Genomic DNA, 57671 nt, shown 5'->3' on the forward strand with positions numbered 1-57671 from the left:
CATTATCAGTTATACTAGTAGACATGGGTAAGGTCTCCTCTTCTTAGTTTTTGTCGTGATTAACTAAAGGGTAGGATAACCTTACCTTTCCTATTTATTCATCTTACACAGACTATTGTACGTCATCTTTTTTCGAGCGACCTCTGCCTGGGCCGGAGCGCGTTTCACTTTTTTCGAGCGCCTCAGACTAATTTGGAGCGGGTTCGCCTTTTTATCTAGTAAATTCGATTTGATATTTATAAATTATACTTTCCTAACCTTTATAAAAAAGCAATGAACTGTCTAAACAGCTCATTGCTTGATTTAATTTTATTCATTTACCATTGCCAGTTCCTGCTCTTCTATCTTTTGTTCTTTGTTATTGTTATTCAGTGCAAAAATAGAAAAGATAACGAAGCACACAACAATTGCACCTAAAACATAGAATGTTGTCTCATAGCTTGTCTGGTCATAAATCCATCCAACAAGAGCTGAGAAAATAATAACTCCGATTTCACTAGATACTTTAAATCCGATTAAGTAGACTGTTGCGGAAAGTCTGACATCAAAGTTTGCAGCAATATACTTAAACACTGCAATCAATAAGATCGGCAGTTCTACCGCGTGAAGCATCTTCATAAACGAAATACCGAAACCTCCTGTTACTGTTGCGGAACCAATGATACGAAATGCCATAATGCTTCCAGCCAGTACAAGCGATTGCTTAATCCCAACTTTATTTACAATAAATGGTGCTAAGAATAAGAAAATGGCTTCTACAAATACTTGTGCAGAGTTAAGAATTCCATAGACAGTATTTCCATCTGTCCCAGTCCCAGAGAATAGGCTTACAAAATAAACTGGGAAAAGCTGCTGGTCATACACTGTATAAATACATACCGTTCCAAATAGGTAAATTATCAAAAACCAAAATACTTTATTCGTAAATAAAAAGCGGATATCCTTCATAGATATATTGGAAACACTTTTTTCTTCTGTATGAGATACCTCCACTTTAAATAGTACATTAATAAGAAAGAAGATAATCCCTGTCGCTGAAGCAATCCAGAAATTAATATGCGGGTTAATACTCATTAACGCTCCTGCACCAATGGCAGCAACTGCATAACCTAATGATCCCCACATACGGGCTTTACCAAACTCAAAGTTATATTTGCGGCTCAGTTTTTCTGTAAAGGTTTCCAAAAATCCTGCTCCAGCGATAAAACCTGCTCCCAAATAAATAGCACCGATTGCTGCTCCTAAGTAAAAATTATTTAACAACAAAGGTTCATACACATAAATAACAAATGGTGCAATAAAAACAAGTACGACACTTTGTAACCAAACAAGGTTCTTCTTCGTTCCTAATTTATCTTGCATGTATCCGTAAAGAATCATAAAGAATAAAGAAAAGAACGAATTAAAAGAATAAATTGTTCCAACCTGTGCTCCAGTAAGCCCGAGGCTGTTATTCAGCCAAATTGCATAGAAGGACCACCAGATAGACCATGTAATAAAGAAGAAAAATAAATATCCAGACGAAAACCAATACTTGCTATTTTTTAAAAAATCCATATTTATTAGATCCTTTCTTTCTGTGCTGTGGAGGAGTTTTCATCACTCCTCCACCCAGCCATTATTATTTCCAAATAGAGTGTAGACTTGTCCATGAAACATTATCGACCTTTAATGCATCATTTACTGCAAATATCTCCAGTTTTGTCACTGTTCCTTTTGGATAAATCAAGTTGGTCGATACAGTTAATCCTCCATTTAGGAATAACTCTACCGAAGATCTATCAACAATAGCTGTCAGATCTTGAACATTCAGTCCATGTAAACTTCCTTTTACTTCCTCTGGGAAATCCTCTGAGAAATCGATGATTCCCTCTGTGCGATAGAAGGTATACATGCTTGCTTGATTATCGATTACTAATTGGAATGCTTCATCCTGATCAGTAACAAATTTCACGCCCCATTTTGTACTGTCAGAAGCCTTTGAAACTTGTAAATCTATCTGAGCCGTATCACTAATATCATAGCTTTCTGTCGTACCCGCTTGAATGGTCACATCCTGATAAGACGTTACTTCTTTACTGCTGTCTCTAACGATTGGCTCTTGCTTTAATAAGAGATTTCCGTCTTTTTCATATAATGACATCTTCCGTACTAAGCTCATTCCACTGCGCCATGGCGATACTGGTACAACTCCAGCATACTGCCAATTATTCATCCAACCAATCCAGTAGGTGTCCTCTGTATTATCCCAGCTGACAGCTGCATAAAAATCTTTTCCTGCGTCTGCCCATTTTAGTGCATCTTCTGACTTTTCATTCGGATGAAATTCTTTGCCATCAAAGCTGCCGGTAAAGTAATAAACTGCTGAACCGCCATTTGGTCCGTCTGCATTAATACTTACAATTAGAACCCATTCCTTTTGGGAACTTCCTTCTACTGGTAAATAAAGTAGGTCCGGACATTCCCAAACACCAATATGAGAAGGATACTCTTTTCCAAATGAGGATAGGTACGTCCAATCAATTAAATTGGGTGAGCCATAGAACTGGATGTGATCCCCGCAAGCTAGTACCATAACCCATTGCTTGCTGTCCTCATGCCAGGAAACCTTTGGATCGCGAAAATCTTTTATTTTAGTATTTGGAATAACTGGATTCCCTTCATACTTTGTCCACGTTCTCCCCTTATCTTCACTGTAGGCAATACTTTGCTGCTGGCTCTCTCCATCATGGGTAAAGATAGCAACCAACCCGCCGGTATCGCTTTCAAATAAACCACTTGTATTGTTTTTATCCACTACTGCTGAACCTGAGAAAATCGTTCCTAATTCATCTGGAGCTAAAGCGATTCCATGTTCTTCCCAATGATACAGGTCTGTACTAGTTGCATGTCCCCAGTGCATGTCTGCATGATCATTTGTATGTGGATTACGTTGGTAAAATAAATGGTACTCTCCTTCGTAGTAAACGAGACCATTCGGGTCATTAATCCAGTTTTCCTTTGGTGTGAAATGAAACTGCGGACGATGCTTCTCTTGATATAACATGTAAATCTCCCTCTCTATTCATTCAATCTATTATTCGAAAACCATTGAAAACGGTAACAGAAGTTCTTATATATTATCATCTAATATTTTTCAATTTATGTCAACCGGTTGACATAAATTTTTTGAAGAAATTTTTGGATATAGAAATGGATGCATTCTTATCCGGCTTATCTCTTTGAGGAGCAACATTAATATTCTAGTAGTTCACTACTACATGAAGCTCTTTCCGCTGTATGCTTATTACCCTAAAAAGAAAAAGAGGATGAATTACGACTATGCTAACCATCCCCTTTCAAAACTATTCTTTTACCGCCAACGCAATACAACCTTTTACTCCCTGATCATCATCTAATCCTGGAGCAACAATTAATTCATCTACGTTTTCTACTTCTATATAACCATTTAATAATTCCATAAATTGCTTACGAATCATTGGATAGAGCTTTTCTTGCTTCATAACGCCTCCCCCAAGAATGATTTTTTCTGGAGAAAGAACAACAAAGTAATTTAATATAGCCTGTGCAAGATAATACGCTTCTATTTCCCAAACGTGATCCTCTTCAGCTAATTCTGCACCTTTTCGACCATGACGTGCTTCAATTGCTGGTCCTGATGCTAACCCCTCTAAACAAGCACCGTGGCTTGGACATATTCCTTCAAAACGATCATCTGGATGTTTTCTTAATAAAATATGTCCCATTTCAGAATGATTTTTCCCTTGAAAAGGATTTCCATCTTGAACAAGACCTGCCCCAATACCTGTACCCACTGTTATGTATAGACAGCTGGAAACATCTTTTCCAATACCATATTCATATTCTCCTAAACAAGCTACAGCAACATCTGTATTGATCGCTACCGGGAGATTAAAACGTTTTTTTAGTTCTTCCAAAAGCGGATAATGGCGCCAAGGAATTTTTGGTGTGTTTTCGATTGCACCATAGTTCTCGCTGTTCGTACGTAGATTAATTGGTCCAAAAGCCCCTACACCAATTTTTTCTACCGGATGTTTCGAAAAGAATTCCTCTACCTTTGCTAGTGTCTCTTCAGGTGTTGTTGTTGGAAAAGCTGTTCGATCTACAATCGTTCCATCTGGATACCCTACTGCACATACAAACTTTGTTCCCCCAGCTTCAATTGCTCCTATCATTTTTTTATAACACTCCTTATTTCTAATATCATTCGATTATTATAGCAGATTTTTCATACTGTGATGCTATCTTCTTTTTTATAAAGTGAAAATATTCCTTCAAGAAGCATGTCCTGTTGTTTTCCCTAGCCAAATCGAGACGGGCAATGTTTTTTCCTTCACAGCAAGCAATTCGCCATCGATTTCTTGAAGTAATGTGTTTACAGCATACGCTGCAATCTGGTACGTAGGCTGAATGATCGTTGTAAGATTTGGATAAAGGGAACGTATGAGATTTGTTCCATCATAACCAATAATTTTTAGATCATCTGGAACCCGGTAGCCCAAGCTCTCCGCATACTGCAAGGTGCGAATAGCCAGTAAATCATCACTTGCAAAGATCCCATCTACATCGGGATGATCCCTGAAGAGCTGCTTTATAATATCAATATTGCTTTCTAAAAAGGCAACGTCTGGAACATGATACGTTTCTGGTGTTCTGCCAGCTTCTTGCATTACTTTTTCATAAGCGTACTGCCTATTATTTGCTGGCGTCTCCAAATTAGCGTCACCATTAATATGAATAATTTTCCTGCACCCAGCCTCTAGCAGCTCTTTGCTTGCAATTTCCCCACCTTGGAAGTTATCTGAACTGACAACAGGAATATTTTCGGATAAATAATGGTCAATAGCAACTGCCGGAAATTGCTGTTGCTTATCGACTAATCCGCGGTTATATGTAACAACGATGACACCATCCACTTGATTACGGTGCAGCATTTCCCAATATTTTTTCTCCTTATCCGCTTCGTGAAGACTGTTACAGAGCAACACTTTATAGCCTTTTTCATTACAAATTTTCTCAATATGTGCAACCAATTCCCCAAAAAAAGGATGACTTGTGGAAGGAACAATCACACCAATTAAGTAACTGCGCTTGTTATATAAAGAGCGCGCAAGATCATTGGGAACATAATTAATTTCCTCCATCGCTGCAAATACTTTTTCTTTTGTTTTGCTGCTGATATATCCTCTGTCGTTAAGCACACGAGAAACGGTTGTTGGGGATACGCCCGCAACCTTCGCAACATCTTGGATTTTGGGTTTCATATAAAATCTTCTCCTTTAATCCGCTTTCATCTTTCTGTATTCACCCTTAATCATATAGCCTTTCTTTCATAACGTAAAGAACGATTATTGGATTTAATCTATATAAAAAGCCGTATAAAATGCCACTCTCCTGCATTTCATACGGCTTTCCCACCAACTACAATGCTTCTTTCACCGCAGCTGAGAGTTCCTCTTCACTTACTTCATCAAACGAAGTAACTTCATTTTCATTTTTCACATAAAGTTTGAGATATGCTCCTTGTCGTAATTGTTTTTGTGCAGAGAATTTAACTTGAATTTCTTCTCCATCCTCTGTATAAGCCGGCTGCTCATACCAGTAGGTGGTAATTATTTCTCCTGTATCCAGTTTATCTTCTTCTATATTTTCCGGTTCACCAACCTGCACATAAACATGATCTTTTCCTGCCCTATTAAAGTCTACTGTCATCAAAACAACAACCGCAGCAACAAATAAAATTACTACACCAGTCATTAAAATCATTATTTTCTTCATTTTACCCCTCCTGTGTGACAGTCTGAGTAATTGTTTTATTAAATCCTCGGACCGTAATCACGTAGTATAAAATATAAATCATTGTATAGGCAATCATCCAAATAATAATTGGCTCCCATAGATTCATTTGTAATAGATTAGAAAACGCCATTAAAGCAACAGCTCCGTGCATTAACCCTAAAACAAGCGGTACTAAGAAGATGAGTCCAACTTGATAACGAATTGTTTTTTTCATTTCTTTTTTAGAAACACCTATTTTATACAAAACAGCATATTTATCTTTGTCCTCTTCTGCTTCTGTCATCATTTTAAAGAAAATAATGCTGCCTGTAGCCACTAAAAAGACCAGTCCCAAAAAGCTGCCGACGAATAACATCGCTCCAGAAGCCTCTATCGTATCCTGGTAATTTTGGACAGCACTGGAGAAGTTCTCTGTTTTTGCTTCCAGCTCTTTAGAAAGATCTAAATGATCCTTGTAATCAGTTACCTGTACTGCCTGATAAGTGGCATTCTCACCATCTATTTCCCCGAAAGATGCATCATCTACAACGAGGGTTGTTCCCGGTAGGGTAGGAAGATTAAACAATGGTTCTTCATAAAGCTGCTCCACTTTTTTCACATCATTGTCTACTACCACTGTATCTACTTTGTCTTGTAATCGCTCATCATAAAAGGGATCTACCATAATTGCTTCATCTTTATTCAGATTCAAATTTTCTATATCCCATCCAAGCGAATCGGTCAACTTTTTAAACGTTTCTTCACCAATTACATAATAGTACTGGTCATACACTTCCCCTTCTACAACAATTTCTTTTGTATCAAAGCTAATTGCATTTTCAATCAACGCTTCATCTATATCTTGTTCCTCTCCCTCCCACATAAAGGAGAAAGGCGTCAATTCTTCCACAGATTTTTCTGTATTATAATACGTACCAAATATGGCGCCACCTGCTGTAATTGTTGTAGCACTCAATGTTGCAATAATCGTTAATGTTTTTGCATTCCCCCGGATTCTGTAGAGAAGCTGGGAGGAGGTCATTAAATTAAGCCCTTTCCAGGCCCATGTTTTACTCTTTTTCAATACATTTAAAACATAGACAAGAACGCTGTTAAATAACAGATATGAGCCTAAGATTGTTAATCCAATAATGACTAACGGCATCGCCAGCCCTAAGATTCGCCAAGCCGAGGAAGTCAATAAATCCTGTAACGCTAACCAATACGCAGCTACTAAGGCAATGACACCTATCACGGCAGAAATCATGCGTGCTTTTGGCTGCTCTTCCCCTTTTTTCTCTGCATGGAATAAATCAATCAGTTTAAATTTATAGATAACACGGTAACCAAGCAAAGAGGTCACTAAGAAGATGAGGAAAAAGACAACCACCGTCTCAATAACTGCCTGCATGGAAAATGCAAAACCAACAGAAAGGGATAGCCCCATTAATTTTAATAAAAGTGATAGTAAAGCTTGAGATAATAAGAAACCTAGGCCAACACCAACAATTAAAGATAGAAGACCAATTACGATATTCTCAAAAAACAATAAGAAGCCGATGGATCGTTTGCGTACGCCTAATAACGAATACAAAGCAACTTCTTTCTTCCTTCTTTTCATAAAAAAGGAATTGGAATACAGAATAAAAATCGCCACAAAAATCATCAATACAAATGCGGAAGCACTCATTATTGCCTGCATTTGCTTCGAAGTCTCCGCTAAACCACTTATATCATCGCTGTGCTTTAGCGTCGCAAAGGTAAAGTAAATTATGATAGAAAAAATGGTGGAGCCAATGTATAATCCATAACTCTTCATATTTCTGCGAATATTTTTTAATGCTAAATCAAACAAGGTCATTCCCATCACCGCCTAATTCTGCCAATTCATCTAATATCATCTGGAAGAATTCCTTCCGCGTATGCATCCCGCGTATAAGCTCTTTGGAGAGACGACCATCCTTGATAAACAAGATACGTCTGCAAAAGCTCGCTGCATAGGCATCATGCGTTACCATCATAATGGTTGTTTCGTGCTCTTCGTTCAGACTGCTCAAGCTTTCTAATAAGTCTGTAGCCGATTTTGAATCCAGTGCTCCTGTCGGTTCATCCGCAAAAATAAGTTTTGGGTTGGATACAAGTGCACGACAGGAAGCGGTACGCTGCTTTTGTCCGCCAGAAATTTGATATGGATACTTATCCAATAAACCTTCTATGCCAAAAGACCGAGAAATGGTATTTACCTTTTCTTCAATCTCCTTTGCCGGCTGCTTTGCAATAGCTAGTGGCAGAAGAATATTTTCCCGCACCGTTAAGGAATCTAATAAATTATAATCCTGAAAAATAAACCCTAAATGATCCCGCCGAAAATCTGCCAACTTATCCTCTTTCATCTTGGCAATATTATCTTCCTCTACATAAATATCACCTTTTGTTGGTGTATCAATCGTTGCAAGCACATTGAGAAGCGTCGACTTCCCTGCACCAGACGGCCCCATGACACCAACAAACTCCCCGTGATCAATAGCAAAAGAAATATCTTCTAACGCTTGAAATGTATTTGCACCTTTTCCATATATTTTTTCAACACTTTCTACTTTTAATAAATGTTCCATTCGCTTTAGCCCTTCTTTCCTATTTCGTTTGAACTTCCTTTATCTTTACTATAGTCCCCTATCCTTAAACAACCATCAATACAACCTTACAAAATGTTTAAATCTCACTCATATCTGACGGATTCCTGTTAAGATAGAAATAATTCAACTATTTGTCCATTAAATAGAGTATTTTTAAACAAGCGTACAAGTGGCTGGTTGGCTTGGGGGGGGTTGGAGAGGTTGGAGCGACTTTGGACTAGGTTGGAGCGCTTTGATTGGATTTCGAGCGGATTGAATCTGGGTTGGAGCGGCTTAATTGGATTTCGAGCGGATTGATTCCGAGTTGGAGCGCTTTGGCTTAAGTTGGAGCGACTTCTACCTGACTTGGAGCGCTTTCTGCCTAAGTTGGAGCGCGTTAGCTTGGGGCGAGCGGCTTCGACCTGGGTTGGAGTGGCTTTGCTAGTTTATTAACAAATTAATTTATAGGGCAATATATAATTGCAATTGTTTATGTTAAATTACATCTATTTGTCAAGCACTATAGATTTAGGTGAATAGCCGATTTATATATACCAATACATGAAGAAAGGCGTGAACGCTAAATGGAGAAGCCAAAGATTTTAATTGTGGATGATGAGCAAGATCTATGTCAGTTAATGAAAACAGCTCTGGAAAAAGAGGGTATGACAGAAATTGCGACAGCAGGGTCCATTAAAGAAGGATGGCAACAATTTAACAAATTTGAACCGGATCTAGCGATATTGGATGTGATGCTTCCAGACGGGGAAGGTTATGATCTATGCCGAAAAATCCGTGAAACGTCACGTATTCCAATACTATTTTTATCTGCTAAATCCGATGAGATTGATAAAATACTCGGACTAGCTATTGGCGGAGATGATTATATTACCAAGCCTTTCAGTCCTAAAGAAATGGCTTATCGCGTAAAAGCACAGCTGCGCCGGGCAGGTGTCTATACAATGGAGGCGACGAGCTCCCATGCACCGGCTAACGCAGATAAAAATATTGGGGTATTCACGATTAATGGCGATGAAACAGAAATAAGCAAAGATGGAAAAGTTTTAGAACTGACTGCTAAAGAAGTCGGTTTGATGGCATGCTTTATGCGAAATCCAAAACATATTTTAAGTAAAGAAACCTTGTTTCAAACCGTATGGGGAGAAGAATTTTATGGAGCAGATAATACATTAATGGTGCATATTCGCCGGCTGCGTGAGAAGGTTGAGGATAATCCGTCAAAACCTGCTCATATTGTTACTGTAAAAGGGCTGGGGTATCGATTTAATCCGTAAAATTTCACGTGGTGCTCTGTAAATTGTACGATTACCAAAAACACCACGAGATTTTTTACACTCTTGAAATTGAAAAGGAGCAAACGCATCATGAAATGGAAGCTAACTCTTCGCTATCTTATTTCCATTCTCAGTATTGTTTTTATTGTCAGCATCGTCAATACGATTATTCTTATTGCATTAATGATTTCTCAACAAGATGAAAATCCAGAAGATATTATACATGATACAGGCGAGAACTTTACCCGTTCCTTTTACCAGCACTTGTCCATAGAGGATAATAGGCCGGTTGTATCTGATACAGGAAAATATGCGCTTACCCAATTTGGTGCCTGGCTGCAAATTTTAGACGAAAATGGAAATGTGATAGCCTCTGAAAATGCACCAGACAGTGCCTCTACTCACTATACGCCGATAGAGTTAGTTCATAAATACAAATATATGGATAATGATTTTAATACCTACTTTATTGGAGAATTTGAAGATTACAGCTATATCATTGGTGTTCCAAATTCTAAGCAGGAACGGACCATTATTATGGCTGATCCCAAGAAGGTTCTTACGTATGTTTCCAAATTTTTAATTGCTATTATTATTGTTGATTTAATTATTGCATGTATCGTCGGATTTCTGTTTAGCACCGTCCTGACGAAGCCTGTTTCACGACTGATTGAGCGGATCAGCGAGCTAAAGGAAAGAAAGTTCCAGCCCAAAAAAATGAAGCGGCCAGGGGTTTTCAAACATGTTTTTGCGAACTTAAACGACGTATCCGAAACCTTACAAGCCCATGAAAATGAACGACAAAAGCTGGAGCGAATGCGGAATGAATGGATCAGTAATGTTTCTCATGATATTAAAACACCACTGGCTTCTATTCGCGGCTACGCGGAATTACTGCAGAGTGATGAACTCTCCGCAGAAGAGCGTCTCGAGTACGCAGGAGTGATTGAGCGGCAATCGCTTTATATGAAAGAACTGCTAGATGATTTTAATTTAACCATGCGCCTGCGAAATCAAGAAATGCCTCTCAACCTCCAAGATACGAGAATAGAAGGGTTTGTCAGAAAAATTATTATTGATTTATTGAATGATCCGCAATTCCATACACATGAAATCGACTTTATCAGCAATGCACCTGCATCCATATGGAAAATTGATCAACATTTAATGAAAAGAGCTTTATTAAACTTTATTATAAATGCGTTCATTCATAATGAGGAAGAAGTAAAAGTTACAGTAGAGGTAGCCGAAGATCGCATTATTATCCATGATGATGGCAGAGGGATTAAACAGGAAGACCAGGCCCAAATCTTTGATCGCTATTATCGGGGTACAAGTACCACCAACACACGTGGGAGCGGGCTAGGAATGGCAATTTCACGAGATATTATTCAAGCACATGGCGGCAGTGTGGAGCTTGAGAGTGAGACTGGGAAAGGAACAACAATTCGCATAACTTTGAAAGGGTAAAGATCCTCTTTTGCCATGAAGAAACCCGAAGCTTTCTATAAACTACGGGTTTCTTCATGGCATTCTCTTATAGGTTAGGGATCCATCCCTTCTTCCTGAGATTATCCGCTTACTGCCGTCTCATTCATTCTCATTCTGTATACCTTGATTATTCCTCCTCACCTCTTCTATATCCGTATCGCTATATACTGACGTGTTATATCCACCTGTTGATTTAGCAAGCCATTCTTTTGCTTCATTATACGACATGCCTGAATTCTCATTTAATCTCTTCACTTCCTCAATATCTGTTCCAGCGCTTGTATACTTCTCCGTATTACTTTCTTCTTTCCTTTTCATCCAAACACCCTCTCCATTTTTTTATAGCTTGCATCAATATCTCATTTTTAAACGAAGACAAGAAAAAATACTTGCAGCAAAATCTCCGCAAGTATTTTTCATTATGCCTAGTGACTTATACCACTGCGCTTATACCCCGTATTCGCTTTGACTTTCACCTCCGCATACCGTTTTATATCTGTTTCTTTCGATAGAATCGTACCTAAATATCCACCCAAGAACCCAAGTGGTACCGATACAAGTGCTGGATTAGTCAGTGGAAAAATTGGCTCTCCTACAAATAAAGCCGCTCCTTCAATTGGTGAAAAAACGCTTGGACTCATCGATACAAGAATTAATGCAGAGAGTAGTCCAGTCAGCATTGCTGTCACCGCTCCTGTCGTATTGAACCTTTTCCAGTATACGGTGTAAAGAATAACTGGTAAGTTAGCACTCGCTGCAATACAAAAAGCGAGAGAAACAAGGAATGCTACGTTTAAATATTGTGCGAATAACGCTAGCACAATAGACAAAACGGATACAGCTAATGATGCGTATCGTGCTGCTTTAACTTGTTCTGCTTCCGTCACTTTTCCTTTTTTAATAATTTGCCCATATAAATCATGAGCAAATGCGGATGCTCCGGAAAGTACAAGTCCTGCGACAACAGCTAAAATTGTTGCAAAGGCAACTGCTGAAATAAAAGCAAATAAGATATCTCCGCCGATGGCTTGTGCAAGAAGCGGAGCAGCCATATTACCACCCGGGTTTGCTGCAATGATTGCATCATGTCCAACAAATGCTGCTGCTCCAAATCCCAAGAATAAGGTCAGTACATAAAATATACCGATCACCCATGTTGCGACGATGACGGAACTTCTTGCTGTCTGTGCATCTCGGACGGTGAAAAATCGCATGAGAATATGCGGTAATCCTGCTGTTCCAAGTACCAAAGCCAGCATAAGCGATAGGGTGCCAAGTGGCTCTGTATATTGTAACCCTGGCATTAAGTAGGCTTCTCCATGAGCTGTAACGGACTTTACATCGGTAAACATCTGTCCAATATTAAAATTAAATTTTAATAACACAAGAAACGTCATAATGACCATCCCAGCCATTAACAAGACAGCTTTTACAATTTGTACCCAACTCGTTGCTATCATGCCGCCGAATAATACGTAAATGGTCATCATCACACCAACAATAAGCACAGCCATCCAGTATTTGATACCAAATAATAACTGAATTAACGCACCTGCACCTACAAGTTGAGCAATCATATAGAAGGTACTGATCGTTATCGTATTTAGAGCAGCGGCTCCTCGAACCTTCCGGGCATCAAAGCGAGAATTAATCATATCGGCAAGTGTATATTTACCAAGGTTACGCAACGGCTCAGCAACAAGGAATAGAACAACTAAATACGCAATTAAAAATCCGATACTGTAGAAAAATCCATCAAATCCAAAGAGTGCAATAGCACCTGCAATACCTAGAAACGATGCTGCTGATAGATAATCACCAGCAATTGCCAGACCGTTTTGCATACCGGTGAGGCCACCGCCAGCAGTATAAAAGTCTCCCGCTGTTTGCGTCTTTTTAGCAGCAAAATAGGTGATAACAAGGGTTAGCAAGACAATGGCAAGAAAGAGAATAATGACCGTAGTGCTCATTGATTATCCCCCCTTTCCATTTCCTCTATAATTTGATCCGCTTGCTTATCAAAAGAAGCTGCTTTTTTCACATAAATTGTACATAAAACCCACGTCATAACAAATTGAGCGATAGCAAATAGCCATACCCAAGAGATATCCCCAATTGCTGGCGTGTTCAAAAAGGTTGTATAAGAAGTTAATATTGGCAATAAGAAGTAAAATACCAGGAAAAATATTGTTAATGGCACAATGAATTTTTTCCGATCACGCATTAGCTTTCTAAAGGATTTGCTTTCAATAACTTGAACATAGTCAACTTCTTCCGCTTTCTGCTCCTGCTTATATTCTTTTTCTGCCCCCATCTGCATCCTCCTCGGATATAGAGATAAACGCTTTTTTCAGTCCCGCATTCTCGGTATCTGAAGTCCCATTCATCTCCTTGAATTCATTTATCAGCTCTTATTTCTCCATTGTGGACAAGTCACCCGTCGGTAAACCGAGATCCCAGGCTTTTAATACACGGCGCATTATTTTTCCACTTCGCGTTTTCGGTAAGAAGTCACGAATTTCAATTTCCCTCGGCGCTGCATGCGCTGCAAGTCCTTGCTTCACGAATAATTGAAGCTCTTCTTGCAATTCATCTGTTTTCGTATAGCCATCCCTTAAGGAAACAAATGCTTTAATAATTTCTCCGCGTACCGGATCCGGCTTTCCGATTACTGCGGCTTCTGCAACTGCAGGATGCTCAACAAGCTTACTTTCGACCTCAAATGGACCAACACGTTCACCTGAAGTTTGGATAACATCATCATCCCTGCCTCCAAACCAGAAGTACCCATCTTCATCTTTAGAAGCTAAATCACCTGATTCAAACCAGCCTTCCACTGGGAAGTATTGCTTGAATCGCGCTTCATTTTTCCATACCGCACGAAGCATCGATGGCCAACCAGCTTTTACACATAGTTTCCCCATCTGGCCTGGTGGAAGTTCATTCCCTTCATCATCTAAAATCGCCGCCTCAATACCCGGAAACGGTTTCCCCATCGAGCCGGGTTTCAATTTCATGGAACGAAAATTGGCAATTATAACCCCACCTGTCTCCGTCATCCACCAATGATCATGAATCCGCAACCCGTAAACTTTCATTCCCCAATGAACCACTTCTGCATTCAATGGCTCACCGACACTTAAAATATGTCGTAATGAACTTAGATTGTATTCTTGCGTAACATTATCCCCTACTGCCATAAGTCTCCGAAACGCTGTAGGAGCACTCAACCACACAGTGACCCCGTATTTTTCAATTGTTAAATACCAATCTTCCGGGCTAAACCGGCCGCCCCGCACTAGATTCGATGCACCGTTTAACCATGGACCAAAAATTCCGTATGATGTTCCGGTTACCCAGCCCGGATCGGCTGTACACCAGTAAATATCTTCTTCTTGCAAATCCAATACCCACTTCGCAGTCTGATAATGTTGAATCATCGCATTATGAACATGCAAAATCCCTTTTGGTTTTCCAGTTGAACCAGATGTATAATGCAAAATCATACCATCTTCGCGATCAACCCACTCTATCTCGAAATCACAAGACGCCTTCTTCATCTCTGTTTCAAAATGATAGAAAGTAATATCCTCCGTATTATCCGGCAACTCCCCTTCACCAACTAAAATAATTTGGTTCAGATGCGGGAGTTCTTTATACGGGACACGCGGTAAAAGTTCTTTTGTTGTAATTAGAACTTGCGCATCGCTATTCTCTAATCGATCACGAACGGCCTGCTCCATAAACGCTTCAAATAATGGGCCGACAATGGAGCCATTTTTTAAAATTCCCAGCAAACTAATATAAAGTTCCGGTGATCGCGGCATGAATAAAAATACGCGCTCGCCTTTTTCAACTCCAAGGCTTCGCAAGACGTTACCAAATTGATTCGATAAGCGCTTCAACTCACGAAACGTATACTTTTCATCCCCTTCTTGATCGCTATAATAAAGGGCAACTTTATTCTTCCGCCAGCTTTCTGCGTGGCGATCAATTGCTTCATAAGCCATATTTACTTTTCCAGTTTCATACCAGGAAAAGTTTTTCTCCACATCTTCCCATTGAAATTCCTTATATGCCTGTTCATAATCAGGCATATTCACCTTCTCCTTTACGGCTGCAATAAGCTCACTCACTCCGCACTACCTCCCTTTATAACCTACCGATTAAACTTGTAAGCGATTGCAATAATTATAACGGAAGATGAAAGAGCTTGTAAGAATATCTGCTTCAACCGTTTCATATGACGATTAAACGGTTGGAATTTAGTTATTAACGGTTAATTCCCAAATAAATCAAAAAGCTGTTTTCTTGCAGATCGACTAACTGGAATGGTCGTCTTTTTATTATCCCGCAACGTGATATTGCTTGCTCCATTAAACCATGGGGTAATCTCCTGTACGTGGTTTAAATTAACAAGATAACTGCGATGCGCTCTAAAAAAAGCAAAGCCTTGCAGTTTTTTCTCCAGCTCTTGTAAGGTCATTCTGCTATAAATAACCTTCTCTTCCGTATGAATTTCCAGCATTCGCTTATATGGTACAGCATAATAAATTGCATCCGGAGACAAAACAACCGTCCGATCATTATCATCGATTAGCAGCTTCGTCGTTGAATTGATACCTTGATGGAATAATTGATGGTCCTTCCTTTCTAATTGCTGCATCCGTTTACGAATACGATTCATTGCTATTTGGAACCTTTCCGTATCATATGGCTTCAGCATATAGTCAATCGCTTCTATTTCAAATGCTTCTACTGCATAGTCATCATACGCAGTAGTAAAAACAAATAAGGGGGCTTTCACATAAGCAATATCGATTATTTTCTTGGCTGCCTCTACACCGCGCATGCCCGGCATATGAACATCTAAAAAAATAACATCCGGTTCATGCTCCTTATATAACGCAACTAACTGCTCGCCAGACTCTGCACTTGGCAGAAGCTTCACGTCTTTTTCCCGATCCAATAAATAAATTAACTCTTCACGCGCCAAAAGTTCATCTTCCGCAATCATCGTATGGATTTTCATAAAAACCTACCTTTCTAGCGTTCATTATAGGGAATCGTAAAACAAACCTCACTCCCGCCTGCAGGTAAATTACGTACATGTAAACGGGCTTTTTCACCAAGTAGATTAATTAAGCGTTGATTTACATTATATAAACCAGTTCCGCCATGTTGTTTTTCCGTGAAAACTACCTCTCCAGCCTGTGGTAAAATTTCTTCGGGAAATCCCCGCCCGTTATCCCGTACTGTTATTTTCATCCCTCTCTCTATTTGTTCCATATTCACATCAATTCTGCCTCCTTCTGTAACGTGCTCTAATCCATGCCTGACGCTATTCTCAACAAGCGGCTGAATCGAGGACGGCGGAATGGATAGGCGGGAAATTTCTGGCGGCTCTAAAATATTTATTTGTAATTGAGTGGTAAATCGCGTCTGGATAATCGCAACATACGCTTTCACATGATCCAATTCCTTTTCCAAAGGCACAAGGCGTGTGGACACCAGCTTCAGGTTAAAACGCATAAAGTGTGCTAATTGAACCGTTATGTGCCTTGCTTTTTCGGGATCTTTACGAAACAACGCTGCGATCATGTGCAGTGTATTAAATAGAAAATGCGGGTTAATCTGCGCTTGTAAATTACTTAACTCTGCATCGCGTGTATGTAATTCAATCCTTTCTGCTTTGATGGTTTTTAATTGATTGGCGATTAATTGTCCAAGCCCTTCCGCGAGCATCAACTCTACCGGGCGAATATGCTGTGCCTTGCGAAAATATAATTTTATCAACCCGATTGTTTTATGTGCTTCCCATATCGGGATGATGATCACTGCCTCTAATGGACAGTTTTTATCGATACATTGAATTTCTGTTTGGGAGTAAGCGACAAGTATCTCCTTTGATTCCAACGCCCGATGTGATATTTGTGTTGTTAACGGATTTCCGATTTTATGATGATCACTCCCCAGTCCTTTGTGGGCCATCACCTCATTTTCATTTGTTACCGTAACAGCTGCTAATTTCAATCGCGCATATAGCAGATTGGCGATGCCTTCTGCTTTTTCTTGAAAGGAATCCTCTTTCAAAAAGGGGAGCGCCTCCTCAGCAATAGTTAATGCTTGCTTTGTTGCAAATGCTGCTTCATTTTCCTCTTCTCTCAACACAATAGCAATCATTGCTGTAAAAATGGCAATGGCAATACTATTGGATAACACAACCGGCAGCCCAATTGTGTTTATCATTGTAATCATTTCCCTATCCTGCGAATCAAAAATAAGTAATAAATGCATCAATAAAATAGGGGGAAAGATTCCAATAAATAATGCTTTCATCGGTGAGATAACACGTTCCTGCGAGAAAAAACGGGCTGTAAAACCTGCTAATACTCCAGTGAGCGGGTTCACAAGGCTATTAGCAAGAAAACCAATCCCGCCAAGGAAAAACAAGTGCACGCCAGCAATAATCCCCGCCCCAAGGCCAACAATTGGTCCCCCTAATAATCCAGCAATGACAATAGCAACTAAACTGGAGCTTACCACCATCTGATTGTCCTTGACATTCCAGACAAACTCATGAATGACGGTGAAATCACTTTCTATTATTACCCCGGTTATTGTTCCGGCAATCCCGAACAAACCAAATACACATGCATGAATACCTGCCATTTTGAAACTAAATTCATGGTAAAGCAGCGATCTGAACCCCGGACTTCGCGTAAGGACAAAGGCGATAACCAACAATAAACCTAAACGCTCAAATAAAATGATTGTCAAATTTATCACGGACGATCTCTCCTTACACCACCGATACCTATCTGTGCCTGCAGATAGAATGATTGAAATGGCACCGTATTACCTTGGTCTTTCTTTGATAGAATCGCTCCCAAATATGCTCCTAAAAATCCGATTGGAATCGCGATAATCCCTGGATTATAGAGTGGAATAAGCGGTTCTATAGCAAACCATCCCCCCTCTGCATTCATCACATGCGGCCCCAAAAACAAAAGCAGCAGGGATGCTGTTAAGCCAGAGACCATTCCGGTAATAGCTCCCATTTGATTAAATCGCCGCCAGTAGATAGTGAATAAAAGTACTGGCAGATTACTAGACGCCGCAACAATAAATGTCAAAGAGACAAGAAACGTTACATTCATATTCCGCAATCCTAGTGCAAGTAATGTAGATAGAAGGCCTATAAAAAAAGCTGTCCAGCGTGCAGCACGAACACGATTCTTTTCCGATGTATTCCTTTTTTTAATAATATGGTAATAAATATCGTGCGAAAAAGCGGTTGTTGCTGAAATTACTAAACCAGCTACCACCGCAACAATAGTTGTAAATGCTATCGCAGCGATAAAAGCCATTAGAAAATCACCGCCCAAATTTCCTGCCAATAATGGTGCGGCCAAATTCCCGAACGGATCTAGCAAGACCATCTCCTTATATCCAACTAACGCAACGGCACCTAAGCCTAACACAAGGGCAATCAAATAAAATACGCCAATGATCCAGCTTGCCGTTAAAAGTGATTTACGCACTTCCACTGTATCTCGAACGGTGAATAACCGAATTAAAATATGCGGCAGCCCTGCAGTACCAAGAATTAATGCCATATGTAGAGAAATCGCTTCCAAAGGTTGGTTAAATAAATGCCCTGGTAATAAAAATTGTTCCCCCAAGGGTGAGCCAATCGCAACTTGTTCCAGAAGATTAGAAAAATTCCAGTTAAACCGAGACAATACAATAAGCGCAAGCAAAAATGTCCCGGATAAAAGCAATACAGTTTTGACGATTTGTACCCATGAAGTAGCAAACATCCCGCCAAATACGACATAAATTGTCATTAATATTCCTATGATTAAAACAGCAGTTGAGTAATTAATATTTAGCAATAAACGTATTAACAATCCGGCAGCCACTAATTGCGGAATCATGTAAAAAATGGAGATAATTAGAGCACCAACAGCCATGGTACCCCGCATTTTATAGCTTGGAAAGCGGGCGCAAACAACATCCCCTAATGAATATTTTCCTAAACGATGTACCGGTTCAGCAATAAAGAACAAGACAATTATATAAGAAACTAAAAATCCTATCGCATACAAAAAACCATCAAATCCATTGATTGCAATGGTTCCGACAATCCCTAGAAAAGAAGCCGCACTAATATAATCCCCTGCAATAGCCATTCCATTTTGTATACCCGTTAAACTGCCAGAAGCAATATAGAACTGATTGGTCGTTTTGCTTTGTCTAGCCGCCCAGTAAGTAATAATTAAAGTACAAACTACAATACAAAGAAAAAACAGCAAATAGGTAATGTTCATAAATTCACCTTCAGTTCTTGTGGGGTATGATATTTTGCCGATTGGAATTGGAATCCTCTTGCTATAACAACCACAAGTTTTAAATGCGTAAAAATTGATTAAATTCTATCATTTTATTCTACTATAAATTGTATAGGATGCGAAAAGATAAGTAAAGATATGCCTTTGGGGCTGGTGGAGTTTTACTAAAGGGATAGTTGATGGGGCGGGGGCTGTTTGGGTGGAGCGACCTTCTCTATTTTTGGAGCGCGTTGGCCTGGGACGGAGCGAGTTTCTCCATTTTGGAGCGCGTTGGCCTTGGGGTGGAGCGCATTTTTCTTTTTTCGAGCGCGTTGGCCTTGGGGCGGAGCGCATTTTTCTTTTTTCGAGCGCGTTGACCTTGAGGTGGAGCGGATTTCTCTATCTTGGAGCGTGTTGGCCTTGAGGTGGAGCGGATTTCTCTTTTTTGGAGCGGGTAGCCTAGTTGGAGCGGATTTCTCTTTTTTGGAGCGTGTTGGCCTTGGATTGGAGCACGAAAAAGAAGTCAACAATTAAGCTGAAAGACAGCGGGTTCTGTTGACTTCGGCCGAAGCAGTGAATTTTACTACATTTAACAATTACACTTCCTTCACTTTCACTCCAACAGAAAGGTCATACGGAAATTGGCTGCCATCTTCCCCTTCAAACGCTTTACGATTTTTCAAATAGCTGAATCCCCCAATGAAATCACGATATATCATACGTTTGATAATCTGACTGCTGGATAATTTTTCTCCATCTACACTCTCCAGCTTTAAACCTGCCTGTCTGTAACCGAGCGTTCTTCCGCTGGATTTTAATTGGGCATATTCCAATGACCACATAACAGCAGTTGGATTTACTAGATTATGAAATACTTGACTCTTTATTCTCTTTTTTAAAAGCGCTTCTGCTGCTAAAGTAACCGTTGTTGATACTGCTAAATCAATAAGATTAGCCTGCATTCTCTTTTTAGTAATTGTTTTCATGGCATCTCCTCGCCTTCTTCCGTGTATTTCAATAATAGATTTCTTTCCTTCCATACTATAGAATGATTTTTGAATTGTCTATTTTATTTATTGAATAAACGTTTTCCCGTTGCGAATTACTATAAACTATTTTTGTTTAGTGCTACAATAGAGTTGAGAGTTACTTCAGACTATTTTTTAAATAGCCGTTATTGGCTCAACTAAAAAAGGAGTGAAAGTGATGCAGCAAAATCAATTAGAAAAAATCAAAAATGGTAAAGGATTTATCGCAGCACTTGATCAAAGCGGAGGAAGTACACCTAAGGCTCTAGCTGCCTATGGAATCCCAGAAGATGCATACAAAACAGAGGAAGAAATGTTTGATTTAGTTCACGAAATGCGAACAAGAATTATTACATCTCCTTCCTTTAATTCCGATCAAATCATTGGTGCGATTCTTTTTGAGCAAACCATGGATCGGGAAATCGAAGGCAAGTATACAGGTGATTATCTTGCTGAAGAAAAAGGTATTGTACCATTTTTAAAAGTGGACAAAGGGCTTGCTGAGGAAAAAGACGGCGTTCAGCTAATGAAGCCAATTGATAATTTACAAGAAACATTAGAGCGCGCGAATGAACGCCATATTTTTGGAACAAAGATGCGCTCCGTTATTAAAGAAGATAATCCAGAGGGTATTAAGAAAGTAGTTGATCAGCAATTTGAAATTGGAAAACAAATTATTGCTGCTGGGCTAGTACCAATTATTGAACCAGAAGTGGACATTCACAGCCCCTCTAAAGAAGACAGTGAAGAACGCTTGAAAAAAGAAATTTTAGATCATCTAAACCAACTTGATTCCGATCAATTGGTGATGCTGAAATTAACTATTCCAACGAAGAATAACTTATATAGAGAACTGATTGATCATCCAAATGTTGTACGTGTAGTTGCATTATCTGGTGGCTACTCCACAGACGATGCCAATGCAAAATTGAAAGACAACAAAGGGCTTATTGCAAGCTTTTCAAGGGCATTAAGTCAGGATTTAAATGCAAATCAATCGCAAGAAGAATTTGACGCAGCTCTGAAAAAAGCCGTTGATTCCATTTATGAGGCTTCTATCTCTTAATAGTTGGATCAATAAGCTTCTAATTTAACTGTATTTAAAATAACTCCCTGCAAAAGATACGATTTTTGCAGGGAGTTATTTATAGGTGTGAGTTATACAAACTTCCGGTCAATAATAACAGAACAGCCTGTATATAGATTATTCGTGATTAGATAACTTGAAATTTTCTACAGTCTGTTGTAAATCTTCTGCAACACCTGTTAAATCGGATGCAGAGTTTGCAATCTCTTCCATGGAAGCAAGTTGCTGTTGTGTTGAGGCAGAAACATTTTCTACTTCTTGTGAAACCGTGTCTCCAATTGATGCAACTTCTTCAAAAGTATTTGTAAATTGTGCTGTAGCTGAAGAAATCTCTTGAATTTCAGAATTGACCCGCATAATTTGGTTGGTTATGGAATCAACATAAGCCGTTATATTTGTAAATGATTTATCTGCATTGTTTGCTACATCAATCCCTTTTTCCACTTCTTTTGTTGCAGCTTTCATGGAGGACACTGCAACCGTTGTTTCATTTTGGATAGAATTAATCATTTCTTTGATTTGATCAGCAGAGTCGGATGATTTCTCAGCTAATTTTCGAACTTCATCCGCTACCACGGCAAATCCTTTACCATGTTCTCCGGCCCTTGCCGCTTCTATTGTTGCATTTAGTGCAAGTAAATTCGTTTGCTCTGATATATCCGTAATAACATCAACAATTTTACTTATTTGTTCTGATTGGCTACCGAGCCCTTGGATACTATTGGATAGCTCATAGGTGTTTTTCTTAATATACTCCATTTGGTTAATGGTCGTACTTAAGGCTGTATTCCCTTCCTTTACTGCTTCCATTGTGTCTGTTACTGTATTAGAAACTTCATTCGAGCTGGTTTCGATATTATAAATAGACGCTGTCATTTCTTTGGCTAACTTCGAACTATTGGTAATACTATTATTAAGACTATTTATCCCCTCCGCAGATTCTTGCATCGAAGCGGAAATCTGTTCCGTAGCCGAAGTGTTTTGTTCGGTACTTGCATTTAACTCTTCTGCTGAAGAAGCTAAATGGTTAGATCTATCTCGAACTTGCTGAATGATTCCATTTAAATTCTCACGCATCTTGTTAAAGGATAGAGCTAGATTACCAAGTTCATCTGATCGGTTTAAGTCTACAGTGACACTTAAATCGCCCTGACTCATTGTATTGCTAGCATCGACTAAGTGGTTAATTGGTTTAGAGATAGAACGAATGATATATACAATGATTGCTCCGCCCAGAATAAGTGCACCAATAATTACGAGTAAAGTCGTGTTTAAAATCGGGCTGACATTTTGCGCGATTTCGCTATCAAACAACGTTCCTGCGATTTTCCAGCCGGTAATATCACTTGTAGCAAAAGATAACTGCTTTGGAACGCCATCATAGTTGTAACTTAACTTCCCTTCAGCAGATTCATATAATTTACTGATAAACGATTCAGATGCTTCTGTTCCGGCTTCCATATCCGGATGACTAATATATTTCTGGTTTTCATCCATTAAGAATAAATAACCATCCTTACCGATAGTAACGGAATTGATAATTTCCGTAAGGCTTCCTAATTCTAAGTTCACAGCAACCACACCATTATTATCCGCAGTAGCTTTGGAAATAGTGACCACTGTCTCATTAGAGGAGGCAGACACATATGGAGCCGTTACGAAAATCTCCCCTTTATGTTCCATCGCTCCCTGATACCATGGCCTTTCCCTTGGATCGTAATCAGGTGGATTTTTAAACGATGTCGGGTAATTCATAAATTCCCCAGTTTCTGTCCCTACATAGGTTTGCTCAAAAGCAGCATCCTTAGCATTTTGTACATCCAGTAAAATTTTACCTGTTGCTTCGTCCTTGTTGTCTTTAATATCAGTTGGGGTAATGGCATTAGATAAATACTCAATATGGTCCATTTGGTCAGTCATAAATTGATCAATCGTTTGTTTCATAATCTCTACGTTTTTCTGAGCAGAATCTACCATGCTATTTTCTATATTCGATTTTGCACTTAGGTATGATATAGTCCCAATAGCGATGCTAGGAACTAATAGAATAATTAAAAACGAGATGATCAGTCTATTTCTTAAACTTAATGATTTTTCTTTCTGCTTTTTATTTTCTCTCAAGTCGATATCCTCCTGATATAAGTAAATGTTTTATCCTAAACCTTATATCGGTCGAAAGTATTGCTACTTTAAGAGGATATTTCAAAGTTATAATAATCTAATAAATGAGATAAGTCAGATGTTTTATCTAAAAAACTTTCTTACAATGAAAATAGGAAGATATGCTTTTCTATTTAAACAAGTTAAAAATCCCTCTAGAAGGCGGATATCCCTACTTCATATTCCAGTTAAACCGTCCAAATAAACATATGAACAATCGTAATAATAATTGCTCCAGCAAGGTAAGAAAGAATAATCACCGGCAGCGCCCAGCGAAGCCAAATGGTCCAAGGAATCTTTGCAATCGCTAATGACGCCATTAATACACCAGATGTTGGCGTGATAGCATTCGAGATTCCATCTCCTAACTGAAAGGCCAATACAGCAGTTTGGCGGCTCACTCCAGTTAAATCAGATAATGGTGTCATAATTGGCATCGTTAATGCTGCTTGACCACTGCCTGATGGTACTAAGAAATTAAGAAGGGCTTGAAAAATATACATTCCCATTGCAGAAAAAGTAGTAGGAAGCTGACTTACTAGATTTGAAGCAGCAAATAGGATTGTATCGATCGTATTACTTTCTTCTAGGACAACAAGAATTCCATATGCAAATCCGACAACTAACGCCCCGACAATAAGCTCTTTACAACCATCTATAAAGGATTCTGCAATTTGATTCACGCGAAGTTTTCCTACAAAACCAGCGATAATCCCCATAATTAAGAATAGAGAAGCTATCTCCATAATAAACCAGTCAAAATAGATTACACCGATTGCCAGAATAACAATGGTAGCTACTAATAATCCGATAATTATCCCTTGTCTGGCAGTCAGCTTTGTATATTGACCTTCTAAAGAATCATCTAAATCTCTTTTCTTATCAATCTTGTACATTAAACTTTTCTCTGGATGCTTCTTTACTTTTTTCGCATAAATCATCACAAAAGCGATACTAAATGCTACAAAGATAACCCACATTACAAAACGGACACCCATTCCAGAGAAGGTAGGAAGCTCAGCAATTCCTTGTGCCACGCCAACAGTAAATGGATTCATAAATGATGCTGTAAACCCTGCACAGGAGCCAATAATAACCATTCCGGTACCAACCAAAGAGTCAAAACCTAGCTTCATTGCTAAGGGTACTAGAATCATAATGAATGGAATCGTCTCCTCCGACATTCCAAAAGTTCCTCCACCCAAAGCAAATAACGTCATCACTACAGGGATCAAATAGATTTCTCGATTTGCCATTTTTAAGGATAGATTAGCAAGCCCTGTTTCAATAGCTTTTGTTGCATTTAATATTCCAAAAGACCCTCCGACAATAAAAATAAAGAAAATAATATCCGCACTTTGCGTCATCCCTTTATGAATGGTTTGAAAAACTTCAAAAAATCCAGTCGGGCTTCCTTCTGCTTCATGGTATGTATCATTAATAACAACCGTTCTCTCTGTATCATTGACCATTTTTACTTCGCGTTCATACTCACCAGCTGGGATAAAGTATGTTAATACCGCCATAATGATAATCAATCCAAACATAAGCGCAAAAACATGTGGGAATTCCCATTTTTTCTTCTTTGGCTCCTGTGTGTTTTTCTTAAATGTTGTTATACCGCCGCTCATGGTAACCCCTCCTTTTTTCTCTTTTTTGGGACTTTTCAATATAAAAAAACAGATAGTTTAATAAAGAAATAAACTACCTGTTACGATATCCATATCATCCTTATCGATGTTTAAATTCATCTTTAATCGCGTGTAGTAAATCTTTGTTGCATATAATGTCGTAGCCTGTATGTGCCAAGGATAGGACAGCATCGTGAATAGCTGCTTCTCCATCTGGTGTTATGGTTTTTTCTGCAAATTCTTTGGTATGAAAAACAAGTCCCGGTTCATTTAAACCAACATAAGGATGAATGGATGGGACAACCTGGCTAACATTCCCCATATCTGCAGATCCTGTTGCCGGAACCGCCGGGTAAACCGGATTAGCACTATATGCTTTTAAATGCTTTGTAAATGTATCCGATAAGGTTTGATTCGTTATCATATTATCGTAGCTTAGCTCATAGTTGGAAATCTCCAAAGATGCTCCCGTCATCAAGCATGCTCCTTCTGCGATATCTTTCACTTTCGCCACTACTTCATCTACCATTTCTCGTTCATCGGCACGAATGTAAAATTGCGCAGTAGCTTCTGCCGGTACGATTCCAGCTGCTTCTCCGCCTTTTGTGATAATTCCATGCATTCGCACATCATCTGGAACATGCTCGCGAAGTTCATTAACTCCATTAAATAATTGAATAACCGCATCTAACGCATTAATTCCTTTATCGGGGGATGCTGCTGCATGTGCTGCTTTCCCTGTGAAATCAAATTGGAGCGCATCCATTGCCAGCATCGGACCGCTTTCCGAAGATACATCCGCACCATGGACCATCATAGCTACATCAATATCATCAAACGTCCCCTGCTCACTCATCGGTACTTTCGCGCCATTTGTTTCCTCTGCTGGAGTACCTAGAACAACTACCTTTCCGCCGATTTCTTCTACATACTGGCGCAGAATAACCCCAGCCCCGACCGCAAATGTAGCAATTAAATTATGACCGCAACCATGTCCAATTCCCGGTAATGCATCATATTCCGCCAAATAGGCAATTGTTGGTCCCCGCTTGCCGCTAGCAAACTCCGCTCGAAAAGCAGTTGGGCGATCAACAATCCCTGTCTCCACCTCAAAATCATAAGAACGTAAATAATTCACCAGTAATTTCATCGATTCATATTCTTCATCGCCTAATTCTGGATTTTCATATAATTGATTGCTAATTTGAATAAGTTCATCTTGTATTGCTTTATAGTTTTCTTCTAATGACATGTGATGAAATTCCTCCTGTTTCATAAATAAAATGTATTTTTATGCTATATCATTGTAAAATTATTTAGTTTTTTGAATTATAACATGGTTCCGAAGAAAATGGTAAAAATTATAAACATAAATACTCCTCAGATAAAATGATGATTTCGGAAAAATATCAATTGTATAAACCCTATATTCCTTCTCTGATTTTTCTAATGTATAATAAGCTTTATTCTTAATCATAAAAGGAGCTTTACATCCATGCCTATAGTACCTTTTCTTACATTTGTTTTCATCAGTAGTTTTACACCTGGACCAAATAATTTTATGGCTATCTCCTTCGCCAATCGCTATGGATTTAGAAATACGCTATCATTTTGTATCGGTGTTGGTGCAGGCTTCTTTCTCATTGCTTTCATTTGCAGTTTTTTTAATCGAGCTCTGATTGAAATTTTGCCGTTTATTGAAACACCATTAAAGTTTCTAGGGGTTTTTTATATGCTTTACCTCGCCTATAAAACATTTACTAGTTCAGGAAGTAAGGGGGAAACTTCCACAAAAGCACATAAGAATTTATTTATCATCGGAGCATTCATGCAGTTTATTAATCCAAAAGCAATTCTTTATGGCATTGCAGTTGTCTCCACGTTTTTATTACCCTATTACAATTCAGTTGCAAGCTATATTGTGTTCTGCCTTTTTCTCGGCATTGTCGGTATCTGCAGTTCCATAACCTGGAGTTTATTCGGTTCTGTACTCCAAAACTTCTTAGTCCGTTATCAACGTATCTTTAATATTGTTATGGGGTTATTACTTATTTATAGTGCATTTGCTATTTTGATAGGATAACTTTATAGGAAAACAAGCTAAATTTAGTACTGGGATGGAGCGGTTAGGCTTAAGGTTGGAGCGGATTGTGCCTGGATTGGAGCTATAGGCTTTTGGTTGGAGCGCTTTTTCACAGTTTGGAGCAGGGAGGCTTATGGTCGGAGCGCCTTTTCCCGGTTTGGAGCGCGTACACTTATGGTCGGAGCGCTTTCCCACGGTTTGGAGCGGTTAATTGGTTCGAGCGCTTTTTCCCGGTTTGGAGCGCGTACACCTTTGGTCGGAGCGCTTTTCCTTCGGTTTGGAGCGGTTATTGGTTCGAGCGCTTTTCTACCAGTTTGGAGCGCGTACACTTATGGTCGGAGCGCTTTTTCACGGTTTGGAGCGCGTACACTTATGGTCGGAGCGCTTTCCTACAGTTTGGAGCGGATTCGGCTCTGGGTGGAGCGCTTTGTGCTCAGGTTGGATCGGTTAGCCTTAATTTGAAGCGAGCCCAGTCCGGATCGAGCCGGTTCTGCTTCTCCCTTCCATACTATCTACATAAAAAACGAGGCTCTTCACTCATTAGCCTCGTTTTCTTATTGTATTATCTATCATTTACTTAATCGCTTCTAAAACATCGAACAAATTCTTTTTAAACCGTTCACGGTCTACTGCTTCACAAACACGCACATTTGGTTCCTTCTCTAAGCGGTTATTCACATCGACCAGACTATAACCTCTTGTCAGCTCTCCTTTTGTTTCCACGTCTACATAATAATCATGGGATTCTGTCATAATACTTTCATCTGCTGCAATAGCTACTAACAGTGTATCAGGATGCGTCGTTCCATTCAGACGGTGGACGGATTTATTGAACTGCATCACCACTCGATTGATATCAATAAAAAACTGGGAACCTGCCGTATTCAGCTCAGCGATCTCTGCATGATCATTGTCATCCATAATAGAATAACGCGTACACACATCCCACCCGACCATTGTAATCGGAATGCCGGAATGCAACACAAGCCTGGCTGCTTCTGGATCAACATAGAAATTGTACTCCGCTGCCGGTGTAATATTTCCTAATGTATTATTCGTGCCACCCATAATATAAATATGGGGAATATCCTTAATAATCGAAGGGTCTTTTTTAATGGCCATAGCAATATTCGTCAGTGGGGCAATAGCTAAAATGCTTACTTCTCCCGGGTATTCTTTGACTTTTTCAATAATAAAATCGACAGCATGTCCTGCCTCCGGGCGCTGATCTGCTTTAGGAAAATGTGCACCGCCCATACCATCATCTCCATGAACGTCTTCTACTGTCCGATGTTTTTCTTTCCCTGTTGCGAGCAGTGGACGCTCTAAACCTTTATATACAGGTACTTTTTCTTCTGGGTGAGCAACCTGAATCGTATACAGTGCGTTTTCCACCTCTTGGTCAAAGGCCACATTCCCGCCCGTGATCGTTACCCCTTCCACTTTAAAATGATGCATCGCTGTCAAAAGTGCGATAGTATCATCCCCGGCTGTATCTGTATCAATAATAATTCTTCTCATTTTATTCACCTTATTTCTCCTGTCTCGCTAATTCCGTAATATAGTTAAAGAAAGCATCCCGGTTAACTTCATAAACAAACTGAACGGGGCGCCCAGACTCTGAAATCTCGGTTTTCCCCTGACTGGCTCCATCTGGATGAACAACGGTTTTGACCTCTTTTTTCTTTACCAGATCCGGCTTTCCAATGGTTGCTGTTGTCAAAACATCCCATAAGAAGTACGTTGAATTCGTTTGAAAATGTACAAGCGGTGGTACCATTGCATAACACTGTCCGAGGAAATCAATCCCGATATCCCGGCGTTCAGCAGCCCATCTATCTCTAACATCTATCGTCAATGGAACCATATTCGTACTTTCCAAAGCAATTAAGTCAATTTCAATCGAACTGTCCCATACGGTTTTTACTGCCTCCGGATCCCAAAAAGCATTCCATTCTGCTGTACCGTCGTGCTCCGGCTCCTCGACATTGCCATTTTCCAGGAATGTTCCACCCATCCAGACAAGCTTTTCAATTTTCTCTTCAATATCTGGAGCAATTTCCAATGCTCTAGCCAAATCCGTTAAGGGACCGACAAACACAAGTGTTATTTTCTCGTCACTCTTACGAAGTACCTTTACCAAATGCTCGTGCGCTGCTTCTTCTGCAAGCTTTGCTTCTATTTTTCCAGACTCATTTAATATAGGTAAGGCGTCTACAAAGAAAGCATGCATGCGCCAATCTTTTGGAAATGGATTTTTCCCGCGGGAAGTGGATGCTGCCACCTCCACATCCTGTCCCTTTCCAAAACGGTCGATAATTTTACGGCTTGCATAAACAGCCGGCTCCAGATAACAGTCTGCCGGAATAACCCCGACCCCTGCTACATCGACATCTTCCATTTGTAATAATAAAAATAGCGAGATTAAATCATCCACACCACCATCATGGTTTAAATATACTTTCTTTTTCATACGTATTAACTCCTTTTTCATTAAACATTGAAACGCTTTTACTGCACTTAATCTATCTATAGCTTATCACAGAATCATGCGGAAGAATCATTGTTTTCAAAAAAGTATAAACCTGTATCTGCTTCCTCCAAAACCACTGCTGGCCTTGCACCAACCCTTCTTTAGTACAATAAAAGCTAGAAATGTAAGAAGACTTTTATGCCACGGAAGAAAATAGCTGGTGGAAAGTTCTCAATTCGTAAAAATATAATTGTCGTTAAACATAACAGGCACCCACACTGGAGTATTTATCCATTATGAGTGCCTGTCTAATTTTATTTTTCCTGTGATTTAGAAGAATACCTTGCTTTCCGAACATTTTTCACCCAAGCCCGGTCCTCGTCCATCATTTTTTTAGCAGCAAAGACCGTTAGAATTTGAATGATAATGATCGGTATTCCCATTAATCCTGATAACACTTCTAGTGGAGACAGGCCGCCTACACTCATCAGCGTTAAAGCAAGAACGGTAATCAAAGCTGCTATTAAGATTCTTAACGATTTATAAGGTGCGGATTTCGTCATATCTTGATTAGACATATAGGTTGCTACAGTATAAGTTGTTGAATCTAATGTAGTAATTAAGAAAACCGTCGCAATAATGGTAAACAAGATGATTGTTAATGCTGGCATTGGCAGGGAACTCAAGATAGCAGGAATTGATTCCTCCAAGCCTTGATTTTGGACAATATCCAGTACTGGCAAGGTATCTGTCACTTGGCGATGAACACTTAGTCCTCCCAGCACACCTGTCGCAATCCAAGATAATAGTGTCGGCGCCAATAGATACGTTAGGATCATCTCTTTAATCGTTCTGCCTTTCGATACAATTGCAGCAAAAACACCGTGGAGCATCGCCCAAGTTGCATTATATGCAAACCAAAAAACCGTATGACTTTCTATGTGGGTACCGCCTTCTAAATTCAGCGAGTCGGTATACAGAGAAAAATTCATATAATTAGAGAGTAGGTATCGAACTGAATCTGAAAAGAAATTTAAGATAAAGATACCTGGTCCTATAATAAGAATAAGAATTGCAAATGCGCCTGCAAGATACATGTTTAAGGTACTTAATCGTTTAATTCCTTTATCAATCCCTACATACGCACTGATAGAGAAACCTAGAACCCATATTATTGTTACAATAACCGTAAAAGGAAATGTTACTTCGATATTAAATAATTCTGCTAGATTATACGTAACAATCGGTGTCCCCAGGCCTAATGTCACGGCAGCTCCAGCTAAAATACTGACTAAGAATAAAATATCAAGAATAATTCCGCCAATTCCGTCTGTAAATTTATCACCGAATATCACACGGCAGGCTTCTGAAATACGCATTCTTGGTTTCTTCCGTACATATAAAAGATATCCCATCGCCGGCGCTACCATAACAAAGACGGCGAAGGTTTGGAAGGTCCATAAAAACATACTATAAGAATTTCCGGCAAGAATCGCCTCCATCGATCCTGCATCCAGTCCAAATGGCGGATCATTCGAAACCTCACTCCATTGCGTCAGCCCTGTCCGCATTACGGTGGAACCAAGCCCCATGGCAACTAAGATGGATGCATATTCAAATAAATTGTATCTTGGTTTCTTTGCCGGGTCCCCCAAAACTACTTTTCCATATTTAGAGAATGAAAAATAGAAAGCCGCTATAACAATTAAAAATGCGTACCATAAATAACCCCATTTCAGGGTATCTACTAATGTATTAAAAATATTATCCAATAATTCCATGGACTCGCTTGTATACATTGCAAATAGAAAACTAACAATCGCTATAATCACAATTGAAGGGATAACAATGCTTTTCTCAACCAAGCTTTTATTCTTCTGCCGTTTAGGCGCGTCCATTGTAAAATCTCCTCTCTTTCATTTACTAGCTGTTATTATTGTAAATTGCTAAATAACTTCCTTGTCTATTAGTACCACAGAAAAACACACACTAAACACTCAAAAAAAGAGGCTCCTTTCTACAGCGCTATACTGCGGAAAGGAACCTTTTTTTATTTTCTCATCTCACTCGCCAAAAGCAAACTGTAAACCGTATCTAAACAAGGCGTATGTAAATCATGCTCTCTGCTTTTCTCATATAGATAGCCTTGTATATAAGCAATCTCCATCGCTTGTCCGTTCATCCTGTCATAATACATACTTGTTCCCATATAAGGTGGGTAGCCAGCATAAATGTTCATAATAGCAGTTATCGTCTTTTCCTCAAAATGAACGCCTTCTGCTGCAGCAATCTTTATTCCCTCACGAATTAGGTTTTCACATAACCTGCGCACTTTTTCTTCCCGCAGAATGAACGCTGTATTTCCGCTGAGTGCGGTTACGGAATTAATCGCTAAATTAACCATTAACTTATACCAAACCTCGTAACGATAATCCGCACGTAATTGCATATCCAAATCGCTTTCTGCTATGGCTTCTTTTAATGTTTTTGTTACTTCATTTTCCGGTAATATTAATGTGCGGTCACGAAAATGAGTTACTACTTGGTCCTTTTTCTGCCCGCTAATATAGACCACGGCTTGATAAGCATGAGGAATTTGAAATTTTTCCAGCTGTCCATAGCCGTTTTGGCAAAGAACACAAACCGTATCCGCATGCTTAAGCTTCTCTAAATATGGCATAATTCCTTCTAGTTGTGTTCCCTTCACCGTAATAAAAAGATAATCAAATACACTCTCCTCTTCTGAAATTTGTTCTACTGGAAGAATCACTACTTCTGGTGTTCCAACCCTTTCGATGCGAACCTCTCCCGCTTTCCTTCCTAGCAAGGTCACAGGATATCCACTCTTTTGCAGAGATTCTCCAATAATGGATCCCACTGCTCCAGGCCCAATTACTCCAAATTTATACATTTTCTATTCCCCACCTTTTTAAAAATGCTCACAGATTTAGCCTACATTGTACATATCCCTAACACACAAGCTAATAATTTGCCATTGTGAAACTATACAGATAATTTTATAATAAGAAATAGAATAAAAATAGTAGGTGATAGAAATGAAACTCCTGAAAGATTTCATGGACATGAAAAATCACGGCGAAAAAATTACCATGCTCACAGCATACGATTATCCAAGCGCAAAGCAGGCAGAGCAAGCTGGAATAGATATCATTTTGGTCGGGGACTCGCTAGGCATGACCGTTCTCGGTTATGAAAGTACGGTAGACGTAACACTTGAAGACATGAAACACCACGCCCGTGCAGCACGCCGAGGGGCGAAAGATACGTACATAGTGGTGGACATGCCATTTGGTACAGTGGGTATTGATGATACAACCGATATCCAGTATGCAATGGAATTATATCGAGATACCAATGCGAATGCCCTGAAAATTGAAGGCGCGCATATTGCCCCCTTGATTAAAAAATGCACACAAAACGGTATTCCAATCGTTGCACATCTCGGACTCACACCGCAAAGCTTTGGGATTACCGGCTATAAGCTTCAGGCCACATCTAAGGAAGCAGCAGAGGCACTGATTGAAGATGCGAAACGTATCGAACAGAGTGGTGCTGTTATGCTTGTCTTAGAAGCCATTCCAAGTGACCTTGCAGCAGTCATTACAAAAGTCTTATCTATCCCTGTCATTGGTATTGGTGCAGGCGCAGAGACCGATGGACAAGTTCTCGTTTATCACGATGTGTTACATTATGGTGTGGACCACAAGCCAAAATTTGTGAAACGCTACGGAGACTTTTCGACAGGCGTGGACGCGTTAAAAACCTATCATGAGGAAGTCAAAGCAGGTATATTTCCATCACCTGAATTTACGTATAAGAAACAAATCATGGATGAGGTAAACGAATGACAAAACGAATTACAACCGTTAATGAAATGAAAGCTATTATACAAACATTAAAAAGAGAACAAAAACAAATCGGCTTTGTGCCCACCATGGGTGCTTTACATGAGGGTCATTTAACGATGGTCCGAGCCTCTTTACGTAATCACGATATTACTGTTGTAAGCATTTTTGTGAATCCGCTTCAATTTGGGCCGAATGAAGATTTTGATGCCTATCCAAGAGATATCGAAAGTGATCAGGCAAAGTTAGAGCCGCTTGGTGTTGATTATGTATTTTATCCAAGTGTAGAGGAAATGTACCCTCAACCCTTAGCCATTTCACTGAAAGTTAACCGCATGGCCGAGGTACTAGAAGGATCCAAACGTCCAGGACATTTTGACGGCGTTGTCACGGTCGTAAATAAATTGTTCAACATTATTCGGCCAGATTACGCTTATTTTGGAAAAAAGGATGCACAGCAACTTGCGATTATTGAAAAAATGGTCGATGAATTTAACCATCCCATTGAAATTATCGGTATAGATACCATACGTGAAGCAGACGGTCTTGCCAAAAGCTCCCGCAATGTGTATCTGACAGCGCAGGAGCGGAAAGAGGCCATTCATTTATATCAAAGCTTAAAAAAAGCAGAGGAAATGTATGACGCCGGAGAAAGAAACAGCAGGAAGCTAATCGATATGATCCGAGACCATTTAACAACGAATACCTCTGGCACAATTGAAGATATCGCTGTTTCCAGTTATCCGGAATTAGTGGAACAGAAAGAAATTACTGGTCAAATTTTCATTTCCTTGGCTGTGAAATTTTCAAGAGCTCGACTGATTGATAATATCATTATTAAAGGAGAAAACCATGATTAGAACAATGATGAACGGTAAGATTCACCGGGCACGCGTGACAGAATCCAACTTAAATTACGTCGGCAGCATTACCATCGACGCAGATATTTTAGACGCTGTCGATATTTTACCGAATGAAAAAGTAGCTATTGTCAATAATAATAACGGGGCTCGTCTAGAAACCTATGTCATTGCCGGAGAACGCGGGAGCGGCAAAATCTGTTTAAACGGCGCAGCTGCCCGTTTAGTGCAGATTGGTGATATTATTATCATTATCTCTTATGTGCAGTTAGGGCAGGAAGAAATTAAAAATCATACACCAAAGGTTGCGGTGATGAATGAAGAGAATCAAATTGTGGAATTGATTGTGGAAAAGGAAAATCAGCTGGTTTTATAATTACTGATTTAAAGGACTTTGCTTACTGGTAAGGTCCTTTTTCCTTTTTATTGAAAGTTATTTCTGCTAATTTCACCTCTTCTTTCTCTTAACTTCCACTTTGTTAATCCTCTGCCTGCCTTTATTTAATATTTTCAGGTCTTATTATATGGAATAGATTCGTGCTTCCCTTGCTATCCGAAATCTCCACAAATTAGTCATCTTATTCCCCTTCACAAGGAGCACTTTTATTATAAAATGGTAGTAATGATGATGATGAAAACGTACAGAAAAGCATATTGGATCATTCCCTAGATTAAGTTCAATCAAAGCTAAAGTTGGTGTTAAAATGAAAAAGGCATTTTTAATTAGCTGCGGGTCCCTCTCGCTTGGACTAGGAATAATCGGTATTATTTTACCACTGCTGCCTACCACGCCATTTCTATTACTAGCTGCAGCATGTTATTCGAAAAGCTCCACAAGATTATACGATTGGCTGCTCAAAAATAAATACGTTGGCTCTTATATCAAAAATTACCGTGCTGGAAAAGGAATTCCATTAAAAGCTAAAATTACTGCTGTATCGGTTTTATGGTTATCCTTATCCTTTACCATCTTTTTTGCTGTTCCACTCGTTGCCGTCAAAATCCTGCTTGCACTGATTGGAGCATACTTTACAAGTTTTATTCTGAAACAAAAAACACTTAAAAAGCATGCTGTCTAGAAATGGTGCACCTATTGCCATAGAAGATTGCATGCTATTTGTATTTGGAGGTGACTTGCACCATGACGTTTTATGAAATTCTTGTATTAATACATATCTTTTCTGCCATTTTAGGGATGGGACCCGGTTTTGTGATGACGCCGATTGCCAAAAAAGCTTCCAACATGACCGAGTTGAAACATGCCTACGCAATCCGAAACAAACTTCATCAATTTGTTATGATTGGCGGCACATTGCTTTTGATAACCGGGATATGGATGGGATTTTTAAATACCTATCTCCTCCAGCAAGGTTGGTATATCACTAGCCTCATTCTTTATTTAATCGCTTTGGCAGCTGGTCCGACTGTATTGGTTTCAAGCTCTAAACCGATTAAAGCTTTGTTGAAACAACATAAAGGAGAAGATATACCTTCTGAATATTTCACGCTGTCTAAAAAGCTATTTTTCTATGAATATCTAATCAATACGATGTTTTTAATTATTATTGCTTTAATGATTACAAAGCCTTTTTAAATTTAACGAAAGAGGAATCATTTTTCTTACAAGGTTGGGGCTTGCCAGCCTTTTTTAATGTTTAAAAAGGAAGAATAAAGATATATATTTGAGAAAAGCCCAAGTACAATTATAATCAAACAAAATAAATTTACAGGGGACATTTAAAGGGTATACAATTAAAAACAGGAAAACATTTAACTTTATACACAAAGGCTTAATTAATCACTTGAATAGGAGATGATTTCTCATGAAGTCTACTTCTGAAAATAAATTAAAAGGAAGCAACAATCGCTCCCTTCTGCCCTATTTCATCATAACAGGATTTATCACCATCATCTTATCTTCCTTCTTCACGGGGAGAGCTATTGCTGATGGAGATAATGAGTATTTTGGTTTGAATTTCTTTTTACTCATTGCTGTCTGGGCTTTAGGACCAACTTTTTACTATTTATTTCAATTAAAAAGGAGCGGCATCCTTATCTCGTTTCTTCCTATCATTTTTTATATATGCAGGTTCATACTATCTTTTTTTATGTAAAATAAGACGTCATTCCTGATCCTGATTTTATAAAGGAAAAAACAGCGTAGCCCTCTATTGGGATTACGCTGTTTTTCCAGAATACTTCTCTAAAAACGACCTCCAAATAACATACAAATCAAGAAAGTTTTTTTCTCCTATCCATTCACTCGCTTGTTATTTTTCCGCTTTTCCCGTTCAGATAAAATATAAGCACATGCCGCATCTCCAGAGATATTAAGAGATGTTCTCAGCATATCAAGAATTCGGTCAATACCGATGATTAATGCGATACCTTCAACAGGAAGACCAACTTGGTTCAGAACCATCGCCAGCATAATTAAGCCAACGCCTGGTACACCTGCTGTACCGACACTTGAGTTTAGCTCAAAATCTGTACGAAAGGCAAAAGATGTTATCGTCATTGGGAGTTAATGGATATTTAACGCGCGTGATCACAAGATTAAATTATATATAAATACTAGTTATTTATATATGAGAAAGTGTTTCATAGATGGGAATATAGGGTAAATAACGAATATGAATCTACTTACATACAATAAGTAAATTCTTGTCTAGTCAAATTTTAAAGAGGAATGAAAATTATGTCTTTTGATTCAATCGTATATTCTTTTTCAAAGTATATTTTAATTATAGGAGGTTTTTAATATGAGTCGAACAATAATAGGTATTTCTCTCCTATTTATATCCGCATTTATTTATATAGCTAAACTAATAAGTACTGCGATATTGACATCACACATTCAAATTGTAAATGTAGAAAATTGGGAAGCAATGATTGATATGTCCCCAAGTTTTATTAACTGGACAATATTAATCCCTCTTATTTTAGGAGTGGGGCTTATTTTATTAGAAGAGTTTGTAAAAAATAATAAATAAAATCGAGTAGGGGGAGGTGGCTAACCTCCGATCTCTCACACCACCCTACGTCAGACTGTCTAACAAATATTTAGAATTTAAACGTATTATCTCTTCAATTCACGTGTAAAATTACTGAAATTGAAAAAATTAAAGGGCTTTAGTACGGTTAAGCTACTAGTAACTCCACATTTTCCAAAACCTTTTTTAATTTTTGTTAACCTTTTGAAGTTATAGGCAACACCAATTAGAGCTACCTCCGCGTTTACAAAGTCCATCCCTTTTCCTAGAAAGAAAGTATAACCAACCAAAGGATTCTTGAATAAACCGTGAACATTGCTCATTTTGTGAAACCACCTTTCCCTATAAGTTATCTATATTACATGTCCAATTACGGTTGTGTACCGCTTTTCTATCAGTCCTTCCAAGGTAAGTACACGCTCTTCCTCTTCATCTTATTCGATGCATCCTTCGGCAGTATGTACTTTAACCTCTTTTGCTCTCATTCATATACATTTAGCCTTGTATGAAGTTCGTGCTCTTAGCGGTGGAGGCTTGCTGTCGACTTCTTTCAGATTCTAGTCCACCCCAGACACCCTTGTTTTAAGTACTAACCATTACTACTGCCTTCGTAGTTTGGGACCTCAACCCTATAGAGTGTGTGTATATACCCGGTGCACTAAAACAACAAAAGACACCTCCGATAAGGTGTCTTTTGTTGTTTTAGTATTATTAATTAAAAATTATTGAAAAAATATGCCTGCAACACTATCCCCTGTACCGTATGCAACCATTTCATGTTTGAAAGCTGCACCTCCTGTACCAATATCCTCATAAGAATATCTAATGTTATATAGAACTGAATAAACCGCTTGGGTTCCGCTACCTGTAATATATGGTTGTCTTTCAGTTGCATTAACTTCTTGAAGCGGGATGACGTTTTCTATTACGGTATTAGTTGCATCGTTTACTGAACTTATAATACAACATCCAGAACTGCTGCTAGAGGAATCCCATTGCATATAGATATTTACTCTTATTACATTAATACCGCCAATTTCTGCCTCACTATTATGTCCTTGAGCATAATTATAATCCTCCAAAGGACCAATATCACTGCTTTCACTTTTATAAGTCCTTACCTTAATATCACCACCATAGATTTCTTTGGAGGCAAAAGATTCACCTTCTTCAATTTCTAATGATGCTAATGCTTCATACATATCATTCAACACTTCAGGGTCGTTGATATACGAAAGATATTGCTCTTGTTCTTCCTTGCTCATAGCGTTAAATGTTTCAAGTGCAGATTCAAATTCATTATCAGATGAAAGTGAGCTGATTGACTGTTCCTTTAAGTACTCTGCGTATTTATCAGGAGAGCTGGATTCCTCAGGGACATTATTTTCCTCAGCTGAAATCGCACTTGTACCTAGCATGATTGTAAAAATAATGAAAATCATGCTAAAAATAGTTACTTTCCTTTTGAATATTCTAAACACTTTTATTCATCCTTTCTATAATTTTGTATATATGTCTATTTCCTATCAATGCATTAAGTAAACATATTTTTTGACTTTTTAATATTTTCGTAAATATAATCACTTACTTAAAGGTTCTCACTTTTGGTAAGCTATTCATATTTTTGGACGCTTTTTGATTTCTTTTTATGGTCTGTGCAATGATATTTTTCGTGTATATCGCTGGATGAAAGAAGGGTGATCTAAAACGTAAGAAGAACATCTAGTTCTTCTTACGATGATTGCACAATTTTTGGGTGTTTTGATTGCCACCCCTTTTTAAAAGCTTGTAACTGCTCTTTTACTTCTGTTTTTGTACTTGCTTTATAAATTGGCTTTAAATTCTCTGCAATGGCTATCTTTCCTTTTTACGTGTTACGGAATTTATGCACGACGCAACACAATACATTCTCTTTAGGAAAAACAGTTTACTACCTGGATTCCCGCCTTCACATAACGAGGAAGTAAGAAAATCCTTAAAGTATCAGGCCTTGTTCCATCACTTTCTTGCCTCATTGCGAGTATATGGGAATCCAGGTTACTATTTGATTAGATTAGATGGATAGGTACCATCATTTCTCTTCTTCCTGCCAGCTATTCGATATACAGATCCACTCTGTCTTTTTTCATGTGAAATATGCAGTTGCCATTTGAACCTGAGTTTACAAAGGAAAAGCAGCGTAACCCCCTATTAGGATTACACTGCTTCAAGGATGCTTTTCTATAAAATGCTCCTAAAAAGAAAACGGACAGGTGAAGAAATTTTCATCCCTGTATTCCTCCCTATCCATTCACTTGTTTGTTATTTTTCCGCTTTTCCCGTTCAGATAAAATATAAGCACATGCCGCATCTCCAGAGATATTAAGAGATGTTCTCAGCATATCAAGAATTCGGTCAATACCGATGATTAATGCGATACCTTCAACAGGAAGCCCAACTTGGTTCAGAACCATCGCCAACATAATTAAGCCAACGCCTGGTACACCTGCTGTACCGACACTTGCCAGCGTAGCTACAAGTACAACCATCAATAGATCCACCATGGTAAGCGGCAGATTATATACTTGTGCAATAAATACTGTTGCTACCGCTTGCATAATTGCTGTACCATCCATATTGATCGTTGCTCCGAGCGGCTGCACAAAACTGCTGATTTCTTTCTTTACACCAAGATTTTCTTGTGCCGTTTTCATCGATATCGGGAGCGCTGCATTGGAACTGGAGGTACTGAATGCCACCGTCATAGCAGGAAAAAATTCTTTATAGAATGTAATTGGATTCCCGCGTCCTAAAACCCAGACAGCCAGAGAGTAAATAAGCAAAGCATGCAGAAGAAGCCCTGCAATAACTGTTAACAGATAACTCAACATTGAACCAACTGCATTGAGTCCGGCACTGCCAATTGCCGATGCAATTAGCGCAAAAGCACCGTATGGGGCGAACCGCATAACCAACATAACAAGCCAGCCCAAAATATCATTTGCCTGTTCAAATAAATTAAAAATACCTTTTGTCTTATTACTCAAATAAGCCAACGCAATCCCAATAAATATGGCGAACGCAATGATTTGCAGCATTTCTCCAGCGGACAATGCCGCTATCGGATTCGAAGGAATGATATTAACCAATGTCTCCATTATAGGCGGTGCTTCACTTGGTGTATAACCGTCCAGGTTGGATGTGTCAAAAATCCCCGATTTCCCCGGCTTCACCAGATAAGCTAATGCTAAACCGATACTAATGGCAATAGCAGTAGTTGCTAAAAAGAATGAAATTGTAAAAATACCGATTTTCCCCAATTTTGCCGGCTCACCAAGACCTGCTGTCCCTAAAACAATAGATACAAATACTAAAGGAACAACCAACATCATAATGAGATTAATAAATATTTGACCAACCGGGTCTAATACATATCTATCCAAAGGACCAAAAAAACTTTCAGGAGCAAACGTCAAAGCCATACCAACAACGGCACCAGCTATCAATGCAATAAGTATATTTCTAGTCAGGTTTTTAGCTTTCATTTAAGACACCCTCTCTATTCAAATTTAATCCACACGAAAGAAAGCGCTGTCATAAAATAAGAAGATAAAGAAATCCATTTAAAACTTATCATCTAAATTGGCTTCTGCTACGTAGAATTTATAGTTTATGATTGCAAAAAGATACTTTTCATAAAACGCTTTAAAACAATTCATTATTTTACAAGGACTAAAAATCATAAAAAATGCAGAACCACTTTAGATAACACGTGTCTCTACATTTTTATGAAGCTATTAACGTATATATTCCAATTTCAGCAATTAACATTCAGAAAACTATATCTCTGGAATTTATACCGCCTAAAAACTCGCCATATTTAATTATGAGAACATCATTCATAGTATGTTATCGTGCATTTTGTTATATGATAATCATGTGACTATATTATAAGGAGCGAAATCCATGTCTAAAAAATCCATTATTATCGGCAGTGTCCTTGCTTTTATTATCCTTATTCTCCTTGTTTTTATTTTCTTTTTTAAAATTTCCTTATCCTCCTTACCAACAAACCTGCCTATTGTTTTATCCGATGTGCTGACCAGCGAAGGCGAACGAAGGCGAGTTGATTCCATTACCATCACAAAATCGGATGCCAGTCACCTGAATAGCGATGAACCGGCGCTTTCGGAAAGCGAAGAAAAAGTTACACTCCAACAATCAAATGATATTACCAGGGTTCTTATTGAAGATGTGCGGATTTACAATGGCGGTCGAATCTCCAGTGACAGTCAAGAATATACAGTGGACATGAGTTTATCCGATGGGAATCATCTCTATTTATATATTACCAACGAATACATCCGAATTGTTCCTGCAGGTCAAGATGGAAAATTATATAAAGTTTTAGATAAAGAAAATGCTATGTATAACTATTTCCACTCCTTTTTTGAAGAAGAATGAAGCTATCTTGCAACTGCTTTGCCAAATTGCATCGTTACAGAAATCAGATAAACATGCTATGCTATAGGTAGAATATGTATTAGGGGCAGGAGGTTTTCATTTTGAAGAAAACGGTGCAGGTTGTTGCAGCAATTATAGAGAATCAAGACCATGAAATTTTATGTGCATTGCGCTCCCAGCATATGTCACTTCCGAATATGTGGGAATTCCCCGGTGGTAAGGTAGAGGAAGGGGAAAATCTATTTACCGCCTTGGAGCGTGAATTATATGAAGAGATGTCCTGCAGAATTAAAGCACAAGAAGTCTTCCACGAGAATGTACATGAATACGAGACATTTATTATTCAGCTCATAGCCATTAAAGCAAAATTAATTCGAGGCGTTCCCCAAAAAAGTGAACATGCTCAGCTTGTCTGGCTGCAAAGAGAAAACCTGGTTTCTTTGCATTGGGCGCCCGCAGATGTACCAGCGGTTAAAGCACTTATGGATGAATTATCATAAAGAGGCCTGCATAAGTAATCCATTTGCTTATGCAGGCCTCTTTCTATTTACTCTAAGCTGGTTCAGCAATTTCTCGTTTTCGCGAAGCCCAAATTAACGTTCCTACACCAAGCATCAATAATAAAACGCCGACCCAAGACAAAAGTGACAAGGATTCATTTAATACAAAGACACCTAATAAAGCGGCAGTCAGCGGTTCGATAAGGGCTAATGTCACTGCCGTCGATGAAGCAACATTTCGAAGCCCTTGTGCAAATAATAAGTAAGCAATCCCCGTTGCCATCACCCCAAGCTGTAACGCGACAACTACACCATGTACACTGGTTAGCCAGCTCATATCAAACAAGAATAATAGCGGAGATAACATCATTGCACTAAGTGTGAAAACGACCGCAACAGCAGATAACGAAGAATGATTCTCCACAAGCTTTCCACTAGATAATGTATAGCACGCAAACGTGAGCCCAGCTCCCAGTGCCATCAATATTCCCAGAGGATCAACATAAACTGCTTCCTGATTTGCAAATAACAATAGGCAGCCAATAATGGATAATGCTGTAGAAACCCACCACACTCTCTGCGGACGTACCCGTATAAAAATCCATTCTATCAGACCAGAAAGAATTGGAGCGCTTCCAATTGCTACAACTGTTCCAACTGCAACACCTGTTGTCATCACAGCAGAAAAAAACAGGGGCTGATACAAAGCCATGCTTAAAGAAGCAATAATTGTCGCCTTTATTGGCCAGTTTGCAAAATTTCCTTTTCCTGTGATGAAAACAACGAATAATAAAAACAAGCCCCCAACCGCAAGCCTTGTCGCTCCAATAGCAATGGGATGCGCACTACTTGGAGCCAGCGCCTGTGTCGTTCCAGTTGTTCCCCAAAGCATCGCTGCAATCACAATTAAAAATGGTGCCCAACTTTTTCTCAAAACAGCTTCCCTCCGTCTATTCATCTCATGTTATTTGTGTAAATATATGTAATAACCTAAGTTTAGAATGGTAATGATCTAGAGTAGGATTCTCTCATCATCGTAATAAGTTTTTCCGAATGTCATGCTTTCTTGATTATAATGGAAAATGAATATTTAGAGAAATTAAACAACTTAATTTAAGCAAGAATAATAACGACCTGCCCTACATTTCCATATACTATGCTAAAATATAGCTAACTATCTCTATGAAAAATGTCATCATCTTAACAAACAACTAAAATAATTAAAAAGGGGTAGATGAACATGCGTAGTGCTATTACACCAATGGGGAAAAAGTGGGAGTATCTCCATTCCTTCTGGATGCTATGGTTACTTTTCCCGTTTGGATTCTCTTCATTTATTAGTTTTTTCTACATTGGTGTACGTGTTAGAAAGTTAAAATGGATTATTGCAGGTTTTATTTATTTACTCCTTGTGGTTCAATTTTTTATCATTGATGAACATTATCCGCAAGAACATTACATATTTGACCTTTCTGTATTTCTCGTTCTTATCGGCTGGATTGCCGCTTGGGTAAACGCGGTTCTTTCACGCAGGACATACTTACAACTTCTAGCTGCCAAAACAAAAGCAGAAGTTCTTGGATCTTATGAAATGGAAGACACCACTACCGTTGGATCATTCTCCAATCCATATCCATCGACAGATTCCACCGAAATGGCAGTACAGGCCGAGGATGACAGTCAAATTCCTCCGTCCAACAAAGTGAATATGAACATAGCAATGAAAGAGGAAATAGAAACAATTCCTTCAGTGGAAGATATCTTAGCAGAACAGATTGTAGAGATTCGCAGACGGAGAGGTCCATTTCGAGATTTCGCTCATTTTTTTGAATTAATGGATAAGAAACTTATCTTGGCTGAAGCGAGACCCTATATGATCTTTTCCAATGAAGAAACAGAAGAAGAAACAAAACAAACAACAGAATCCAATAAATATTCAACTGGACGAAACCATTCGATTTGACAACAAGATTAGAAGCAGACAGCATAACAGAAATGTTGTCTGCTTCTTTTTCCAACAGCCTAATTACAACCTACACCGAATCATCTTTTGCTACCTTTTTATTCAGCCGCTTGGTAATGATTTCTTTTATTCTTCTTTTGGACGATTGCATTAAAAGCCAACCCTAAACCTAAAAATAAGAAAGAGCCCACAACGTAAACGAGTCTAATTTCAATCAATTCAGCAGCTATTCCTATTGCTAATGTGAAGAAAACAATGAAAGTTGCTTCTACCAATCCAAAAACGGTAGAGAAACGTCCCATCATCTTAACTGGAATATTGTTTTGATAAAAGGTTAAAAAAACCTGTATGCGCAAAAGACAAAGCAAATATTAATAAAAAGACACCGATCGATGCTGTAAAAAAATCCGTTGAAAAAGCAAAGACTAAATAGCCAATTGGTGTAAATATAATTCCTATCCCCATCACTATATATACTTTTAAGAACTTCGCAAATATGGCATTTATTAAGGAACCAGCTATCATCCCCACTCCAGCGATACTAATTAAGAATCCATAGGTGCTTTCGTCAAATAACAGAACCTCCGTAGCAAAAGCAGCCTCAAGCGAGTCAAGCCCAGTCATAAAACCCGTTACAAAACCAAACAAAATATAAATCAAGGTAATATATTTGTGATCCGATCCATACTCCAGCGTCTTTTTCCAATCCTGAATGATCGACTGAATATTAATCCTATCCCTCACTTCAGCTTGCTCCTGCAGATTAGGAAGGAAAAAGATAATCATTGCAGAGATGCTTAGTGCAATAGAATTCGTAAATATCGCAAAGGAAGGACTGCCTATCATAAATAATGCTCCAGCAATAGAAGGACCCAAAATGAAACCACAGGAATTAATGAAGTTACGCAGCGCATTAAACCGCTGACGATTTCCTTTTGGTACTAATTTCGTCATATATACAACAGATGCTGGTTCGAACATTGCATTTGCAACGTTTATTCCAAATACGAAAAGATAGATAAGTAATAATGAATCCAAAAAAGGAAGAATAAAAATAAGTCCTGCCCGGAATAAATCTAAGCCAATCATCATATGCTTTTGGTTTAAACGATCGATAAAGGACCCCGCCCAAAAATTGGTGAATATTGTAGCTACTGGGATTAAAATATAAAGGGCAGAAACAGCCAGCGGGGATCCCGTCATTTCCAAAATAGTTAAATTTAAAGCAATGAGGTAAACCCAAGCCCCTAGATTAGATACACCAATGCCTGCTAAAAGGAATGAAGTGTTTTTCCAGCTTTGCCAAGTTCCTTCCATAAAATCTCTCCTTTTCAATAGAATAAAAAAAGCCCGCGTCCTCAAAGTTATCAAACTTTGAGGACGGGACTTCTTATCCAGAAGATCGTGGTGCCACCTCATTTTGTTTCTGCATCTCTGCAAAAACCTCCATAAGCAACAGAATCAAACAAACATTGCTTTTCTCGATAACGGAAGAACCGGCACATCATCATACAACAATCCTATGTGCAGCTTCGAAGCTTGGTTCAATATCGTTCCGCATGCTCCTTCTCAGCTACCGGAGTTCTCTGTAATGCTTTCCTCCTATTTACTCTTCTCTTCAACGCTTTTATATCTATTTGGCTTAGGATTATTATATAGTTTTCGATTAAAATTACAAGGATTATTATGGAAATAGTTTAATATTCAGGTTCTTCACCAAAAACCATGGTTTACAAACTGAATTTTAAGTGATAAAGGAAACCGCTGCGACGGGTTATGATAAGGTGAGTAATCGCAACCCCCAAAAAACACTCCGCTAGCTAGTTTTCACTACCATATTTATATATTTAAATCATTGATTTAGGTGTTGAACCTATATTCATTCTCTAAAAAGCGTAAAAGGTAACTGGTCATATCAGTTTCCTTTTACGCTTTTTATACCTATCCTTCTCCTTCCAATACAGCAACTACTTCTTTTAATGTTTCTGGCTGCCCAACATTCCCAGGGAAAATAATATAAGCGGAGTTTGGAAATTTACTCTCTGGTCCAGTCTTCCAAACAGGAATACCTGGTTTGACCTGACCAGCGACGTCTGCACGCTTCACAGACAGCCCCTCCGTCCCAATACTGCTGGAAGTGATTCCTCCCTTAGCAACAATATAACTCGGTTGTACCGTCAAATCCTTCACAATGCTAGTTACTGCATCGGAGATTTTGACAGATTGCTTCAACTCTTCTTCTCTCCTATTTTCTCCAAGGTCAAGACGTTCTCTGCGAGTATAATATACGACAGACTGACCATTTTTAATCGCTTCCTCACAAGCTAGGCGGACTCGCTCTGTTTCTTTTTTAAACTTTTCTTCGTTCTTGACTAGATGCACATCAAATTCAATTCCTTTTACTAGCCCGCTATCTAACAAATGCTGTAATTGTTCTGTTGTTTTTTGTACATGGGAACCTACTGCAACAAGACCACCATTTTCTCTGCTTTTTGAAATAAGCATCTCTTCTCTGGTTAATAAAGGCTTATCACTGATACCTCCAAGCACTTTCGTTAAAGCAGCAGCACTCCTGCAGATAAATTGCTTCCCTGTGCGAATTGCCTGAATAAACGCAGTAGCAAAAACTTCTACATCCTCGTAGCCAACTGCATTTACAATGATTTTTTGAAAATCCTTTGCCTGCAATAATTGTTCTTTAATCTTATTTACGGCCTGATTGCGTAAATCTTCTAAAGAAATAGAAATGGTATTTTCTTTTGTGTATCGGCCATTCGTTTTTTCCTCTACCCATTCACCAAGATCCGAAGCAGTAAATTCAAATGTTCTATCTTTCGCAAATTCCGTTTCTCCTGCAGGCACTAAGATATCGCCATCTTGTACGTAATGAATATTATTTATGGTGAACCTTCCGCCTTCTTGGAAAAATGGAATAATAACTTCGCCATCAAAAGAGACCGCTCCTTTTCGTTCAATGGTTTCTTTTAGAATCTCTGTTTCTAAAGGATAATGCCCACGCATCGTCGAATCCGAACGACTAATCAAAATATAAGGAATACCCCGCTCCTCAGATACAGCTTGTACACGTTCTGCAATATCTGTATGGCAACGAATGGTTTCTTGCTCTGTAAATCCGCGTGAATTGGTTAAAATGAAAAACATGCTTTCCTTTTCTGCAAATCCTGCTTCAATCGATACTCTATCCCAATTGGTATATACAGATACTCCATGTACTGTTTGAATTCCTGTAGGGTCGTCATCAAGAACAACAATTTTGTATGGAGAATCCGCTAATTCTGCTTGCAGAGCGGATAGCGTTTGCTTTCTATCAACTGCTTTAATGCCTTTTAAGGTCTCTTTTACATTTAACGTTTCTACCATGTCACTCCACCTCTTCACGTTTTACCGTCACATTTGCTATTTTTTCATAATGTTGCACAATACTTGCATGATCTAATGCTTCCTTTCCATCACTTGCTAAGGAGTGGAAAATCTCTAACAACTGACTCGATAATGGCAGCGGTACATGCAGTTCATGCGCTGTATTCATAACATTTGTGATATCTTTTAAATTAATATCCACACGTCCGCCAGCGACAAAGTTGCGGTCAAGCATCATTGGAACTTTTGCATCGAGTACCGCACTTCCAGCCAGACCGCCACGTATAGCTTGGTACATCTTCTCTACATCAATACCAGCCTTTGTTGCAAGTGTGACTGCCTCAGAAACAGCCGCAATATTTAAATTTACGATAATCTGATTAGCTAATTTTGCAGTAGAACCACAACTAGAATCACCTACTAAAATAACTTCTCTTCCCATTGCTTTTAAAATAGGTTTTACATTTTCAAATTCTGCAGACGGTCCGCCAACCATAATAGCAAGTGTCCCATCAATTGCTCCCGGCTCCCCACCACTTACCGGCGCATCCAGAAAAGAAACACCGTGTTTTTTCGCATCAAGGGATAATTGCTTGGATTCTGTAGGTAATACAGAACTCATATCCACAATAACTGTATCTTTATTAGCACCCTCCATAACACCATTTGGACCAAAAATAGCTGCGCGTACATGTACACCCTTTGGTAGCATGGTAATCACAACATTGCTATTTTCTGCTACTTCTTTTCCAGAAGCTGCTGGTGTTGCACCTTCTGCAGCAATTGTTTTTACAGCCTCTTGATTTAGATCAAAAGCAGTAACTTGAAAACCTGCTTTTAATAGATTTCTAGTCATTGGCATCCCCATAATTCCTAATCCAATAAATCCAACTCTTTTTTTCATTTTTCTTCCACCTTTTTCTCTATAGTTTGAAAACATAAAGGGATGTTGAAATATTCTTCTCAACAGCCTCCCTCATTTTATTTATGATTAAAGACCTGGCAAGAAACCAGATAGTGCACTTAACAGATGAACCACTACTAGTGCTGTTAAACCAGCTGCAAATCCTCCTAAGCTCCAAACACGAATTGTTTCTGTAACGGACAGGCGTCCGAATTTATTCACTACCCAGAACCCAGAATCATTCGGCAGAGATAGACCAATGCCGCCCGCACAAATGGCTAGTCCTAATAGAACCGGTGATACACCCAACTCTATTGCTAATGGACCTAAGATAGAGGAAGTTGTAACAAGTGCTACTGTGGCGCTTCCGAGAGAAGCTCTCAAGATTTGAGCAAAAACAAACCCTAAAATTAATGCCGGCATATTAAATTCCGTCATCAGATCTACAAGCAGTTCTCCCAACCCTGTTTGTTGAACAACTTGCCCAAAAGCTCCCCCAGCACCTGTGATTAAAAGAACCATTCCTGAAGAATCAAATGCCTCTTTCATAACAGTAGTCGTCTTTTCTTTGATGTATGGCTTTAATAGGAAAGTAGCAACAATGACGCTAATAAGCAAGGCACTGTTTTTATCACCGATAACCCCAAAAATTTTCCCGAGCATCGCTTCAGAGTTATCTTGTAATATGACATTGTTAACAACTGTATTTGATAGTATCAATACAATTGGCAGACCCAGCATTGCATACGCTAGCCAAGTTGGCAGCTCCTTACGATTTGGATCTTTCTCCGCTTGTTCATTTTCTTTTAATTCCTTCTTCGCATCGTCTAACCGATTTCCATTTGGGATACGTTTCCCGATTATCTTTCCATACATCACTCCACCCACAAGTGTTGCAGGAATAGCTACAAGTAGTCCATAGATGAAGAATACGCCAATATCTACACCCATCTGATCTGCGACAACTAGTGGACCTGGTGTTGGAATAATTAGGCTATGTGAAACAATCAGCCCAATAGCTAGAATAGCCACAAATGTTGCTAAGGAGATCTTCGTCCGCAAAGATAAGCTGTAAATCAGCTTGTGTAAAATAATAAATGCAGCATCAAAAAACACTGGAATAGCAACTGTTGTCGATGTAGCAGCCATGGCATATGGTGAATTTTTCACTCCAAAAACCTTTAGCATCGAACTTGCAATTTTTTCTATTGCTCCTGATGCTGCTAAAAATTGTCCGAAAATAATTCCTAAACCGATCAAAATCCCTACCCCAGCGAGTGTATTACCAAATCCTGTGGCGATAATCTCAGGAACCTCCTTAGCAGGAATCGTTGAAGCAAGTCCAATCCCGATTGCGACAACTAGTAATGCGATAAAAGCATCCCATTTAAAACGAATAATCAGTACAAAAAGAATAACTAAAGCAACTACAAAACCAATAATCAATCCATTACCCGTTAACATATTTTATCTTCCCCCATTGTTTGAACACTTACCTCTTCATCCTCGTCACTGCCAGACGAGATAAATTAATTTGTCTCATTCCTTCTTCTCCAAGCTCTGCTGCCATTTTTGTATATAATGTATCCATCATGGTTAACTGAATTAGCCTGGAGACCATTGCATCGGACTGCCTGTTGGTTTCACTTGCCTGCGTTAACAGCAAACAATCTGCCATCCTCGCAAGTGAAACGTTTTCATTTGACGTAATAACAATTAAAAACGCGCCATTATGCCTCGCCATTTCACTAACATGAATCGTATCAATGGTTTCCCCTGAATGGGAAATAGCTATCACGACATCCCTCTCTGTCATGTGGCCTGCATAAATAGCTTGATAATGCGGATCTTTCACCGCAACCGCTTTCCCGCCAAGCCTCATAAATTTATGAGCGCCATCCTCCGCTACGGTTCCTGACAAACCTTGGCCAATGAAATAGATTTGATTCGCTGATATCAGTCTGCCCACTGCTTCACGAATCTTCTCTTCATTCATTTTTGCTTTTGTCAGCTTAATCGCTTGAAAAAATTGCTTTCCAATCTTTTCAAATATGGTACCGATTTCATCTCCAGGCAAAATGTCCATTTGTGCAGGGCTCGCCTGTTGATAGTCTGCCTGTTCCTGTGCCAGAGCTACCTTCAATTCTTGATAACTGTTATAACCAAGCTTGCGGTAGAAACGAACGACACTTGGCTCACTAACTTTACTGAGTCCAGCCAATTCATTCATCGATAGCAAGAAAGGTTTCTCATGTATCTGTAATTGATGTATAATCTTATGTTCTACATCTGTAAGCGATTTCTTTTTAGTTTGAATTCGATGCTGAAAACTTTCCATTTCCTCCCCCTCATTCCGTTTCTGTAGTAATATTACTACAGAAATTCATCAAAAACAAGATATTTTTTTGAATAAAATGTTTTATTTGTAGTTTTACTACTGAATCCACTACTTTATAGTAGTTTTATTACAAAATACAAAACATATAAACAACTACAACAGCACTAAAAAAGAATAACCTATCTGAAGCAAATTTCAGATAGGCTATTCCTTTTTTCTACTACAGATATTTATTCATCCATATCTGCCACAACAGTTTGTTGATAATCAATTAAGATTACAGAACGCACGCCAGCTTCGTCATCATCGCCTTTTTCAATAGGGCTGACATAGTGAGAAACGCTTGAATCCTCTACCCCATATGACTCCAAAGGCTTTGTGATTTCAAAAACTTCTATTACGTCATCTTGATTAACTGTATCAAAATTTTCCCCGGCTGCTTTAGGAACACCAATTGCATTTGTACCGCCTTTGACATTCTCTCTTTTGATTAAATGAGCAAAAGTAAATGGTTCTCCGTCCTGATGAAAACAATTTGGTGAAGAAACAGCTTTGTCAGAGTCATTTTCCACATACAGCTTCACAAAATGCACACCAACGTGAATTGGCATAATGCGGTCTTCTTCCTTCCAAAAAGTTTCATGATAATCGAAAAGAATAATTTTTTCCAAGAGCTTGTTTTCCTGTATTTCTTTACCTATACAAGGAAACTCGCGGTAAGATCCTGGATATTCCGGATTGAACTTCCCTTGGAAGTATGCGGAATATTCTCCTCCATCTTTCGTTAACGTTGGAAGCCATTCAATCTGACCAGAGGTTGGCAGCACGAGTGCACGCGAATATCTTCTATAACGATTTAATCCTTTTGCATATTCGTCAATAGGCAGATCCTCAAAATAATCTAATAAAGCTTGATAATCTGCTTCTATGCCTTCATAGTCTAATTGCTGCATTAAATCATACCGCGCATAGCCTTTTTCCTTTAAATTACTCATCTATATTACTCCTTTATTTGTCTATGAACAGATTGTGTTTACCTACACAATACCAACTAATTATTTTAGAGGATTCGAGATGAAAAGACAAATAGACTGTCATAAAGGATTGAGTAAAGTACATATAGGAATTTTTGGCACCCTTATTAATTGTAATTAAACCAATGCTTACTTTACAATATTGGAAGATGAATCCGATATAAAAGTCCAACTACAAAATATCAATACAAAAATGGGGAGTGGTCTCTCCATTTTCCATCCTTCTAACCTACAATAGAACCAAATAATAGCTTTCTCGGATGATAGTGTTCTTAAGCAAATGCTCCTTACACATAAAACCCAAAATCCTTCTTTTGTGTAAGGTTATGCTGCTTAATAGCTATAAATTACTTTAAGTTTTTACTAAGCACCTATTTTCGTTTCAACTGTAGTCACTTCCGTAAAATGGTCTGGGGCAACTTTTGCTTTGATTTTCATTGCAATGAAATAAACAAAGGCAGCAACAAGCAAAGATTGAACAGCAGGTAGTCCAAAAAAGACAACATATTGCGTGATGTAGCCAACTGCCGTACCAATAACTAAGGCGATTGTAGCCATCCAGTTCCAGCCTGGCTGATCTTTCCACGTACGTTTACGGATAAAAAAGAAGTCCGCCATCATTACTCCTCCAACTGCTGGATATACCAATGCTGTCAAGTATAAGAAATCCATAAAATAATCAAGGATACCCATTAATGCAACAATAATCGCTAATATGGTACCTGCAAATGTCAACCCTGCTCTTCCCTTATTCGAATTTACATTCAGCATATTAGCCAGCGCCAAGCCCATGCTGTAGTTATTCACCAGCTGACTCGTCCAGGTGGCAAGCCATAAAATTAAAAAGCCCCAAACTGGAAAGCCCAGATTCAGCATAACATTTACAATATCTGCATCCCCTACGCCGACAGACATTACCGCTCCAACAATAAATAAAGGAAATCCGACCAAAACAATTCCTATAGGGATAAGAAGGTTATCCTTTACTGTCGGTTTTGCATAGCGGGTATAGTCGGAAGCAATCACCCATTGCGAGACATTCACACCGATAACAAGACTAATCGCCGCCAGTATTCCTATCGAAGGTTCCGGATTCCAGCTTGAAATGGTCTCCCAGCCTGTATTTCGTAAAGCATAATAAATTCCTCCACCAATCAACAATAAACCGGCCGGCACAGCAATATAATCTGTCCACTTCATCGAACCATATCCAATAATGGAAGGTACCGCAAATACCAGTCCTGCTATAACTGTAATCAGCGCCCATAGCCCCCACTGCTTTGTATAGTCGACGCCAAACATTGCTGCAATTGCATTCCCGGCCACAGCTGTCTGGACCGCCCACCATCCTAAAGAAATGACAAAAATCGTTAACCCTACAATAAGCCTAGCCTGTACCGACCCAAAACTTGTTCTGGCAATAACGGAAGAAGAACGCCCGGTTTTTGCTCCGATATAACCTTGCAATGTATTTCCAACCCATTGGATTGCGAAAAGAGCAATAACTAAAATGAAAAAGATCTTACCCAGGCCATAACTCCCTATTAAAGTAGCACCTACCATTAACACCGGTATGGTAAATTCTAAACCTCCAAAAATGACAGCCGGCGTTAACCAATGCTGACGCTGATCTAAAGGTACCGATTTTAGTGCTTCATCTTTACTGATAATGCTCTTTTGTGTTTGATTATCCATATCCTGACTCCTTCTTGATTGACTGAACATGTATTAACTGACGGACAGTCAATTTACTTATATAGAATATTCCCATAATTTTAGCTAAGGTAGCAGGAATAATTTCTCTGCTACCTTATAACATATTTTCTTTATTGTTCCTTCAGCAGCACCCAAACTACTCTACAAGGCTTATCCCCTATATTTTTTGTCCAATGCGCTTCTCCAGCAGGAATAAAGGTAGAACAATTTGCCGGGGTGTGAAATGCCTGTCCACCACTTTCACCTTCTACTTCTCCTTCAATAATTACTGCATATTCATTTTCTTCATGTAAGGAAAAACCTTCCTTTGGTATTCTTTCTCCAGGAGCAATCGTCACCGTACCGAATTTCAGATTAACATTTCCGGTTTTCTCCTGAAACAGCTCTAAAAGCCCCATTTCAAGAAAGCTCTCTTTTTTAATTTTCATTCTTTTGTCCTCCAACATGTTGTCTGATTGCGAGCTCTTCATACTCCATGGACTTAGGATCTACTTTTACACCAAACAACGCTTTCGCTTCATCCACAGTATAATATTCATTTTTCACATCTTTTGCCACCTGTTCGGCAGGACGTTTCAATGGATTCCCATATCCGCCACCTGTCGCAGTCATCAGCTGCAGGACATCGCCTTTGGCTAGAGGATAACGCGGATAAACACCAAATGGGCCATCTTTTTCTCCATTTGCTTTTTGAATATAAAATTCATTCACAGATCCATCCAAGCCGCCATTGGTACCCCAAAGCCTGTACTGATTGCGGCCAAATGTAACGGTTGCCGATTGATTATCTGTCATAGCACGGTAAGAGCGGATGACACCTTTCCCCCCGATGTATTCTCCTGCTCCCGTTCCATCCATTCGCAGGCTGTACTCGTCAAGCATCACACCATATCGTGTTTCCGCAACCTCTACTGGTACATTATATGTTTCCCCATCAAGAATACAGAATTGGGCACTCGCACCATCTTGTCCGTCAGCTCCGCCCCAGCCGCCAACAGAAGGCTCTACAATCAAGAATGGTTCTTTTGTATCTTGATGCACACCGGATAACGTCACAGCGCACACAGATAATAAATGTGCAGCCGCCAATCTGTGCGGAATATGCGGTGCCAGCGATTTCCAAATTAAATCGGCACAACCAAGCATAGTCTCATAGTAATTGGAAGTTGGAGCCGGGCGCTCCGCAGACATGATTGATCTTTCGTCCACAATAATTTCCAACGGCCTAAATACACCATCATTAACATCCTGATCCGGATTGGTAATAGCCAAAAAGATGGTTCGAACTGCAGATGCAAGTCCTGTAAAAGAACAGTTAACAGAGCCGGGAACCTGTGGGCTGCTGCCTCTAAAATCACATACAAATTTTTCATCTGTAATGGTCACTTCCACTTGAATTGGAAACGGTCCATTTCCAATTCCGTCTGTCTCGACAAAACCATTTGCCGTAAACGTTCCCTTCGGTAATTTTTGCAACTCTTTTCGAGAAATGGTCTCTCCGTGATCCAATTGATAGTCAATCGCTGCCAAAACGGTATCTTTCCCGTGCTTGTAACAAATTTCCTTCAACCGTCTTTCTCCCGTTTTCAATGCAGCCACTTGCGCCCACATATCGCCCAAAGATAAGTCGGGAAAACGGACATTGGCACGAATTATTTCTACGATCCCTTCGTTCAGTACCCCTCCGTCATATAATTTAACGGACGGAAATTGCAATCCTTCCTGAAAAATATCCACTGAATCATTGGTAAAGGATCCTGGATCTTTCCCGCCGACCTCGGTCCAGTGTGCTTTATTAGCAGAAAATGCGATTAACTCCCCTTCATGAAAAATCGGCATGACAAGCCCGACATCCGACAGATGAGATCCGCCGCCACCATAAGGATCATTAATGATAATAATATCTCCCGGCTTCAGCTGGCCTTTATGACCATATTTTTTCAATGTTTGCTTTACCATAAAAGTAAGCATACCGATAAATCCTGTTACACCATTACCTTGTGTCAGCAGCTGTCCCTTGGAATCGGTTAATCCGCTGGCATAATCGAGTACTTCATAAATAATCGGGCTCATGGAGGTTTTAGCCAGAGCAATAAACATTTCATCCCCGGCAGCAAGCAAAGAATCTTTTACCACTTCCAAAGTAAATGGATTGATTTCTTTTTCATTTCTCATTTAATTCGCCCCCGTTTCAATGATTAAATTTCCATAATCGTCCACCATCAGTATCTGTCCGTCATAAATAACGGTGGCAGCTGCTTTCTCCTCAATAATCGCCGGCCCCTGAACCGGTTCGTGGACAGGTAATAACTCCCGCTGGTAGACATCCGTTTCTACCCAGCCGACTGGTTCATCAAAAAATACATTTCTTGTCTCTATTTTCGCTTCTTCCAGCGTTGTATGCCGCTCTATCTTCCGGATAACAGGCTTTTCTACTTTTCCAAATGCCGTTACGTGTAGATTGACAATTTCGGTTTCTGTGCCATCCAGTCTGAATGTGAAATTTTTCTCGTGAAGTTCATGGAATTTTTCGACAACATCACCCAGCTGTTTTTCTGTCCATTCTCCTGATGGAACAGGAACTTTTACTGTATGCTCCTGACCAATATAACGCATATCAGCAAACCGGTGGAATACCACATCTTTTTCCTCAATTTCCTCTTGCGCAAATTGACTACGGCCATCCAGTTCAATTTCATTCCATTGTTTCATCAATTCACCAATCTTTAATTCTCCCACTCTGGCAATATACGTTTTAATATAGTCGTGACGAAGATCACTCATAAGCATTCCCCAGGCAGAAAATACAGGAGATGCTATTGGAATAATAACCTTTTTCACACCCAGTTCTTTTGCTAAAGCCGGCGCATGCATAGAACCTCCGCCCCCGAAAGCAACCAATGTAAAGTCTTGCGGATTATGCCCTTTACGAATGGATATTAATTTGAGAGCATTCAGCATATTGGAATTGGCTATTTGGATGATTCCGAGCGCTGCTTCTTCCGCAGATATGCCAAAATGGCTGGCAATTTTATCTTGAATAACGTTTTTTACTAAGTCTAAGTCGACATCATAATCAAAGTTCTTCGCTGAGAGGCGGCCAGTTAATAAGTTTGCATCCGTTGTTGTAGGTTCTGTTCCTCCTTGACCGTAAGAAACTGGACCAGGTAATGCTCCGGAAGATTGAGGACCTACCTTTAATGAACCTGCATCGTCCAGCCAGGCAATCGAACCTCCCCCATTCCCGATTTCAACGATATCTACAACCGGCGCTTTAATGGGATAACCGGCATTACGATCATTCCGCTCAATGTAATAATCTGTGGATACTTTAACTTCACCATTTTCGATTAAAGAACATTTTGCTGTTGTACCGCCGATATCGAAAGCAATAAGATTCTTCTCGCCAATCAGGTTTCCCAGCACCGCAGCTCCATAAATCCCTGCTACCGGTCCAGACTCGACCATGTTTATTGGAACTTTCTTTGATTCTTCAAAGGTCGTTGTCCCGCCATTCGATTGCATAATGAAATTTTGGCTGGTTTGATTGAATTCCGTGAGTTCGCTTTGCATTTTATTCACATAATTAGCTGCTGCAGGTTTTACATAGGCATTCAAGGCAACTGTATTCGTCCTCTCATATTCCCGCCATTCCTGGGTCACTTCATGAGAGGCAGA

At 39.2% G+C, this 57671-nt stretch carries 52 protein-coding genes, 1 pseudogene and 1 other annotated feature (1 of these 54 running past the window's edge); of the genes and pseudogenes, 16 read left to right on the forward strand and 37 right to left on the reverse strand.

What is annotated here, in order from left to right; translation table 11 throughout:
* Positions 1-309 precede the first annotated feature (309 nt).
* The 7 genes from KI343_RS03420 to KI343_RS03450 all read right to left on the reverse strand — a co-directional run bounded on the left by KI343_RS03420 (position 310) and on the right by KI343_RS03450 (position 8414).
* Complete coding sequence (locus tag KI343_RS03420) at positions 310-1557, reverse strand: oligosaccharide MFS transporter (protein ID WP_212925044.1); 1248 nt, start codon at positions 1555-1557, stop codon at positions 310-312.
* Positions 1558-1621: 64 nt separating this feature from the next.
* Positions 1622-3046, reverse strand: coding sequence for a glycoside hydrolase family 32 protein (locus KI343_RS03425; protein WP_212925045.1), 1425 nt, complete (start codon positions 3044-3046; stop codon positions 1622-1624).
* A 298-nt stretch (positions 3047-3344) separates the two neighbouring features.
* Positions 3345-4196 carry an ROK family protein gene (locus tag KI343_RS03430; protein WP_212925046.1) on the reverse strand — a complete coding sequence of 284 codons (852 nt, stop codon included), beginning with the start codon at positions 4194-4196 and terminating at the stop codon, positions 3345-3347.
* A gap of 99 nt (positions 4197-4295) precedes the next feature.
* Complete coding sequence (locus tag KI343_RS03435; RefSeq protein WP_212925047.1) at positions 4296-5285, reverse strand: LacI family DNA-binding transcriptional regulator; 990 nt, start codon at positions 5283-5285, stop codon at positions 4296-4298.
* Between the two features lie 157 nt (positions 5286-5442).
* The gene (locus tag KI343_RS03440; RefSeq protein WP_212925048.1) at positions 5443-5799 is read right to left on the reverse strand and encodes a YxeA family protein; all 357 of its coding nucleotides are present in this window, start codon (positions 5797-5799) and stop codon (positions 5443-5445) included.
* 1 nt (position 5800) lies between these two features.
* On the reverse strand, positions 5801-7660 hold the full coding sequence (locus KI343_RS03445) for an FtsX-like permease family protein (RefSeq protein ID WP_212925049.1): 1860 nt from the start codon (positions 7658-7660) through the stop codon (positions 5801-5803).
* The gene (locus tag KI343_RS03450) at positions 7647-8414 is read right to left on the reverse strand and encodes an ABC transporter ATP-binding protein (protein ID WP_212925050.1); all 768 of its coding nucleotides are present in this window, start codon (positions 8412-8414) and stop codon (positions 7647-7649) included. The genes KI343_RS03445 and KI343_RS03450 overlap by 14 nt, the downstream gene beginning before the upstream one ends.
* 584 nt (positions 8415-8998) lie before the next feature.
* On the opposite strand from KI343_RS03450, the gene KI343_RS03455 reads away from it, so the two are divergent.
* Both KI343_RS03455 and KI343_RS03460 read left to right on the forward strand, forming a co-directional pair.
* Positions 8999-9709 (forward strand): response regulator transcription factor, encoded by a 711-nt coding sequence (locus KI343_RS03455; RefSeq protein ID WP_212925051.1) that lies wholly within the window; start codon positions 8999-9001, stop codon positions 9707-9709.
* Positions 9710-9799: 90 nt separating this feature from the next.
* Positions 9800-11179 (forward strand): sensor histidine kinase, encoded by a 1380-nt coding sequence (locus KI343_RS03460; RefSeq protein WP_212925052.1) that lies wholly within the window; start codon positions 9800-9802, stop codon positions 11177-11179.
* A 120-nt stretch (positions 11180-11299) separates the two neighbouring features.
* Here the strand turns inward: KI343_RS03460 and KI343_RS03465 are convergent, their stop codons facing one another.
* From KI343_RS03465 to KI343_RS03495, 7 genes are all read right to left on the reverse strand, one after another.
* Positions 11300-11518 (reverse strand): gamma-type small acid-soluble spore protein, encoded by a 219-nt coding sequence (locus KI343_RS03465; protein WP_212925053.1) that lies wholly within the window; start codon positions 11516-11518, stop codon positions 11300-11302.
* Positions 11519-11625: 107 nt separating this feature from the next.
* A complete protein-coding gene (locus KI343_RS03470) occupies positions 11626-13170 on the reverse strand; it encodes a solute symporter family protein (protein WP_212925054.1) in 1545 nt (514 codons plus the stop codon).
* On the reverse strand, positions 13167-13514 hold the full coding sequence (locus KI343_RS03475; protein WP_212925055.1) for a DUF485 domain-containing protein: 348 nt from the start codon (positions 13512-13514) through the stop codon (positions 13167-13169). The genes KI343_RS03470 and KI343_RS03475 overlap by 4 nt, the downstream gene beginning before the upstream one ends.
* A gap of 97 nt (positions 13515-13611) precedes the next feature.
* Positions 13612-15297: an acetate--CoA ligase gene (acsA, locus tag KI343_RS03480; RefSeq protein WP_212925211.1), complete on the reverse strand. Its 1686-nt coding sequence runs from the start codon at positions 15295-15297 to the stop codon at positions 13612-13614.
* Positions 15298-15479: 182 nt separating this feature from the next.
* A complete protein-coding gene (locus KI343_RS03485; protein WP_212925056.1) occupies positions 15480-16232 on the reverse strand; it encodes a LytR/AlgR family response regulator transcription factor in 753 nt (250 codons plus the stop codon).
* A 14-nt stretch (positions 16233-16246) separates the two neighbouring features.
* Positions 16247-17989: a LytS/YhcK type 5TM receptor domain-containing protein gene (locus KI343_RS03490; RefSeq protein ID WP_212925057.1), complete on the reverse strand. Its 1743-nt coding sequence runs from the start codon at positions 17987-17989 to the stop codon at positions 16247-16249.
* Positions 17986-19533, reverse strand: a complete 1548-nt coding sequence (locus KI343_RS03495) for a solute symporter family protein (RefSeq protein WP_212925058.1) — start codon at positions 19531-19533, stop codon at positions 17986-17988. The genes KI343_RS03490 and KI343_RS03495 overlap by 4 nt, the downstream gene beginning before the upstream one ends.
* A gap of 216 nt (positions 19534-19749) precedes the next feature.
* Here KI343_RS03495 and KI343_RS03500 point away from each other — a divergent pair, with 216 nt between their 5' ends.
* Positions 19750-20067, forward strand: a complete 318-nt coding sequence (locus KI343_RS03500; RefSeq protein WP_212925059.1) for a hypothetical protein — start codon at positions 19750-19752, stop codon at positions 20065-20067.
* 62 nt (positions 20068-20129) lie between these two features.
* Here the strand turns inward: KI343_RS03500 and KI343_RS03505 are convergent, their stop codons facing one another.
* Positions 20130-20519: an RDD family protein gene (locus KI343_RS03505; protein WP_212925060.1), complete on the reverse strand. Its 390-nt coding sequence runs from the start codon at positions 20517-20519 to the stop codon at positions 20130-20132.
* 220 nt (positions 20520-20739) lie between these two features.
* Between KI343_RS03505 and KI343_RS03510 the strand changes: the two genes are divergently transcribed.
* Positions 20740-21627 carry a fructose bisphosphate aldolase gene (locus tag KI343_RS03510; RefSeq protein WP_212925061.1) on the forward strand — a complete coding sequence of 296 codons (888 nt, stop codon included), beginning with the start codon at positions 20740-20742 and terminating at the stop codon, positions 21625-21627.
* A gap of 138 nt (positions 21628-21765) precedes the next feature.
* Here the strand turns inward: KI343_RS03510 and KI343_RS03515 are convergent, their stop codons facing one another.
* From KI343_RS03515 to KI343_RS03525, 3 genes are all read right to left on the reverse strand, one after another.
* Positions 21766-23769, reverse strand: a complete 2004-nt coding sequence (locus KI343_RS03515) for a methyl-accepting chemotaxis protein (protein ID WP_212925062.1) — start codon at positions 23767-23769, stop codon at positions 21766-21768.
* 227 nt (positions 23770-23996) lie between these two features.
* Positions 23997-25439 carry a YfcC family protein gene (locus KI343_RS03520; RefSeq protein WP_212925063.1) on the reverse strand — a complete coding sequence of 481 codons (1443 nt, stop codon included), beginning with the start codon at positions 25437-25439 and terminating at the stop codon, positions 23997-23999.
* Positions 25440-25539: 100 nt separating this feature from the next.
* On the reverse strand, positions 25540-26691 hold the full coding sequence (locus KI343_RS03525; protein ID WP_244856696.1) for a M20 family metallopeptidase: 1152 nt from the start codon (positions 26689-26691) through the stop codon (positions 25540-25542).
* A 243-nt stretch (positions 26692-26934) separates the two neighbouring features.
* On the opposite strand from KI343_RS03525, the gene KI343_RS03530 reads away from it, so the two are divergent.
* Together KI343_RS03530 and KI343_RS03535 are read left to right on the forward strand one after the other, a co-directional pair.
* Positions 26935-27522: a LysE family translocator gene (locus KI343_RS03530; protein ID WP_212925065.1), complete on the forward strand. Its 588-nt coding sequence runs from the start codon at positions 26935-26937 to the stop codon at positions 27520-27522.
* 96 nt (positions 27523-27618) lie between these two features.
* The gene (locus KI343_RS03535) at positions 27619-27984 is read left to right on the forward strand and encodes a hypothetical protein (protein ID WP_212925066.1); all 366 of its coding nucleotides are present in this window, start codon (positions 27619-27621) and stop codon (positions 27982-27984) included.
* A gap of 111 nt (positions 27985-28095) precedes the next feature.
* On the opposite strand, the gene KI343_RS03540 is transcribed toward KI343_RS03535, so the two are convergent.
* The 4 genes from KI343_RS03540 to KI343_RS03555 all read right to left on the reverse strand — a co-directional run bounded on the left by KI343_RS03540 (position 28096) and on the right by KI343_RS03555 (position 32906).
* A complete protein-coding gene (locus KI343_RS03540; RefSeq protein ID WP_212925212.1) occupies positions 28096-29043 on the reverse strand; it encodes a nucleoside hydrolase in 948 nt (315 codons plus the stop codon).
* A gap of 10 nt (positions 29044-29053) precedes the next feature.
* Positions 29054-29995 carry a nucleoside hydrolase gene (locus tag KI343_RS03545; RefSeq protein WP_212925067.1) on the reverse strand — a complete coding sequence of 314 codons (942 nt, stop codon included), beginning with the start codon at positions 29993-29995 and terminating at the stop codon, positions 29054-29056.
* A gap of 314 nt (positions 29996-30309) precedes the next feature.
* Positions 30310-31893, reverse strand: coding sequence for a BCCT family transporter (locus KI343_RS03550; RefSeq protein ID WP_212925068.1), 1584 nt, complete (start codon positions 31891-31893; stop codon positions 30310-30312).
* Positions 31894-32045: 152 nt separating this feature from the next.
* Positions 32046-32906, reverse strand: a complete 861-nt coding sequence (locus tag KI343_RS03555) for an oxidoreductase (RefSeq protein WP_212925069.1) — start codon at positions 32904-32906, stop codon at positions 32046-32048.
* A 145-nt stretch (positions 32907-33051) separates the two neighbouring features.
* Between KI343_RS03555 and panB the strand changes: the two genes are divergently transcribed.
* From panB to KI343_RS03585, 6 genes are all read left to right on the forward strand, one after another.
* The gene (gene panB, locus KI343_RS03560; RefSeq protein ID WP_212925070.1) at positions 33052-33864 is read left to right on the forward strand and encodes a 3-methyl-2-oxobutanoate hydroxymethyltransferase; all 813 of its coding nucleotides are present in this window, start codon (positions 33052-33054) and stop codon (positions 33862-33864) included.
* Positions 33861-34721 (forward strand): pantoate--beta-alanine ligase, encoded by an 861-nt coding sequence (panC, locus tag KI343_RS03565; protein WP_212925071.1) that lies wholly within the window; start codon positions 33861-33863, stop codon positions 34719-34721. The genes panB and panC overlap by 4 nt, the downstream gene beginning before the upstream one ends.
* Positions 34714-35097, forward strand: a complete 384-nt coding sequence (gene panD / locus KI343_RS03570) for an aspartate 1-decarboxylase (protein ID WP_212925072.1) — start codon at positions 34714-34716, stop codon at positions 35095-35097. Before panC ends, panD begins: the two co-directional genes overlap by 8 nt.
* Before the next feature lie 328 nt (positions 35098-35425).
* Entirely contained in the window at positions 35426-35800 is a 375-nt protein-coding gene (locus KI343_RS03575; RefSeq protein WP_212925073.1) for a YbaN family protein, read from the forward strand.
* A gap of 62 nt (positions 35801-35862) precedes the next feature.
* Positions 35863-36315: a DUF2269 domain-containing protein gene (locus KI343_RS03580; protein ID WP_212925074.1), complete on the forward strand. Its 453-nt coding sequence runs from the start codon at positions 35863-35865 to the stop codon at positions 36313-36315.
* A 229-nt stretch (positions 36316-36544) separates the two neighbouring features.
* On the forward strand, positions 36545-36835 hold the full coding sequence (locus KI343_RS03585; RefSeq protein WP_212925075.1) for a hypothetical protein: 291 nt from the start codon (positions 36545-36547) through the stop codon (positions 36833-36835).
* A 137-nt stretch (positions 36836-36972) separates the two neighbouring features.
* Here the strand turns inward: KI343_RS03585 and KI343_RS03590 are convergent.
* Positions 36973-37194 (reverse strand): annotated as a pseudogene (locus KI343_RS03590) (dicarboxylate/amino acid:cation symporter); the annotation flags it as partial.
* Between the two features lie 289 nt (positions 37195-37483).
* On the opposite strand from KI343_RS03590, the gene KI343_RS03595 reads away from it, so the two are divergent.
* Positions 37484-37714, forward strand: coding sequence for a hypothetical protein (locus KI343_RS03595; protein WP_212925076.1), 231 nt, complete (start codon positions 37484-37486; stop codon positions 37712-37714).
* A 722-nt stretch (positions 37715-38436) separates the two neighbouring features.
* Here the strand turns inward: KI343_RS03595 and KI343_RS03600 are convergent.
* Both KI343_RS03600 and KI343_RS03605 read right to left on the reverse strand, forming a co-directional pair.
* Positions 38437-39195, reverse strand: a complete 759-nt coding sequence (locus KI343_RS03600; RefSeq protein WP_212925077.1) for a hypothetical protein — start codon at positions 39193-39195, stop codon at positions 38437-38439.
* Between the two features lie 801 nt (positions 39196-39996).
* Complete coding sequence (locus KI343_RS03605; protein WP_212925078.1) at positions 39997-41238, reverse strand: dicarboxylate/amino acid:cation symporter; 1242 nt, start codon at positions 41236-41238, stop codon at positions 39997-39999.
* Between the two features lie 421 nt (positions 41239-41659).
* On the opposite strand from KI343_RS03605, the gene KI343_RS03610 reads away from it, so the two are divergent.
* Positions 41660-42157: a hypothetical protein gene (locus KI343_RS03610; RefSeq protein ID WP_212925079.1), complete on the forward strand. Its 498-nt coding sequence runs from the start codon at positions 41660-41662 to the stop codon at positions 42155-42157.
* Between the two features lie 101 nt (positions 42158-42258).
* Complete coding sequence (locus KI343_RS03615; protein ID WP_212925080.1) at positions 42259-42657, forward strand: (deoxy)nucleoside triphosphate pyrophosphohydrolase; 399 nt, start codon at positions 42259-42261, stop codon at positions 42655-42657.
* 52 nt (positions 42658-42709) lie between these two features.
* Here KI343_RS03615 and KI343_RS03620 read toward each other — a convergent pair whose 3' ends face one another.
* Positions 42710-43591 carry an EamA family transporter gene (locus tag KI343_RS03620; RefSeq protein ID WP_244856698.1) on the reverse strand — a complete coding sequence of 294 codons (882 nt, stop codon included), beginning with the start codon at positions 43589-43591 and terminating at the stop codon, positions 42710-42712.
* A 306-nt stretch (positions 43592-43897) separates the two neighbouring features.
* Between KI343_RS03620 and KI343_RS03625 the strand changes: the two genes are divergently transcribed.
* A complete protein-coding gene (locus KI343_RS03625) occupies positions 43898-44620 on the forward strand; it encodes a ComEA family DNA-binding protein (RefSeq protein ID WP_212925082.1) in 723 nt (240 codons plus the stop codon).
* Between the two features lie 98 nt (positions 44621-44718).
* Here the strand turns inward: KI343_RS03625 and KI343_RS20445 are convergent, their stop codons facing one another.
* The 11 genes from KI343_RS20445 to KI343_RS03675 all read right to left on the reverse strand — a co-directional run.
* Complete coding sequence (locus KI343_RS20445; RefSeq protein WP_306432536.1) at positions 44719-44925, reverse strand: hypothetical protein; 207 nt, start codon at positions 44923-44925, stop codon at positions 44719-44721.
* Between the two features lies 1 nt (position 44926).
* The gene (locus KI343_RS03630; RefSeq protein ID WP_306432537.1) at positions 44927-45937 is read right to left on the reverse strand and encodes an MFS transporter; all 1011 of its coding nucleotides are present in this window, start codon (positions 45935-45937) and stop codon (positions 44927-44929) included.
* 56 nt (positions 45938-45993) lie between these two features.
* Positions 45994-46251: a binding site (T-box leader), on the reverse strand.
* Positions 46252-46561: 310 nt separating this feature from the next.
* Positions 46562-48001 (reverse strand): four-carbon acid sugar kinase family protein, encoded by a 1440-nt coding sequence (locus KI343_RS03635; protein ID WP_212925083.1) that lies wholly within the window; start codon positions 47999-48001, stop codon positions 46562-46564.
* Position 48002: 1 nt separating this feature from the next.
* Entirely contained in the window at positions 48003-48905 is a 903-nt protein-coding gene (gene garR, locus KI343_RS03640) for a 2-hydroxy-3-oxopropionate reductase (RefSeq protein WP_212925084.1), read from the reverse strand.
* An 87-nt stretch (positions 48906-48992) separates the two neighbouring features.
* A complete protein-coding gene (locus KI343_RS03645) occupies positions 48993-50369 on the reverse strand; it encodes a GntP family permease (RefSeq protein WP_212925085.1) in 1377 nt (458 codons plus the stop codon).
* A gap of 28 nt (positions 50370-50397) precedes the next feature.
* Positions 50398-51243, reverse strand: a complete 846-nt coding sequence (locus KI343_RS03650; protein WP_212925086.1) for a MurR/RpiR family transcriptional regulator — start codon at positions 51241-51243, stop codon at positions 50398-50400.
* 230 nt (positions 51244-51473) lie between these two features.
* Positions 51474-52238: a 2OG-Fe dioxygenase family protein gene (locus tag KI343_RS03655; protein WP_212925087.1), complete on the reverse strand. Its 765-nt coding sequence runs from the start codon at positions 52236-52238 to the stop codon at positions 51474-51476.
* A 402-nt stretch (positions 52239-52640) separates the two neighbouring features.
* Positions 52641-53972 (reverse strand): cytosine permease, encoded by a 1332-nt coding sequence (locus tag KI343_RS03660; protein WP_212925088.1) that lies wholly within the window; start codon positions 53970-53972, stop codon positions 52641-52643.
* Positions 53973-54103: 131 nt separating this feature from the next.
* Entirely contained in the window at positions 54104-54421 is a 318-nt protein-coding gene (locus KI343_RS03665; protein WP_212925089.1) for a cupin domain-containing protein, read from the reverse strand.
* Complete coding sequence (locus tag KI343_RS03670; RefSeq protein WP_212925090.1) at positions 54411-56168, reverse strand: hydantoinase B/oxoprolinase family protein; 1758 nt, start codon at positions 56166-56168, stop codon at positions 54411-54413. Before KI343_RS03670 ends, KI343_RS03665 begins: the two co-directional genes overlap by 11 nt.
* Positions 56169-57671, reverse strand: the 3' portion of a protein-coding gene (locus KI343_RS03675; RefSeq protein ID WP_212925091.1) for a hydantoinase/oxoprolinase family protein. It continues 543 nt past the right edge of the window; the window shows 1503 of its 2046 coding nt (coding positions 544-2046); its start codon lies off the right edge, out of view — the gene reads right to left on this strand; it ends in the stop codon at positions 56169-56171.

This window comes from Oceanobacillus sp. J11TS1 (genome assembly GCF_018333215.1).
Lineage (GTDB): Bacteria > Bacillota > Bacilli > Bacillales > Amphibacillaceae > Oceanobacillus.

What these genes read in the sequence shown, in the direction of transcription:
- KI343_RS03420 (WP_212925044.1), bottom strand. Translation starts at nt 1,557, where the DNA reads ATGGATTTTTTAAAAAATAGCAAGTATTGGTTTTCGTCTGGATATTTA.
- KI343_RS03425 (WP_212925045.1), bottom strand. Translation starts at nt 3,046, where the DNA reads ATGTTATATCAAGAGAAGCATCGTCCGCAGTTTCATTTCACACCAAAG.
- KI343_RS03430 (WP_212925046.1), bottom strand. Translation starts at nt 4,196, where the DNA reads ATGATAGGAGCAATTGAAGCTGGGGGAACAAAGTTTGTATGTGCAGTA.
- KI343_RS03435 (WP_212925047.1), bottom strand. Translation starts at nt 5,285, where the DNA reads ATGAAACCCAAAATCCAAGATGTTGCGAAGGTTGCGGGCGTATCCCCA.
- KI343_RS03440 (WP_212925048.1), bottom strand. Translation starts at nt 5,799, where the DNA reads ATGAAGAAAATAATGATTTTAATGACTGGTGTAGTAATTTTATTTGTT.
- KI343_RS03445 (WP_212925049.1), bottom strand. Translation starts at nt 7,660, where the DNA reads ATGACCTTGTTTGATTTAGCATTAAAAAATATTCGCAGAAATATGAAG.
- KI343_RS03450 (WP_212925050.1), bottom strand. Translation starts at nt 8,414, where the DNA reads ATGGAACATTTATTAAAAGTAGAAAGTGTTGAAAAAATATATGGAAAA.
- KI343_RS03455 (WP_212925051.1), top strand. Translation starts at nt 8,999, where the DNA reads ATGGAGAAGCCAAAGATTTTAATTGTGGATGATGAGCAAGATCTATGT.
- KI343_RS03460 (WP_212925052.1), top strand. Translation starts at nt 9,800, where the DNA reads ATGAAATGGAAGCTAACTCTTCGCTATCTTATTTCCATTCTCAGTATT.
- KI343_RS03465 (WP_212925053.1), bottom strand. Translation starts at nt 11,518, where the DNA reads ATGAAAAGGAAAGAAGAAAGTAATACGGAGAAGTATACAAGCGCTGGA.
- KI343_RS03470 (WP_212925054.1), bottom strand. Translation starts at nt 13,170, where the DNA reads ATGAGCACTACGGTCATTATTCTCTTTCTTGCCATTGTCTTGCTAACC.
- KI343_RS03475 (WP_212925055.1), bottom strand. Translation starts at nt 13,514, where the DNA reads ATGGGGGCAGAAAAAGAATATAAGCAGGAGCAGAAAGCGGAAGAAGTT.
- acsA (WP_212925211.1), bottom strand. Translation starts at nt 15,297, where the DNA reads ATGCCTGATTATGAACAGGCATATAAGGAATTTCAATGGGAAGATGTG.
- KI343_RS03485 (WP_212925056.1), bottom strand. Translation starts at nt 16,232, where the DNA reads ATGAAAATCCATACGATGATTGCGGAAGATGAACTTTTGGCGCGTGAA.
- KI343_RS03495 (WP_212925058.1), bottom strand. Translation starts at nt 19,533, where the DNA reads ATGAACATTACCTATTTGCTGTTTTTTCTTTGTATTGTAGTTTGTACT.
- KI343_RS03505 (WP_212925060.1), bottom strand. Translation starts at nt 20,519, where the DNA reads ATGAAAACAATTACTAAAAAGAGAATGCAGGCTAATCTTATTGATTTA.
- KI343_RS03510 (WP_212925061.1), top strand. Translation starts at nt 20,740, where the DNA reads ATGCAGCAAAATCAATTAGAAAAAATCAAAAATGGTAAAGGATTTATC.
- KI343_RS03520 (WP_212925063.1), bottom strand. Translation starts at nt 25,439, where the DNA reads ATGAGCGGCGGTATAACAACATTTAAGAAAAACACACAGGAGCCAAAG.
- KI343_RS03525 (WP_244856696.1), bottom strand. Translation starts at nt 26,691, where the DNA reads ATGTCATTAGAAGAAAACTATAAAGCAATACAAGATGAACTTATTCAA.
- KI343_RS03530 (WP_212925065.1), top strand. Translation starts at nt 26,935, where the DNA reads ATGCCTATAGTACCTTTTCTTACATTTGTTTTCATCAGTAGTTTTACA.
- KI343_RS03540 (WP_212925212.1), bottom strand. Translation starts at nt 29,043, where the DNA reads ATGAGAAGAATTATTATTGATACAGATACAGCCGGGGATGATACTATC.
- KI343_RS03545 (WP_212925067.1), bottom strand. Translation starts at nt 29,995, where the DNA reads ATGAAAAAGAAAGTATATTTAAACCATGATGGTGGTGTGGATGATTTA.
- KI343_RS03550 (WP_212925068.1), bottom strand. Translation starts at nt 31,893, where the DNA reads ATGGACGCGCCTAAACGGCAGAAGAATAAAAGCTTGGTTGAGAAAAGC.
- KI343_RS03555 (WP_212925069.1), bottom strand. Translation starts at nt 32,906, where the DNA reads ATGTATAAATTTGGAGTAATTGGGCCTGGAGCAGTGGGATCCATTATT.
- panB (WP_212925070.1), top strand. Translation starts at nt 33,052, where the DNA reads ATGAAACTCCTGAAAGATTTCATGGACATGAAAAATCACGGCGAAAAA.
- panC (WP_212925071.1), top strand. Translation starts at nt 33,861, where the DNA reads ATGACAAAACGAATTACAACCGTTAATGAAATGAAAGCTATTATACAA.
- panD (WP_212925072.1), top strand. Translation starts at nt 34,714, where the DNA reads ATGATTAGAACAATGATGAACGGTAAGATTCACCGGGCACGCGTGACA.
- KI343_RS03575 (WP_212925073.1), top strand. Translation starts at nt 35,426, where the DNA reads ATGAAAAAGGCATTTTTAATTAGCTGCGGGTCCCTCTCGCTTGGACTA.
- KI343_RS03580 (WP_212925074.1), top strand. Translation starts at nt 35,863, where the DNA reads ATGACGTTTTATGAAATTCTTGTATTAATACATATCTTTTCTGCCATT.
- KI343_RS03585 (WP_212925075.1), top strand. Translation starts at nt 36,545, where the DNA reads ATGAAGTCTACTTCTGAAAATAAATTAAAAGGAAGCAACAATCGCTCC.
- KI343_RS03595 (WP_212925076.1), top strand. Translation starts at nt 37,484, where the DNA reads ATGAGTCGAACAATAATAGGTATTTCTCTCCTATTTATATCCGCATTT.
- KI343_RS03605 (WP_212925078.1), bottom strand. Translation starts at nt 41,238, where the DNA reads ATGAAAGCTAAAAACCTGACTAGAAATATACTTATTGCATTGATAGCT.
- KI343_RS03610 (WP_212925079.1), top strand. Translation starts at nt 41,660, where the DNA reads ATGTCTAAAAAATCCATTATTATCGGCAGTGTCCTTGCTTTTATTATC.
- KI343_RS03625 (WP_212925082.1), top strand. Translation starts at nt 43,898, where the DNA reads ATGCGTAGTGCTATTACACCAATGGGGAAAAAGTGGGAGTATCTCCAT.
- KI343_RS20445 (WP_306432536.1), bottom strand. Translation starts at nt 44,925, where the DNA reads ATGATGGGACGTTTCTCTACCGTTTTTGGATTGGTAGAAGCAACTTTC.
- KI343_RS03630 (WP_306432537.1), bottom strand. Translation starts at nt 45,937, where the DNA reads ATGGAAGGAACTTGGCAAAGCTGGAAAAACACTTCATTCCTTTTAGCA.
- KI343_RS03635 (WP_212925083.1), bottom strand. Translation starts at nt 48,001, where the DNA reads ATGGTAGAAACGTTAAATGTAAAAGAGACCTTAAAAGGCATTAAAGCA.
- garR (WP_212925084.1), bottom strand. Translation starts at nt 48,905, where the DNA reads ATGAAAAAAAGAGTTGGATTTATTGGATTAGGAATTATGGGGATGCCA.
- KI343_RS03645 (WP_212925085.1), bottom strand. Translation starts at nt 50,369, where the DNA reads ATGTTAACGGGTAATGGATTGATTATTGGTTTTGTAGTTGCTTTAGTT.
- KI343_RS03650 (WP_212925086.1), bottom strand. Translation starts at nt 51,243, where the DNA reads ATGGAAAGTTTTCAGCATCGAATTCAAACTAAAAAGAAATCGCTTACA.
- KI343_RS03655 (WP_212925087.1), bottom strand. Translation starts at nt 52,238, where the DNA reads ATGAGTAATTTAAAGGAAAAAGGCTATGCGCGGTATGATTTAATGCAG.
- KI343_RS03660 (WP_212925088.1), bottom strand. Translation starts at nt 53,972, where the DNA reads ATGGATAATCAAACACAAAAGAGCATTATCAGTAAAGATGAAGCACTA.
- KI343_RS03665 (WP_212925089.1), bottom strand. Translation starts at nt 54,421, where the DNA reads ATGAAAATTAAAAAAGAGAGCTTTCTTGAAATGGGGCTTTTAGAGCTG.
- KI343_RS03670 (WP_212925090.1), bottom strand. Translation starts at nt 56,168, where the DNA reads ATGAGAAATGAAAAAGAAATCAATCCATTTACTTTGGAAGTGGTAAAA.